Genomic DNA, 56614 nt, shown 5'->3' on the forward strand with positions numbered 1-56614 from the left:
ATGGTGTGGACATCCTTGGGGGCAGTGGTGTATCCACTGTGGGTATCCGTTGCATGGAAAGGAGTCTTGTCCACAGCGCTGGATGATCACCATATTCCTCCCGGTCATTTCCCGGCCTTCGGGACAGGGTTTTCCACAAAGGCAATCGAATCGCTGCTTCATGTGGATAACCCGGAGGTTGGGCGATACAATGTGCGGTCGTTCTTGAATCTACGATGTGAGGTCGCGTGTCGCTCGCTCTCTGGCAACAGTGTCTGGCTACCCTGCAGGATGAATTGAGCTCCCAGCAGTTCAACACCTGGATTCGCCCATTGCAGGCGGAAGAGGAGGGGGAGTCCAACCAGTTGCGCCTGCTGGCGCCCAACCGGTTCGTGCGCGATTGGGTCAGTGACAAGTATGCCAAGCGTATCAGCGAACTGATGCGCGAGCTGGCCCCTGCCAAGCCGCCCAAGGTGGTGTTGACGGTGGGTAGTCGCCGTGCGGCTCCCGCTCCCCAGCCGCGAGAGCTCGGCGATCCCGTGTCCGCGGCGCCTCGGTCGCCCGCCGTGCATACGCCGCCGCGGGGTGATGTGGCGGATGAATCCGAAATCGACCAGTTACGCGAGGAAGGCGAGGCGCAGCAGCGTCGTCCGACGGGCGAACGCCAGGTCCAGGTCGAGGGTAGCCTCAAGCACAACAGTGGTCTGAACCATAATTTCACCTTCGAAACCTTCGTCGAGGGCAAGTCCAACCAATTGGCCCGGGCTGCGTCGCGGCAGGTTTCCGAAAATCCCGGTGGCGCCTATAACCCGCTGTTTCTCTATGGCGGCGTCGGCCTGGGCAAGACCCACCTGATGCATGCCGTCGGCAATGCCCTGGATGCCCGCCGCGAGAACGCACGGGTGGTGTATCTGCACTCCGAGCGCTTCGTCGCCGACATGGTCAAGGCGCTGCAGCTCAATGCCATCAATGACTTCAAGCGCTTTTACCGTAGTGTCGATGCCTTGCTGATCGACGATATCCAGTTCTTCGCCGGCAAGGAACGCTCTCAGGAAGAGTTCTTCCATACCTTCAATGCCTTGCTCGAAGGCGGTCAGCAGATGATCCTGACCTCGGACCGTTATCCCAAGGAAATCAGTGGGGTAGAGGAGCGCCTCAAGTCGCGCTTCGGCTGGGGGCTGACAGTGGCGATCGAGCCGCCGGAGCTCGAGACCCGGGTCGCGATCCTGATGAAGAAGGCCGATCAGGCCAAGGTCAATCTGCCCCATGATGCGGCCTTCTTCATTGCCCAGAAGATCCGCTCCAACGTACGCGAGCTCGAGGGGGCGTTGAAGAAGGTCATTGCTGATTCCCATTTCATGGGCAAGACCATCACCCAGGATTTCATCCGTGAGTCGCTCAAGGATCTGCTGGCCCTTCAGGACAAGCAGGTCGGCGTGGATAACATCCAGCGCACGGTGGCCGAGTACTACAAGATCAAGCTGTCGGATCTGTTGTCCAAGCGCCGTTCGCGCTCCGTGGCTCGGCCGCGCCAGGTCGCCATGGCGCTGGCCAAGGAATTGACCAATCACAGTCTTCCCGAAATCGGCGATGCCTTCGGCGGCCGGGATCACACCACGGTATTGCATGCATGCCGCAAGGTGCAGGCGCTGCAGGATGAAAGCGCGGATATTCGCGAAGATTACAAGAACTTGCTACGTCTGCTGACGAGCTGAGTTCGCCAGGTATCGATCGACCGGTCGGCTCGCCGGCCTACAATCCCTCCAGGACAAGAAGTGGAGTCGACATGAAATTTTCCATTTCCCGAGAAGCGCTGCTGCGCCCGCTGACACTGGTCGCCGGCGTGGTGGAGCGGCGTCAGACCTTGCCGGTGCTGTCGAACGTCTTGATCCAGGTCGAGCAGGATCAGGTGTCGTTGACCGGCACCGATCTGGAAGTCGAGCTGATCGGTCGCACCGTGGCCAGCCAGGTGGACGAAGCTGGGTCGGCCACCGTGCCGGCACGCAAGCTGATGGATATCTGCAAGTCGTTGCCGGACCAGGCCGAGATTCAACTTGCCCTGGAGGACAATCGGGCGGTTCTGCGCAGCGGGCGTTCGCGGTTCACGCTTTCGACCCTGCCGGTAGCCGAGTTCCCCAATATCGAGGATGGCCAGAGCAGCGTCGAGCTGAGCCTGCCGCGCGGTACCCTGAAGCGCCTCATCGACGCCACCTCCTTCGCCATGGCGCAGCAGGATGTTCGCTATTACCTCAATGGCATGCTGCTGGAATTCGGTACCAATCTGGTGCGGGCCGTGGCCACCGATGGTCACCGTCTGGCGGTGGCATCGCGCTCTGCTGAAATCCAGGTCGAGCCCTCCCAGAAGCTGATCGTGCCCCGCAAGGGGATCATGGAGCTCGTTCGTCTGCTCGATGACGGCGAGGACCCGGTGAGCCTGACGCTGGGGTCGACCCATATCCGTGCCCACACCGGGGACTTCACCTTCACCTCCAAGCTGGTGGACGGCAAGTTCCCCGATTACGAGCGTGTAGTGCCCAAGGGCGGGGACAAGGTGCTCATCGCCGAACGCACGGAACTGCGCCAGGTGTTGTCGCGTACCGCGATCCTCTCCAACGAGAAGTATCGCGGCGTGCGCCTCAACCTCGAGGAAGGCAACCTGCGCGTCATGGCCAACAACCCCGAGCAGGAGGAGGCCGAGGAGAACGTCGGCGTCGAATACACCGGGCCGGCCATGGAGATCGGCTTCAATGTCGGCTATCTGGTCGATGTGCTCAGTGTGCTGGACGAGGATCGCGTGCAGCTGACCCTGGCCGATCCCAACAGCAGTGCCCTGCTCGAGGAGCCAGGCGGTGGCGATGCACTCTATGTCGTCATGCCGATGCGCCTTTAAGACGACCTTCGACTTTTCCCGTGCCGATGTTCCCTTCCGTGGACATCGGCAATAGGATCCTTTCCCTCGATGCCTCTCGATCGTCTCGCTTTCCAGGGCCTGCGGAATCTCCAGGCTCTGGAGCTGTCTCCCGGCCCCCGGATCAATCTCTTCATCGGCGACAACGGTACCGGCAAGACCAGCTTGCTGGAGGGGATTCATGTCCTGGGGATGGGGCGCTCTTTCCGCACGCGTCAGTTACGTCATGCCATCGCCCATGAAGAAGATGGCGTAACCCTGCATGGCCGATTGTCGGGAGAGCCGCCCCTGCCCATCGGCGTGCGTCGTCGACGCGACAGCGATGAACTGGAAATGCGCCTGGCGGGGGAGAGAGTGGGCCGTGTTTCACAGTTGGTGGAGACCCTGCCGCTGCAACTGATCAACCCGGATGCCTTTCGCCTCCTGGAAGGTTCTCCGGCGGGGCGTCGCGAGTTTCTCGACTGGGGAGTGTTTCACGTGAAACATGATTTTCTCGATGCCTGGAAGCGTTTTCGAAGAGCGCTGAAGCATCGGAATGCGCTCCTCAGACATGGTAGAATGTCCGATGCGTCAATGGGCGCCTGGGAACGGGAACTGGCCCATTGGGGCGCACGGCTGGATGAATTGCGTCGCGCCTGGATAGATGCGTTTCTACCCGTGTTTCAGGAAACCCTGGAAGGACTGATTGCCTTGCCCGGCCTTCAGTTGCGTTATGCCCGGGGGTGGGATCGCAAGCGACAGCTGGCCGATGTCCTCGAGCAGAGCAGGGAGACCGATCGGCAGATGGGGTTTACTCAACAGGGACCTCAGCGGGCGGACCTCGGCATCCGACTGGGGCGTCGACCGGCGATCGAGATCCTGTCGAGAGGCCAGCAGAAGCTGGTGGTCAGCGCACTCAAGCTGGCCCAGGGGCGACTGCTGGAACGTCTCACAGGCCGCTCCTGCGTCTATCTGATCGATGATCTGCCGGCCGAGCTGGATGGCGAGCACCGACGGGTCTTCTGCGAATGGTTGGCGCACATGCGCTGCCAGGCGTTTATCACCAGTGTCGATCCGAATGCCTTGACTGGCTCGTGGGATGTGGACACGCCGGTGTCGATGTTTCACGTGAAACATACAGAGGCGGGGCAGGGGCAGCTGCTGCCAATGGACAGACAGACTTCATGATGGAGTAGTCAATGAGCGAACAAGCTTACGACTCATCAAGCATCAAGGTCCTCAAGGGCCTGGATGCGGTACGCAAGCGGCCCGGCATGTACATCGGCGACACCGATGACGGTACAGGCCTGCACCACATGGTGTTCGAGCTGGTGGACAACTCCATCGATGAAGCCCTGGCCGGACACTGCAGTGAAATCGGCGTGGTGATCCACCCGGACGAATCGATCACGGTTCGCGACAACGGACGCGGCATTCCCACTGAGATCCATGAGGAAGAGGGCGTGTCGGCCGCCGAAGTGATCATGACGGTGCTTCATGCCGGCGGCAAGTTCGACGACAATTCCTACAAGGTATCCGGTGGCCTGCATGGCGTCGGCGTCTCGGTGGTCAATGCGCTCTCCGAGGAGCTGAAACTGACGATCTGGCGGCAGGGGCAGGTTCATGAGCAGATCTATCGGCACGGTGAGGCCGTGGCGCCTCTGGCGGTAGTCGGCACCACCGAGCAGACCGGCAGCCGGGTGCATTTTCGTCCGTCGTCCGAGACTTTCCAGAATATCGAATTTCACTACGATATTCTCGCCAAGCGTCTGCGGGAGCTGTCGTTCCTGAACTCCGGTGTGGCGATTCGCTTGACCGACGAGCGCACCGGCAAGGAAGAGCTTTTCCACTACGAGGGCGGCCTTCGTGCCTTCGTCGACCATCTGAACACCAACAAGACCGTGCTCAATCCGGTCTTTCACTTCAATGTCGAGCGCGAGGATGGCGTTGGTGTCGAAGTGGCGATGCAGTGGAATGACACCTTTGCCGAGAACATCTTCTGCTACACCAACAATATTCCCCAGGGCGATGGGGGTACCCATCTGGCCGGGTTCCGGGCCTCGCTGACGCGGACGCTCAACCATTACATCGAGGCCGAGGGCCTGTTGAAGAAAGCCAAGGTCAACACCTCGGGCGATGATGCGAGGGAAGGTCTTACGGCTATCATCTCGGTCAAGGTACCGGATCCCAAGTTCTCGTCCCAGACCAAGGACAAGCTGGTGTCCTCCGAGGTGAAGACCGCGGTGGAACAGGAGATGGGGCGTCAGTTCTCGGAGTACCTGGTCGAGCGGCCGAACGAAGCCAAGGCCATCGTCAACAAGATGCTGGATGCCGCCCGGGCACGCGAAGCGGCACGCAAGGCGCGCGACATGACGCGTCGCAAGGGCGCGCTGGATATTGCCGGATTGCCCGGCAAACTGGCCGACTGCCAGGAAAAGGATCCCAGCCTGTCGGAACTTTACCTGGTCGAGGGTGACTCGGCCGGTGGTAGCGCCAAGCAGGGCCGCGATCGTCGTACCCAGGCGATCCTGCCGCTCAAGGGCAAGATCCTCAATGTGGAGAAGGCGCGCTTCGACAAGATGCTGTCGTCCGCCGAGGTCGGCACCCTGATCACCGCCCTGGGATGCGGGATCGGTCGGGAAGAATTCGATCCCGACAAGTTGCGCTACCACTCGATCATCATCATGACCGACGCCGATGTCGACGGCTCGCACATCCGCACCTTGCTGCTGACCTTCTTCTTCCGGCAGATGTCGCAGTTGATCGAGCGAGGGCACGTCTTCATCGCGCAGCCGCCGCTTTACAAGATCAAGCGCGGCAAGCAGGAAAGCTATCTCAAGGATGAGCAGGCCCTGACCGATTATCTGACCACCACGGCTCTCGATGGGGCGCGGCTGCACGTCAACGCCGATGCGCCCGGTATCGAGGGAGAGGGGCTTGAGAAGCTGGTCCATCAGTACCGTGACGTCATGAACCGGATCGACCGCCTGTCGCGGGTCTATCCCGATGTCGTACTGCGCAAGATCGTGCATGCCGCCAAGCTGGAAGGCGAGGAGAGTCTGCGTGATCGCGTGACCATGCAGAACTGGATCGAATACCTGCAAGCCGAGATGGATGCCATCGTTTCCTACGAAGGCGGTCCTCGCTATACCTTCCGTCTCGAGGAGGATAGCGAGCGTGGTTTCTATCTGCCGGCCGTGACCCTGGCCGCGCATGGTGTTACCTCGGATTACGTCTGGGGCGTGGATTTCTTCACCAGTGCCGATTACCGGGCCATCGCCGGCCTTGGCGAAACCCTGGACAACCTGGTCGAGGAAGGGGCCTATGTGGCTCGCGGCGAGCGGAAGAAATCGGTTGGCAGCTTCTACGATGCCCTCGAGTGGCTGATGAACGAGGCCCAGCGCGGCCTTTCCATCCAGCGCTACAAGGGGCTTGGTGAGATGAACCCCGATCAGCTCTGGGAAACCACCATGGACCCGAACACGCGCCGCATGCTGCGGGTTTCCATCGAGGACGCCGTGGCGGCCGACATGATGTTCAACACCCTGATGGGGGACGAGGTCGAGCCGCGTCGTGACTTCATCGAGCGCAATGCTCTGGTGGCCAATCTGGATATCTAGTCGACGTCATTGGCAAGAATGTTTCACGTGGAACATACCTGTCGAGTGCATCAAAAAGGCCGCATCGAAAGATGCGGCCTTTTCATTGTCATTGCCATGGTCGTCTTGATGGATGTTTCACGTGAAACATATCGCTCGATGATCCAAGCCCGGTGACCAAGGGGGGCCGGCCGTGCAACAAGGAAACGGCTCAGACCGAGGGAGGGGCGAGCAGCCAGTCGGAGAAAGCGGCGAGATCCTCGAAGACCTCGACTCGGGACGCCTCGATTTCGGGGTGCTTGTCCAAAGTGCGCTTTCCCTTGCCGGTCAGTACCAGAGCCTGACGACAGCCTGCCGCTTCGCCCGCCTGAATATCTCTGAGACTGTCGCCGACCATCCAGCTTCCCTCGAGAGAGGGCAAGTCCAGGGCCAGACGAATCTCGTGCAACATGCCCGGCAGTGGCTTGCGGCACTGGCAGTCATCGTCCGGACCATGCGGACAGTAGGCAATGTGGGCCAGTTCGCCTCCGGCGGCATGTACCAGTGAACGCAGATACCGATGCATGTCGGCAAGCACGTTTTCATCGTAATACCCACGGGCAATGCCGGATTGATTGGTGGCCACGGCGACCCGCCAGCCAGCGCGATGAAGCCTGGCGATTGCTTCGATGGCGGTGGGGTAGGCGATCCACTCATCCAGTGATTTCACGTAGTTATCGGAATCCTGGTTGATGACACCGTCGCGATCCAGGATGACGAGTTTGGCGGACATGCGCTATTGGATCTCTCGTGAAGGGAGTCGACAGTGTAGAGTCGTGTTTCACGTGAAACAACCAAACGCGTGTTGTTCCCGCTGCGGGAAAGGGATGAGGGGCCATGTCGGCCCGCCAAGGGTGGCGGCTCGGGCGCTAGGAGACCTGAAGGTGGGGGAGGGGAGCTTGCTCGGTGGAGAGTGGCCAAAAGAAACGTGAAATGAAGCATGCGCGATGCATGGCCTCATGTTCCACGTGAAACATCGGGGCGGAACCGACTCACACCCCGTAATAGTCCCGATACCACTCGACGAAGCGAGCGACGCCTTCTTCCACCCCGATCTGGGGACGATGGCCGGTAGCCGCGAACAACGCTTCGGTATCCGCCCAGGTGCGGGGAACGTCGCCCGGCTGCATGGGCTGGAAGTCACAGATTGCCTCGCGGCCGGTGGCTGACTCTACCGCTCGCACGAAGTCCATCAAGGCCACCGGGCTGCCGTGGCCGATGTTGTAGAGCCTGTAAGGCGCGTCGCTGGTATCCGGTGAGGCCGGCACGGTCTTCTCATCCCGCTTGGGCACGACATCCAGAATACGCACTATGCCTTCGACGATATCGTCGATATAGGTGAAGTCCCGAAACATCTCGCCATGGTTGTAGACCTGGAGCGGTTCGCCTGCCAGCACGGCCCGGGTGAACTTGAACATGGCCATGTCGGGGCGCCCCCAGGGGCCGTATACCGTGAAGAAGCGCAATCCCGTGGTGGGGAGGTCGTAGAGATGGGAGTAGGTGTGTGCCATCAGCTCGTTGGCCTTCTTGGTGGCCGCATAGAGGCTGATGGGATGGTCGACGTTGTCCGATGTGGCAAAGGGCGTCTTGTCGTTGGCTCCATATACTGAGCTGGACGATGCATAGACCAGGTGCTCGACCCGGCCATGGCGGCAGCCTTCCAGCACATTGAGATGCCCCAGGAGGTTGGCATCCGCATAGGCATGGGGGTTCTCGAGCGAATAGCGTACCCCGGGCTGGGCTGCCAGATGAATTACCCGGTCGAAGCCTTCCGCTTCGAACAGAGCGGCTACCGCCTCGCGGTCGGCCAGATCGAGCCGCTCGAAGCGGATGTTTGGCGCATCGGCCAGATCGTCCAGGCGAGCCTGCTTGAGTGATACGTCGTAGTAATCACTGAGGTTGTCGACGCCCAGGATATCGTATTCCTGCCCGGCGAGGCGCTTGGCGACGGCATGGCCGATGAAACCGGCCATGCCCGTGATCAGTAGTTTCATGATATGACGTACGCTCCCATGCTGGCTCTCCCCGGATGCCCCTGGCGTCCTGACTGGGGAACTACATTGTACCCCAGCGCCAGTTGCAGGCCGAGCATGCTAGAATCCGTGGTTCAATCAGCGGCCGCCAGCGAGATGCAGTGCAGGATAGATTCGGCCCGACGGTCTTGCCCTTGGATCTCCGCATTCGCTCACCTCCGGGAATCACACCATGAGCCAATCGACGACCAGACCCCCCAAGCGTTTTGCCTTCGTTATCGAGGACCTCTACGGCGGTGGCGCCCAGAAGTCGCTTCTCTACACTGCCGATCAATTGCGCCAGCGTGGCCATGTGGTCAAGGTATTCACCCTGCGTGAGCGTATCGAGCACCGCCTGCCCGAGGGTCTCGAGGTCGAGAACCTGGCCGTTGTTAGCCGCTTCACCAAGGCCACCAGCACCGTGCTGACCGAAAAGTGGCAAGCCTCACGGATACGGCGCGCCCTGGTGCCCTGGCGGCCGGATGTCGTGATTTCCTGTTCCTGCGACAAGATCACTCGTCACCTCGACTTGCCCAATCTCTACTTCTGGATCAAGTCGGATGTGTCAGCCAAGTTCAGCGATCCGAAGCAGCGTGAACGCGCCTTCGACAAGGTCCGTCGTTTCTACCATGGCCGTCAGGTCATCGCTGTCTCACAGGGTGTGAAGGAGAATCTCGAAGGTGTCGTCGGGCTGGAGGCCGAGAAGATCGTGCCCATCTACAACCCCTACGAGCGGGAGCCCTTCGTTGCCATGGCCGACGAACCCGCTCCCGTTCCCGAAGGCGACTACTTGCTGTGCGTGGCGGCGATCGAACCACGCAAGCGCCATGACCGATTGCTGCGTGCCTATGCGAAAAGCGGCATAACGACCCCGCTGGCCATCATGGGCAAGGGCAAGCCGGAACACGAGCAAGAGGTTCGTCGCCAGATCGCCTCGCTTGGCCTCGAGGATCGGGTCGTCTGGCTGGGCTACCATCACAACCCCTATCCCTTCATCCGCCATGCCAAGGCCATGGTATTGACCTCCGATGCCGAGGGCCTGCCGCGCGTGCTGATCGAGTCGCTGCTGCTGCATACCCCTGTCGTCAGCACGGACTGCCCGAGCGGGCCGCGCGAGATTCTTACCCATGAGCTGGCGGATTTTCTCGTTGCGCCGGACGATGAAGACGGCCTAGCCGAGGCCCTCAGGCGAATGGATCAAGCCCCGGTGACCATCGAGCCACGCCATTATCAACAGTTCCTCAAGGAAACGGTGCTGCCCCAGTTCGAGGTCCTCTGAGGGCAGCAGGGCATTTCCGAGAACCCGTGAAGGGGAGCGAACCCCAAGCGGTGGGCGAGCGTTACGCTTGGGTGAGAGACGTATAGCGGCGGGCGACGGTTGCCAGCTGGAAGTTGTCGCAGATGTCGTGCGGGATGGCTGGGGGCGCCGCTATCACCCTGGATATTGCCCGGGCGAAAGCCGCTGTGTCATCGACCGGTACCAGGCAGTCCTTCAGGCTGTTGCCAAGAATTTCCGCCGGGCCACATGGGCAGTTGGTGCTGATGACGGGAACGCCCAGGGAAAGTGCCTCCGCCAGCACGAGCGCAAAGCCTTCGTAGTCCGAGCTGAGCAGCAAGGCCCGGGAGCGGGCCATATAGGGATAAGGATTGTCCCGGTGTCCCAGCATTCTCACCCTATCCTCGAGACCCATGTCGCGTATGAGTCGTGCCACTTGTTCGCTGCTTGATCCCCCTCCGATGATGAGCAGGGGCAATTCGGTGCCGCTTTGTCGATAGGCTTCGAGCAGGCGGTCGAAACGCTTGGCGCGAAGGTCCAGTCGTCCCACGAATACCAGGAATTCATCATCGGCTATATCGCTGACGCTCTGGTGCGCCAGTTGCCGAATGTGCTCGATATCCAATGGGTTGAGTATGCTGACGCCCTTTTCGGGGTGGATGCCGAAATGTGCTGACAAGCGATTCAACATCTCTTTCGAGACGGTGACCAGTTTGCGTCCGTGGTAGAGGCGCTTCACCTTGTACTTCTTGATCCGGCGTGCCAGGCCTCGCTTGTTGCCGAGGAAGGCCGAAACGGGATCGGAGTGCAGGCAATACCATGACGTTTGTGCCAGAGAGGTCCGAGATACCACCTGGTGGGCATGGTGCAGATGGGCCATGACGAGATCGAAGGGACCCCGCTCTCTCACTGGCGCTGATTCGAGGGTTGCTTCGATCTTTTTCGCATGGAGATGGTAACGCCTCAGCCGCTGATAGAGGCTGGTAGGAGCGAAGGGGACATCGATGGTCAGGACGTCATCGGGAAGTTCATGACGGGGCCTCGAACTGAGCAACAGCAGGGTGACCCGCACACCCTGAGCGCTCATCTCCTTGATCAGATTGCGCACCACGATCGGTGCTCCTCCGGTGTCCAGATGATCCATGATGAAGAGAATGGAAAGCGGGGATTCAGGAACATGGCTTGAGGTATTGGATTGGGACACCGAGGTACCTCGTCTGGGGAGGAAAAAGCGATAGAAGCGAGCCGCTCGATTATTGATCAATCGACCCGCTTTCTCAAATAGGGTTTTCTCGTCGATAGGCTCCCGGTCCGACCCAGCCGCGTGGGAAGAAACCGGACAAGCATGTTTCACGTGAAACATCGTGGAGCAGGGGAGGGGCGTTGAGGGAAGCGGGGTGGGGCGAGACCTGAAACGAGAAGGGGCCTGTTTCACGTGAAACAGGCCCCTTCATTTGTGCCACCGGTTTTCCCGGGGCGAAGGTCAGTGCTGGAGTTCGGCGATATCCGCGACCTCGAGGAACAGCGCCTGGAGGCTGGCCAGCAGGGCCAGTCGATTGCGCTTCACTGCCGCATCCTCGGCCATGACCATTACCTGGTCGAAGAAGCGATCCACCGGGTTGCGCAAGCCAGCGAGAACATCCAGGGCATCGCTGTAGCGGGCTTCAGCGAACAGGGGGGCGACCTTCTCCCGGCATTGGGCCAGCGCTTCGGCCAGGTCGCGCTCGGCGTCCTCTGCCAGCAGGCTGGTATCGACCTCGGGAGCAATTTCGTCGTCCTGCTTGGCGAGGATGTTGGAAACCCGCTTGTTGGCGGCGGCCAGGGCGGCGGCTTCCTCGCGGCTGGCAAAGGCGTGCACCGCCTGCAGGCGCCGGGCAAAGTCGAGCGGCTTGGTCACCGGGCGGGCGCGTACGGCGAGGTAGACTTCGGCCTCGATGCCTTCGTCGCGGCCCCAGGCGCGGAAGCGATCGAGCATATAGGCCAGAACCTCGTCGACCAGCCCCTCGGCGTAAGGCAACTCCTGATGCTGGGCGGCGGCCAGTTCGAGCAGCTCGCGCAGGTCCAGATCCAGTTCACCCTTGATCAGGATGTTGAGTACACCGATGGAGGCGCGACGCAGGGCGAAGGGATCCTTGGTGCCGCTGGGACGCTGGCCGATGCCGAAGATGCCGGTCAGGGTATCGAGGCGATCCGCCAGGGCCAGAGCCAGGCCGGTGCGCGTGCTGGGAACCTCGTCACCGGCGAAGCGCGGCAGGTACTGCTCTTCCAGGGCGCGGGCCACCTCGGCATCCTCGCCGTCGTGGGTGGCGTAGTAGCGGCCCATGGTGCCCTGGAGTTCAGGGAATTCCTGGACCATCTCGGTCACGAGATCGCACTTGGCCAGTTCGCTGGCGCGTCGGGCATGGCCCACATCGCCATCGATGCGGCCGGCGATGAAGGCGGCCACGGCGGCGCTGCGGTGGGCCTTGTCGGCCAGGGTGCCGAGCTGCTGCTGGAAGACGACGCTGGACAGCTCCTGCACGCGCTCGACGAGCGGGCGCTGCCGGTCGGTGTCATAGAAGAAGGCGGCGTCGGCCAGGCGGGGGCGAATGACCTTCTCGTTGCCCTGGATGACCAGTTCGGGCGCCTGGCTGTCGATGTTGGAGATGGTGATGAAGCGGGGCTTGAGCTTGCCGTCATCGTCCAGCAGGTGGAAGTACTTCTGGTTGGCCTTCATCGAGGAGACCAGGCATTCGGCGGGCACTTCCAGGAAGCGTTCGTCGAAGCTGCCGGTCAGGGCGACCGGCCACTCGACCAGACCGCTGACTTCAATCAGCAGCTCCTCGTCGATTACCGCCGTGGCCTCCTGGACTTCGGCTTCGGCGAGCACCTGTTCACGAATGCGTTCGCGGCGTTGCTCGCGATCCGCCAGGACCCAGGCATTCTCCATGGCGCCGAGGTAGTCGTCGGCGTGACCGAGCTCGATGGGTTCCGGCGCGTGGAAGCGATGGCCGCGGGTGGTGCGGCCGGCCTGGAGCCCCAGGGCGGAAGCCTCGACGACGCGCTCGCCATAGAGCATCACCAGCCAGTGGGCGGGACGCGAGAATTCGACCCGGGAAGCGCCCCAGCGCATGTTCTTGGGCACGGGCAGGGCAGCGATGGCCTTCTCGACGATGGCCGGAAGCAGGGTCGTGGTGGCCTCTCCCGGCTGCTGTTCGCGATAACCCAGCCAGGTTCCCTTGTCCGTTTCGAGGTGGATCAGCGAGTCGACGCTGACGCCGCAGGAGCGGGCAAAGCCCTCGGCGGCCTTGGTCGGCTCGCCGTCCTTGAAGGCGGCAGCCAGGGAGGGGCCGCGACGCTCGACCTCGCGGTCCGGCTGCTTGTCGGCCAGCGCGGCAACCCGCACGGCCAGGCGTCGCGGACTGGCGTAGGCGTCAATGTCGCCATGTTCGACATTGGCGTCGTCCAGGCCCTGGCGAATGCCATCGGCGAGGGCATCGGACAGGGTGTCGATCGCGCTCGGCGGCAGTTCCTCGACGCCCAGTTCGAGCAGAAAGGTATCGGCGGCCATCTTCATGCGTCTCCCTGTTCGGCAGGCGACTCGTTCGCCAGCAGTTCTTGGCGCAGGGCCTCGGATGCCAGCGGGAAGCCGGCGGCCTTGCGGGATTCATAGTAGGCATGGGCCACATCGCGGGCCATGGTGCGGACGCGCAGGATGTAGCGCTGCCGTTCGGTCACGGAGATGGCGTGACGGGCATCGAGCAGGTTGAAGGTATGCGAGGCCTTGAGCACCTGTTCGTAGGCGGGCAGCGGCAGGCTGGCATCGAGCAGCTTGGTGCACTCGCGTTCCTGATGGTCGAAGGCCTCGAAGAGGGCCGGAACGTCGGCATGCTCGAAATTGTAGGCCGACTGCTCGCGCTCGTTCTGCAGGAAGACGTCCCCGTAGGTGACCCTGGAGCCGTCCGGTGCCACTGTCCACACCAGGTCATAGACGCTGTCGACGTCCTGCACGTACATGGCGATACGCTCGAGGCCATAGGTCAGCTCGCCGGTGACGGGATAGCATTCCAGCCCCCCGGCCTGCTGGAAGTAAGTGAACTGGGTAACCTCCATGCCGTTGAGCCAGACCTCCCAGCCGAGCCCCCAGGCACCCAGGGTGGGCGATTCCCAGTTGTCTTCGACGAAGCGGATGTCATGGACCAGGGGATCGATGCCGAGACACTTCAGCGAGCCGAGATAGAGCTCCTGCAGGTCCGCCGGGGAAGGCTTCATCACCACCTGGAACTGGTAGTAATGCTGCAGGCGGTTGGGGTTCTCGCCATAACGGCCATCGGTGGGGCGACGGGACGGCTGCACGTAGGCAGCGTTCCAGGTCTCGGGGCCGATGGAGCGCAGAAAGGTGGCCGTATGGAAGGTCCCGGCCCCGACCTCCATATCCAGGGGCTGTAGAACCACGCAGCCCTGTTCGGCCCAGTACTGCTGCAGGGCCAGGATCAGGCCCTGGAAGGTTGTCACGTCTGGCGTCGACTGTGTCATTGCAAAAGCACCGTTGGCCATGAATTCACGAGCCGTCAAGTATACAATCACAGGCAGATCGGTTATAGGCGCAGGTTCGGAGTAAGGGGAATCCCATGATCGTAGTGACAGGCGGAGCCGGCTTCATCGGCTCGAATCTGGTCAAGGCACTCAACGAACGAGGCCGTGACGACATCCTGGTGGTCGACGATCTCCGCGACGGCACCAAGTTCATCAACCTCGCCGATTGCACACTCGGCGACTACCTCGACAAGGACGACTTCCTGGCTCGGGTCAGGGCGGCGCTGCGCGGCGAGCCGACGCATCTGCCGCCCATCGAGGCCATCTTCCACGAGGGGGCCTGCTCCGACACCACCGAGTGGGATGGCCGCTTCATGCTCGAGAACAACTTCGAGTACTCCAAGGAGCTGCTGCATTTCTGTCAGCTCAAGGGCATTCCCTTCCTGTACGCGTCCTCCGCCGCGACCTATGGCGGCAGCGAAGTGTTCCGCGAGGAGCCCGAGCACGAGAAGCCGCTGAACGTCTACGGCTACTCCAAGCTGCTGTTCGACCAGTACGTGCGCGCCCGGCATCACGAGTTCGAGAGCCAGGTGGTGGGCTTTCGCTACTTCAACGTCTATGGCCCCAGGGAGCAGCACAAGGGCAAGATGGCCAGCGTGGCCTATCACCACCATACCCAGATCAGCGCCGGCGAGGATCTCAAGCTGTTCGGTGCCTGGGACGGGTTCGAGGCCGGCATGCAGAGCCGCGACTTCATCTATGTGGGCGACGTGGTGGACGTCAACCTGTGGTTCCTCGACAACCCGGAGGCCTCGGGGATCTTCAACCTGGGGACCGGGCGTGCCGAACCCTTCAAGGCCATCGGCGAGGCCGTGATCGACTATTATGGCCGTGGTCGGATCGAGTACATCGATTTTCCCGAGAACCTCAAGGGGCGCTACCAGAGCTACACGCGCGCCGATATCGAGCGGCTTCGCGAGATCGGCTATGACCGTGAGTTTCACACCGTTGCCGAGGGTGTGAAGGCCTATCTGGAGTGGCTGAATGCCTGAGGCCGCTCCCGGCGAGCGCATCCTGGTCGTCGGCCCGTCCTGGGTCGGCGACATGGTCATGGCCCAGAGCCTGTTCAAGACCCTCAAGGCGAGGCAGCCGGACGCCAGGATCGGCGTCGTGGCGCCGGCCTGGTCGCGGCCGATCCTCGAGCGCATGGAGGAGGTCGATGAAGTCGCGCCCCTGGAAGTCGGACATGGCGAGTTCGGCTGGGCGACACGGCGCCGACTGGCCGCCGAGCTGCGCGGGCGCTTCGATCGGGCCCTGGTCCTGCCGCGTTCGTGGAAATCGGCGCTGGTGCCGTTTCTGGCGCGCATTCCCCGGCGTACCGGTTTTACCGGCGAGCAGCGTTACGTTCTGCTCAATGACCGCCGCCGTCTCGACAAGTCGGTGCTCGACCAGACCGTCAAGCGCTTCGTGGCGCTCGGCTTGCCGGCCGATGAGGCCGCAGGCGGCGACTTCGCCTTGCCCAGGCCGGAACTGCGTCGGGATGAGGCCAATCTGGAGCGGCTGCGTGAAACGCTCGGCCTGAGCTCGCGTCCGGCCATCGCGATGATGCCGGGGGCCGAGTACGGGCCGGCCAAGCAGTGGCCCCTGACCTATTTCCGCCAACTGGCCGAGGCGCTGGTGGCCGAGGGCCATGAGGTGCGCGTGATGGGCGGCCCCAAGGACGCCGAGGCCGGCGATGTGATCGCCAGGGGACTGGAGGGTGCGCACAATCTCTGCGGGCGGACTCGCCTGGGCGATGCCGTGGACCTGCTCGCCGATTGCCGGCAGGCGGTGACCAATGACTCCGGCCTGATGCACGTGGCGGCGGCGACGGGCACCCGGGTTCAGGCGATCTATGGCTCGTCTTCGCCCGATTACACGCCACCGCTGACCGACAATGCCGAGATTCACTACCTGGCGCTGGAGTGCTCGCCCTGCTTCGAGCGCACCTGTCCGCTGGGCCACACCAATTGCCTCAACCACCTGCCGCCGGAGCGCCTGCTGCGCGCGATTCGCGGTTAGCCGTCGAGCGTCTCGACATGGCAGGCGGCATTCACTCCGCCGCTTCCGCCGGCGGCGCCTCGGGTGACAGCCAGGGCGACTTTGCCCTCGAGGTGTCATCCGGCGCCATGCCTTCGATGTCGAGACCCTGCCAGAGACGTTCGTGCAGCGCGGTTTCCCGCTTGAGCTGATCGTTGAGGGTTTCCAGGCCGTGTTGCTCGACCAGGGTCGGTTCCTCCGATAGCAGCGACACGCCCAGCCCGGCACGATGCCAGTCGATGACGAAGCCCATGGCCTCGAGCACCGTGGGCAGGATGTCCATGGTCGAGGCCTCGACCTTGATGCGCCGAGGGGCGAGGTCGTTGCCGAGCAGCATGAAGGTGTTGCTGCGCGGGCCGGCGGTCAGTTGCTCCCAGGCCGAGACGCGCATCGAAAGATGATCGCTGGCGATGACCACCAGAGTGTTCTTCAGCAGCCCCTCGCCGGCGAGGCGTTTCACCAGATCATGCGCCATGCGGGCGGAACACTCGACACTGTAGAGGATATCCGTGCCGTCGAATTCGCCCTGGCGCCGGCGGCACTCATCGGGTGGATAGCCGTATGGCGGATGCGTGGCCAGGCTCAGGTTGACCAGTCCCCAGGGCCCTTCCTGTTTCTCCAGGCGTCGAATCTCCTCGACAGTCAAGTCATAGAGGTCGTCGTCGTAGAGGCCCCAGCTATTCAGGTCGTCCGGGTTGTCCACCCTGGGGGCGAGGTCATCGCGGCCCAGAACCCGCGAGAAACCATGTCCCTCGTAGAACCTGCCCTTGCCGGCGAAACGCTTGCTGGCGCCTCCCAGATACGTCAGCGAATAGCCCTGTTCGGCGAGCAGGTCGCCCAGGCAGGAAACCCCGGGCACGACCCGCTCGAGCGGCTCCAGCTGGCTGTCGTGAAGTAGCCCTGCCGGCATCAGGGGAACCCCGCACTGGCTGGCGATCATGCCGGCCATGGTCCAGCCGGTGTTGTCGATCTGGCGCACGCCCTCGAACACCACGCCTTGATCGCCCAGGGCGGTGAGGGGGGCATAGACATCGCCGAAGCGCTCGCGATCGGCGTATGTCTGCTCGAGGCTCTCCAGATAGATGACCAGCAGGTTGGGCGGAGAGGAGGGCGCCTCGAGAATCACCGGGTCAACGTAGCGCTGCTCCAGCCAGGCTCCTTCCTCGGCGACGATAGCCGCCCCGCGCTGCCCGATGCCGTATAGCAGTGGGTTGGTGGCCAGCAAGACCAGAGCCAGCAGGCGCTCCAGCAGTCGCCAGCGGTGATCATGGCGGACCAGCCAGGTGAAGGCCGCCAGGACCGGGAGCATCGCCAGGGTGTAGAGGATGGCGACGATGGTGCGTTCACCACCGCCATGCTCGCTGATGCCGGCCTGCAGGTGGAAGAATACCGCGCCGAGATCGACGATGCCGAAGCTGTCGGCGAGATAGACGTAGACGCCCCAGAAAATCAGCGGCACGAGCGACCAGGGCCAGCCGCGTGCCGGCGCATGACGCGACGGGGCGCCCCAATGCAGGGTGCGTGCCAGCAACAGCCAGCCGGCGGCGATGGGCGGCAGCATCCAGTAGGGGAGCGGGGTCACCGTCACGGCGGCATGGCCCAGGGCCAGGCCGAGGGCCAGCAGGGCCCACCAGCGAGGTTCACGCAGCCAATCGGGCAGGGAACGTTCAGGCATCATCGGAGTTGGCGCGTTCGTTCTCGTGAAGTTCGTTCAGCTTGGCATACTTCATGTACGCGTGGAACGCCGTGGTCATGGCGACCGTGAAACCGTCCGGGCCCTGGAAGATACCGCCCTTGAGGATCAGCTTGCGCAGGGTGGCGCTGAGTGCATGCAGCACGGGACGATATCGGGAAGGAGGCTTGCCGCGCTCCTTCATGGCCCAGGCATCGCGGCTGGAGAGCTGATCAATGCGGGTGATCCAGTGGGACAGGTCGCGATAGGTGAAGTGGCGGATGTGCACGTCGAGATCGACCACCGATGGCGCCTGGACCGAGGAGTGCGCCTTCTTGGGCAGATAGCCCGAAGTGGTGCGGTTGTACAGTCGTGTGACCGGGTCGGGATAGAAGCCCGCCGCGCGGATCCAGTGGTTGCCGGCGAAGTTGCGCCGCCTGAATCGATAGGCCTGTCGGGGATCGTCGAGCGTCAGCCCCTGGATCGCCGTGACCGCATCGTCGTCGAGGCGCTCGTCGGCGTCCAGGGCGAGGATCCAGTCGTGCTGTGCCTGGGGGACGGCGAAGGCCTTCTGGGGGCCATCGCCCAGGTAGGACTGGTGAATGACCCGGGCGCCGGCCGCTTCGGCCAGGCTCACGGTGTCGTCCTTGCTGCCGGAGTCGACGACGATGACTTCCTCGCAGACGCGTTGCAGCGAGGCGATGCAGTCGGCGACGTTGTCCGCCTCGTTGAGGGTGATGATGATGCCGGTAATGGGAGTCATGTGCTGGGCTCGCTTGTCGGGGACGACGCCAGGTGTCGGGCGATCCGCTCGGCGGCGTCTTCCAGGTCGATGGCATGCATGTCGGTTTCGCCGGCTCCCTCGGGGGGGCGGAAGGCGAGGCGTCGACTCGTCTCGTTGCAGGTTTGCCAGCGCAGGGGCGTTGCCGAGCGTCGAGCGGGATAGAAGCCGGCGGTGGCGCGATCCAGGCAGCCGGCGATGTGCAGGGGGCCTGTGGAGCCGGCGATGAACAGGTCCGCCGCGGCGAGGCTCAGAGCAAAGTCGCCGAGGCCGTTGCGCGCCGGCAGCCGATGGGCGTCGAGCGCCATGCCCTCCAGGGTCTGGAGCAGCGCGTCGGCATTGGCTTCCTCGCCGGGGCCGGCGGTCAGGATCCACACCGGTGACACACTCTCTTCCAGACGCGAGGCGACGCCTTGAGCCAATCGAGCATAGGCCTCCGCCGTCAGGTTGACCGCCGAGCCGCCGCTACCGGCATGCAAAAATACCCAGGGACGCTCGGGATCGATGGCCAGTTCCTCGGTGACCCGGCGCCGCTGCGCATCCTGCTCGTGCGTAGAAAGCGGCCAGTAGGGAGGCGCCGGGCGCTCCGGCCGCGACAGTCCCAGCGCATCCAGCAGGGCCTCCGCCAGTTCCATGTTGTAGACGTATTCGGGTTTCGCCGAACGGGACCTGCGCTGGGTGATGCGGTGATTGTAGAATAGCTGGGCCCACTTGGTGGCCGGCGCCAGGCGCAGCGGAATGCCGGCGCGCCAGCCCAGCCAGCCGATGCGCGGCGTGGAGAACAGGGTCAAGAGGGCATCGAAGTTGGCCGTTCGCACTCGGTCCAGCAAGTCGCGCCGGGCGTCGCGGCCAGCTTCATCGCCCGGGTCGATGATGACCTCGTCCACCCAGGGGCAGAGTCGTGCCACGGGGGCGGTGTAGCCGGGCACCAGGACACTGACGTGGGGGGCGGGTTCACTGGCCTTCAGGCATGCCAGGGCCGGCCAGGCGAGCATGAAGTCGCCGAGCTTGTCGTTGCGCACGACCAGCAGGCGGGGCGGCTGTTGGTTCAAGAAATGTGTCATCGGGACTCCTGAACCCCGATACCGCTAACGGAGGATGCCTTGAAGCCCAAGGTCATGCAGATCTGCCTTTCCGACGGTTGGGGCGGACTCGAAATGTATCCGGCTCGGATTATACCTGAGCTGGCTCGTCAGGGGTGGGAGGCGCACGGCCTGGCCCTCGAAGGCTCCCGCGTCGCCTCGAGCCTCGTCGACGCCGGCATCGACCCCTTGACGGTTGGCTCCCGCGGGCAGGCGCTGTGGCGCGTCCGGCGTATCCTGGCCTACTTGAAGGCCCATGGTATCGAGGTGCTGCATTGTCACAAGTCCAGCGACCTGCGACTGGGGGCGCTGCTGGTCAGCCTGCGACCGCAACTCCGGCTGTTCTTCACCGATCACATGGGGGTTACCCGCCCCAAGCGCGACCCCTTTCATCGCTGGAGTTACGGCAAGGTGCATCGCCTGTTCTCGATCAGCGAGGCAACGCGACGGCGCAACCTGAATGCCTTTCCGCTGCCGGCCGAACGGATCCGGCGGCTTTACCTGAGCATCGACCCGGCGCCTTATGTCGATGATCTCGATGCCGGCGAGAAGTCGGCGCTGCGTGCCGAACTGGGCATACCGGAAGGGGCGGTGGCCATTGGGCTGCCGGGGCGTTTCTCCCGGGGCAAGGGGCAGGCGCTGTGGATCGAAGCCCTGGGCCGGCTGGCCGAGATGGCTCCCGACCAGGCCTGGCAAGGGGTGTTGATCGGCGGGCTCACGGTAGGCGAGGGCAGCGACGAAGCGGTCGTCGCCGAGCTGCGCGGACGCGTGGCCGAGCTGGGGCTCGAGTCGCGAGTGAGCTTCGCCGGTTTCCGCTCCGACCTGCCGTCCTGCCTGAAGGCACTGGATATCGTCTGTGTCCCGTCGCGCAATGAGGCCTTCGGCCTGACGGTCATCGAAGCCATGGCGGCTGGTCGCCCGGTGGTGGGCTCGTCGAGTGGCGCCATCCCCGAATTGGTCAGCGAGGAGACGGGGCGCCTCGCCGCGCCCGATGCGCCGGAGGCCTGGGCCGCGGCGCTGGTCGAACTTCTGGGAGATGCCGGTCTGCGTGAAAGGCTCGGGGCGGCCGGGCGGCGTCGCGTTCAGGAGGAATTCACGCTGTCAGGCCATGTGGCGGCCCTGGTCGGGGAATATGCCGGTCAGGAAGCGGCCCCGGAGGCGTAACCCTCCCGGACGGCAGCGATGGCCGAGGGCGCATCGAACTTGGCCAGCGAGCGGGCCAGGCGCTCGAGGTTGGCGTCCTGCCAGCCGCCGGGGGTGCGCAGACGACATCGATCCAGATCGATCAGCCAGATCGCACCCTCGGGGTCGACCAGCAGGTTGCGGGCGTTGAGGTCCACATGGTCGAGGCCGGCGTCGTGGAAACGGCGTATGGTACGGCCGACCCGATGCAGCAAGGCCTCGTCGGCTTCGGAGAGACATTCGGCGAGTGCGCGGGCGTCGGGCAGGCGAACGGTGATCAGGCCGGCTTCGTAGGTGAGGCCGTGGCGGGTCACGCCGGCGGCCACCGGACGGGGCACGGGCAGGCCGAGCGCGTGGAGGTGGGCGGTCAGGCGCATCTCGCGAAAGGCGCGGCTGCGTTCTGCCCCGCACCACAGGTAACGCTCGGTGCTGATGCGGGCGATGAGTCCGCCGCGACGATAGGGACGCAGCACCCATTGCTCGTCGCCCGCCGCGATGAACAGGCTGGCGCCGCGCCCGGGTGCTTCGCCGACCACCTTGCCTGCCTGGCGCCAGTACTCGGGATCGAAGAGGTGCGGCCCGATTTGTGGCGCCCCGTCGGCGTCACATAAACTGTCCGCATCATATAGAATGCCAATCTTTCCCGTTCGATACGTTGCCAATCGCATGAAGCATCCTCTGCCCGTCCGACCTGCGCACATCGGCGTGCTGCGTCTCTCCGCCCTGGGCGATGTCTGCAACCTGGTACCGACGGTTCGTGCCCTGCAACGCCAATGGCCCGAGGCGCGCATCACCTGGATCATCGGCAAGGGCGAGCACAGTCTACTGGCCGGACTTTCCGGGGTCGAGTTCATCGTCTATGACAAGTCCACCGGGCTTGCGGGCATGCGCGAGCTCTGGCGGCGCCTCGGCGATACCCGCTTCGACGTGCTGCTGCACATGCAACAGGCCCTGCGGGCCAGCGTGCTGTCGCTGGGGCTCAAGGCAGACCTGCGCATCGGCTACGACAAGGCGCGTGCCAAGGACGCCCAGCACTGGTTCACCCATCGACAGCTCGCCCCTCATCCGCAGGCCCATGTCCTGGAATCCTTTCTCGATTTCGCCCGGCTGCTGGGCGTCGAGGACCTCTCGCTGGACTGGTCATTGCCGGTGCCCGAGAGTGCCCGCAAGGAAGCGGCCGGCTTCACGTCGGGAGCGCCCTATATTCTGATGAGCCCCTGTGCCAATCCGCGTCTGCGCAACTTCCGCAACTGGTCGGCGGAGGGCTACGCCGCGGTGGTCGAGCACGTCTGGGTGCAGCATGGCCTGAAGACGGTGCTGACCGGTGGCGGCAGCACCCAGGAACGCGAGATGGGGCAGCGCATCGCCGCGCAGTCCCAGCCCGGCGCGGTCATCGATGCGATCGGCGAGTCCTCGCTCAAGGGGCTGCTGGCCTTGATCGACGGGGCGCGGGCGGTGATCGCGCCGGATTCGGGGCCGGTCCACATGGCCAATGCCATGGGCACGCCCACCGTCGGCCTGTTCGCCACGACCAACCCGGAGCGTGCCGGGCCTTATTGCTGGCGCGACTTCGTGGTCAACCGCTACCCCGACGCCGTGCGGGCCTATCTGCACAAGGACCCCGAGACGCTGCCCTGGGGGCAGCGTGTCCGTCACCCCGATGCGATGTCGCTGATTCAGGCCGATGATGTAATCGACCGACTCGAGGCGTTGTTGGCCACGACCTCGGCCCGCAAGCAAACGGAGTTCCCCGATGAAACTTGATCTGACAGCCCTTGAGCACTCTCGCCTGTTGGTGGTGGGCGATGTCATGCTCGATCGTTACCTGCATGGCGGCACTTCGCGCATCTCTCCCGAGGCCCCGGTTCCCGTGGTCAGGGTCGAAGAGGATGAAGATCGCCCGGGGGGGGCTGCCAACGTGGCGCTCAACATCGCCTCGCTCGGGGCTCGGGCGGCACTGGCCGGCCTGGTCGGCGACGACGGCAATGCCGATCGACTGGTGCATCGCCTGGAGGATGCCGGTGTAAGCACTCACTTCGTCCGTAGCCCCGATATTCCAACTATCACCAAGCTGCGGGTGATGAGCCGCAACCAGCAGCTTATCCGGCTCGATTTCGAGGAAGGGCTGGGAAAGGTCGATACGCAAGGGCTGGCGGCCCAGGTGGAAGAAGCGCTGCCCGATGCCGATCTGGTGATCCTCTCCGATTACGGCAAGGGAACCCTGACCGATGTCGCCGCCCTGATCGCTCGGGTACGCGATGCCGGCAAGCGGGTGCTGGTCGACCCCAAGGGCAGCGATTTCAGCAAGTACCGCGGTGCCAGCGTGATCACGCCCAACCTGGCCGAGTTCGAGGCGGTGGCGGGGCCTTGCCCCGATGACGCCACCCTGGCCGCTCGCGGCGAGGCGTTGCGTGCCGAGCTGGAGCTTGAGGCGCTGCTGATCACCCGCAGCGAGAAAGGCATGACGTTGATCCGCGAGGGGGCCGAACCCCTGCATCTGCCGACCCGGGCCCGGGAGGTCTTCGACGTGACCGGTGCCGGCGATACCGTGATCGGCGTACTGGGGCTGGCGCTGGCCGCCGGTCACGGCTTCCCCGAGGCCATGACGCTCGCCAACCTGGCCGCCGGCCTGGTGGTCGCCAAGCCCGGCACCGCGACCCTGTCCATCGCCGAGCTCTATACCGCCGTGCACGGCGATAAACTGGCCGAGTTCGGTGTCATCGAGGAAGCGCCGTTGTGCGAGGCCGTGCGCGCCGCCCAGGCGAGGGGCGAGCGTGTGGTGATGACCAACGGCTGCTTCGACATCCTGCATGCCGGTCATGTGGCCTACCTCGAGCACGCCCGCCAGCTCGGCGACCGGCTGATCGTGGCGGTCAACGACGATGCCTCCATCGCCCGACTCAAGGGCGCCTCGCGGCCAATCAATCCCCTGGCGCGGCGCATGCAGGTGCTGGCCGGACTGGGCGCCGTCGACTGGGTGGTGCCGTTCGCCGAGGATACCCCGCAGCGGCTGATCGAGGCGGTACTGCCCGATGTGCTGGTCAAGGGCGGCGATTACCAGCCCGAACAGATCGCTGGTGGCGAGGCGGTGCGTGCCGCCGGGGGCGAGGTGAAGGTGCTGGGCTTCGAGGACGGCGTCTCCACCACTGCCATGATCTCCACCATTCTCGATCGGGAACGCTGATGGCCGGCGGCCATCCCTGGACGCGTCGCCTCTATTCCGCCGCCCTGCTGGCGCTGGCACCGCTGCTCTGGTGGCGCGTGTGGCGCGAGCATCGTGCCGGACGCTCACGGGGCGAGCGGCTCGGCTGGATTCCCGCCTCGTCGGACGCCGATCGTCCGTTGTGGTTGCATTGCGCCTCGGTCGGCGAGGTCCAGGCCGCGCAACCGCTGATCGAGGCCTTGCGCAAGCGCTACCCGCAGCACCGCCTGGTGATCACCACCATGACGGCCACCGGCGCCGAACGTGCCGTGGCATTGGCCGAAGCCGCCAGCGACGAGGCTGGAGGCGAAGTGAGTCATTACTTCCTGCCCCTGGACTTTCCCTGCGCCGCCCGGCGGTTCGTTGCTCGCCTGAGACCGCGGTTGGCGATTTTCTTCGAGACCGAGCTCTGGCCCAACCTGCTGGCCTCCTGCGCGCGGCGCGGCGTACCCGTGGCCGTGGTCAACGGCCGCCTGTCGGCGCGTTCGTTTCGCACTTACCGACGCCTGCGTCGCTTGATGCAAGAGGCGCTGTCCCATGTCGACTGGCTGGGCGCCAAGTCACGGCAGGACGCCGAACGCTTCGCAGCACTCGGCATGGCGGAGGACGCCACCTCGGTGACTGGCTCGCTGAAGTTCGATATCGCCCTGAATGACGAGGCCTTCAAGGTGAGTGAGCGCTTGCATACCTTGTTGGGCGGGCGACCGGTCTGGGTGGCGGGGTCCACGCATCCCGGTGAGGACGAGGCGCTGCTGACGGCCCATGCCCGGGTGCGCGAGATACGGTCTGAGGCGTTGCTGATCCTGGTGCCGCGTCATCCCCGACGCTTCGAGGCGGTGGCCGAGCTCTGTGCGGCACGCGGGCTGGCATGCGCCCGACGCTCGAAAGGCGAGGCGCCGGGTTCCGAAACGGCCGTCTATCTGGGCGACACCATGGGCGAGCTGCGAGCCCTCTACGGCGCGGCGGACCTGGCCTTCGTCGGCGGCAGCCTCGTGCCGGTAGGCGGTCACAACCTGCTCGAGCCGGCCGCCATGGGCGTGCCGGTGCTGACCGGCCCCGAACTGGCCAACTTCGAGGACGTGGCCGAGACGCTGCGCGAGCACCAGGCCCTGGTGGAAGTGGCCGACGGCGAGGCCCTGGCGGCAGCCCTGTTGCGCTTGTTCGACGAGCCGGCGGAAAGGCAGCGACTCGCCGAGGCCGGCCGAACGGTGGTCGAGGCCAATCGAGGGGCCCTGGCCCGAACCCTGGATGGCCTGGAGACGCTGCTTTCCAGGTGAGTGACTACTTGCTTACTGCGGTGTCAGACGTTCCACACCCTGGTCGGTGCCGAGCAGCAATACATCGGCGCCGCGGGCGGCGAACAGGCCATTGGTCACCACACCGACGATGGCATTGAGCCGGGCTTCCATGGATTCAGGGTCGTCGATCATGAACTCGTAGCAGTCGAGAATCTGATTGCCGTTGTCGGTGACCACCCCTTCGCGGTAGACCGGATCCGCCCCCAGCTTGACCAGTTCCCGGGCCACGTAGGAACGCGCCATGGGAATCACCTCCACGGGCAGCGGGAAGTCGCCCAGGCGCTCGACGCGCTTGGAGGCATCGGCGATGCACACGAAGCGTTCCGAGCAGGCGGCGACGATCTTCTCGCGAGTCAGGGCCGCGCCGCCGCCCTTGATCATGTGCAAGTGAGCGTTCACTTCGTCCGCGCCGTCGACATAGACGGGAAGCGTGCCGGTCTCGTTGAGTTCGAAGACGTCGATGCCATGGCCACGCAGTCGCTCGGCGGTCGCCTCCGAGCTGGCTACCGCGCCTCGGAAATCGCCGCGCAGCGTGGCCAACTTGTCGATGAAACGGTTGGCGGTGGAGCCGGTGCCGACACCGATGACGATGTTGCGCCCGAGTAACGGGCGGATCTCGTCGAGGGCGGCGGCGGCCACGGCGTCCTTGAGTTCGTCCTGGGTCATGTCCTGCTCGCTTTCCGGTAGGTGGCGAATGCGGCGCCATTATAGGCCATGTCGTCGCCTCGTGCTGGACGCCATGGCAGGCGGGATGCTACCAATAAGGGTTCCCTTCATGCCGCATCGGGACGCGTCGGGCGCATCCGTGTCGCCGGCGGCTCCCGCGGTTCTCACGCGCTACACCCCATTGGGATATCAGGATGCTCGAAGCCACCGTCAAGAAAATCCTTCAGGCCCGGGTCTACGAAGCCGCCCGGGAAACGCCGATCTCGCCGGCCCCCTTTCTCTCCCGTCGGTTCAACAACCAGATCCTGATCAAGCGCGAGGACCTGCAGCCGGTCCACTCCTTCAAGATTCGCGGCGCCTACAATCGCATGGCCCAGCTGTCCGACGAACAGAAGGCCAAGGGCGTGATCGCCGCCTCGGCGGGCAACCATGCCCAGGGGCTGGCAATGGCGGCCAAGCAGATGGGCGTCAAGGCGGTGATCGTGATGCCGCGCATCACCCCGGAGATCAAGGTCCAAGCCGTGCGTGCCTGGGGCGCCAAGGTGGTGCTCAAGGGCGATGCCTTCGCCGCCGCCGCCGCCCACGCCCAGGAGTTGATCGAGGAACACGGCTACACCTATATCCCGCCCTTCGACGATGTCGATGTCATCGCCGGCCAGGGTACCGTCGCCATGGAGATCCTGCGTCAGCATGGCGGGCGCCTGGATGCCATCTTCGTGCCGGTGGGCGGTGGTGGCCTGATCGCCGGCATTGCGGCCTACGTCAAGTATCTGCGCCCGGAGATCAAGGTGATCGGCGTGGAGTCGGAAGACAGCGCCTGCCTCAAGGCGGCACTGGAAAGCGGCGAGCGGGTGACACTCGATCAGGTCGGTGTCTTCGCCGAAGGGGTGGCCGTGGCGCAGATCGGCGAGGCGCCCTTCGCGATCATGCGCGACCTGGTGGACGACGTCATCACCGTCAATACCGACGAGATGTGCGCCGCGGTGAAGGACATCTTCGAGGAGACCCGAGCGGTCTCCGAGACCTCCGGAGCCCTGTCGCTGGCCGGCCTCAAGAAGTACATCCAGTCGACCGGGGCCAGCGGAGAGACCCTGATCTGCATCAATTCGGGAGCCAACACCAACTTCGACCGCCTGCAGCACATCGCCGAGCGTACCGAGCTGGGCGAGCAGCGCGAGGCGATCCTGGCGGTGACCATTCCCGAGCGCCCCGGCAGCTTCAAGAAGTTCTGCCGGACCATCGGCAAGCGCATGGTTACCGAGTTCAACTATCGCTATGCCGACCCCGAGCAGGCGCATATCTTTGTCGGGGTCCAGGTCAAGCCGGGCGGCGAGGATCGCCAGGCGGTGATCGACAAGCTGCGCGGCGCCGGCTATCCGGTGGAAGATCTCACCGATAACGAACTGGCCAAGCTGCACATTCGCCACCTGGGCGGAGGGCGCCCGAAGGAGCACTTCGAAGAGGAAGTCTATCGTTTCGAGTTCCCCGAGCGTCCGGGCGCCCTGATGAACTTCCTGACGCACCTGCCCCAGGACTGGAACATTTCGCTGTTCCATTACCGCAACCACGGTGCCGCCTATGGACGCGTGCTGGTGGGCATGCAGGTGCCCAATGGCGATCGCAGCCATGTCGAGGGTTACTTCGATGACATCGGGTATCGCTACTGGAAGGAAAGCGAAAATCCGGCGTATCGGCTTTTCATGGCCTGACCGTCATTCGATGTGAGCGCTGACTTACCTCGTGAAACCCACGAGAATGGCTTTGGTTGTGCGTTTTTCCGGGTATGGCGGTTGTCATGCCCGCCCCCCTCGGCTACTCTCTGCGCGGCATGAGCGCCAATAGGCGGTGTTTTCATGGCGTTTTCGGAAGATGGCGGCAGCATCGCCGACAATACTCTGTCGTTACTGGATGTTGTCGCTGAAAATGCAACCGTTCAGGCATGACGGTTCATGACATTGCCGAGAGAAAACGACGAGGGAGTCGACGATGAAGCGCAAGCCCGATCTGATCATGATACTGGTGCTGCTGTTCAGCATCGCGGTCGTGGTGACCGGCTATGCTCAGGCGCTGGCGGGCAACTGATCGCGACCTTTCAGCATCCTCGGATGATCATGGACAGCGGGGCGGTCGATACGTGATGTGTCGGCCGCCTTCTTCGTTGGGCAGGGCCGATCAGGGGCGCAGAATCCGGCGATCGCTGACGATGGCGTCCAGCGGCACGTCCCAGGATGCCGTCGGGAGTCGCTCGACGCGCTGGCAGTCATGGGCCAGGCCGATCAGGCGGGGTCGGGGGCCGGGGCGACGGGTGAACGCAAAGGTCCGATCGTAGAAGCCGCCTCCCATGCCGATGCGCTGGCCGTCATCGTCGAAGCCGACCAGCGGCAGGAGGACGACGTCCAGGGCCCAGGCCGCCCGACGCCGGGCACGATGCGCGCCGTGTCGGGTATCGGGTTCGGAGATGCCGAAACGATTGGTCACCATGGGCGTGTCGCCATGGTAGTGGACGAACCACAGGGTATTGGGCGCCAGCGGGCGCAGTACCGGCAGGTAGGCACGGGCACTGCGTCTGGCGAGCCAGGGCAGCAGGGGTGTGGGGTCGATCTCGCCGTCGTTGGGCAGGTAGAGCGCCACGTGTCGGGCTCTGAAGACTTCCGGCAGTCGACGCAGGGCATGGCACAGTCGCCGGGAGGCGGCAGCCTGCTCGCGCGGGTCGAGTTCACGCCGACGGCGGCGCAGTTCGCGCCGAAGTTCGCGTCGTGTGGTGGGTGCGGCAGGATCCTGCATGAAATTCATGTTGGACAAAGTTCCCCAGAGTGCCGCTGTCGTTCTGGCCCTTGAACCCATTGGTTCAAGGTGGGTGGCCGCAGTCGAACCGTCAGGCTTTCCGTCTCACGGACATGCACACGGGTTCGACTAGCTGTTGGCCCCCTGGGTAATGCGCATAGGCTCGAGGGACTATAACGACTGGCGAACACCCCAGGGAACGTCTTCTATCCTAGCAGAGCCGCCGGCCTGGCCAAAGGGAAGAATCCCCTCAACGGCCGGGAGCGTCGGCAAGCGCCTTCTCCAGTCGCTGGCTGAGCTCGCTCAGGCTCTGCTCGCCGGCGCGTTGTTCATCCTGGGTCTCGAGCAACTCGTTGGCGATGTTCAGGGCCGCCATGATGGCGACCTTCTCGCGGTCGACCACCTTGCCCTGGGCGTGGATGCCCTGCATGGCGCGGTCCAGGTAGCGCGCCGCGCGTTCGAGCTTGCTTTCCTCGTCCGGCGGACAGGCAATGACGTACTGCCGTTCCAGCAGGGTGATCTCGATGGTGGGCCGTGAAGAGTCGCTCATGGATGCTCCGGGGGGCCGAGGGCGCGTCTCGGGGGCTCGATGCGTTAACATCGAGGGGAATACGAAGTTTCAGTCACTATAAGAGAGCCCTTCACGCGCGGTCAACGCGCGCGGCTCCACCAGGATCGCGTCATGTCACTGATCAACGAACGCCAGGACTTTTCCACCATCGCCGATACCTTCCTGCTGCATGGCAGCATGCAGTCCCCGGCCTTCCTGGACGGCCGTCTGTGCGCCTCGCTGGCGTTGCACGACCTCGATGCCGAGGGCTGGCTGGAAACGGTCTGCGTCAACCTGGGCGTCGAGCAGCCCCGGGACGAGCCATCCGCCGAGCGCCTGCTGGGCTGGCGGCGCCAGACGCTGGAAGCCTTGTCCGCAGCGGAAATGAACTATGAACCCCTGCTGCCCGATGAGCTGTTCTCGCTGGCGGAGCGCGCCCAGGGCCTTCAGGAATGGACGCTGGGATTCCTCGAGGTGGTGCGCGATGCCGGCGACGAGCCTCGCAAGCAGTGGTCGGAGGCGCTCAGGGAGGCCATCGACGACCTGGGCGGATTGGCGGATATCGAGACGGATCTCGAGGACAACGCCGAGAACGAGAATGACCTGTTCGCCCTGACCGAACACGCGAGGATGGCAGCCATGCTGCTGTATACCGAGCAGCATCCCGGCAAGCCCCAGGTCGAGCAGGTTGATGAGCCGGGCCCGACCCACTGAGGAAACCCCGCCTTGTCGTTCTCCAGGAGCCGCCATGCCACTCGACGCCCCGCCCCGCCCGTCCCCCATCGATCTCGATGAATATCGGAGGCGACGCCGTCGCCTCATCGATGCCTTGCCGACGGATGCCGCCGTACTCTTGCCCGGTGCATCCCTGGTCATTCGCTCCAGAGACAGCGAATTCCCGTTCCGCCAGGACAGCGACTTCCACTACCTGACGGGCTTTCCCGAACCGGACGCCCTGCTGGTGCTGCTGCCCGGTCGTGCCGAGGGGGAATGCGTGCTGTTCTGCCAGGATCGCGATCCGGCCATGGAGACCTGGACGGGGCGTCGCCTCGGGGCCGAGGGGGCCGTGCGCGTCCACGGGGTCGATCAAGCCTTCGAGAATGCCGAGCGCGATGCCCATCTGCTCGAGTTGCTGGAGGGGCGTGTCACGCTCTATCTGCCCCTTGGCGATGCCTCGGCATTGCGCCTGGCGGAGCGGCTGCGCGGCGAGTTGCTGACTCGGCCTTGCCAGGCTGTGCAGCCGCCGCTGCTGGCCTTTGCCGATGTGACGCCGATGCTGCATGAGCAGCGTCTCGTCAAGAGCGACGCCGAGCTCGCCCTGCTGCGCCATGCCGGCGAGATCAGTGCCCATGCCCATTGCCGGGCGATGCGGGCCTGCCGCCCGGGGCTTGCCGAATACCAGTTGCAGGCCGAGCTGGAGCACGAGTTTCGCTGGCGGGGCGGCAGCGGACCGGCCTACGCCAGCATCGTCGCCGGCGGGCGCAATGCCGGCATACTGCACTACATTGATAACCGGGAGCCCTTGTGCGACGGGGATCTGGTGCTGATCGACGCTGGCGCCGAGTTCGATCTCTACGCCGGTGACATCACGCGCACCTTTCCGGTCAACGGGCGTTTCTCGCCGGCGCAGCGGGCACTCTACGAGGTGGTGCTGGAGGCCCAGGAGCGCGCCATTGCGGCCGTACGTCCCGGCACCACCCTCAAGGCGCTTCATCGAGGCGTGGTGCGGGATCTCGCGGCGGGTCTCGTGGCCCTGGACATCCTGGGCGACGATGGCGAGGAGACGCCCGAGTCGATCGTGGCAAGGCGTTTCTATCCCCACGGTACCTCCCACTGGCTGGGGCTCGATGTCCACGATGTCGGCGATTATCGCCAGGATGGCGAACCACGATGCCTGACGCCCGGCATGGTGATCACCATCGAACCCGGTCTCTACATGCCGGACGACGAAGATCTGCCGGCAGCGTTTCGCGGCATCGGTATTCGTATCGAGGACGATGTCGCCGTGACAGCCGAGGGGTGCGAAGTGCTGACTCGAGCGGCACCCAAGCAGGTGGCTGATATCGAGGCCCTGTTGGATGAAAAGTGATCACTTGTCGAGCCACCGAAATTGCCTTTATGTAATGTACATTATGAAATGTCGGAGAGTCGCGCATGAGCGAATCGATCTCGGCTGAGGCGCCGCGGCGCGTGGATATCGCGATCGTCGGCGGCGGCCTGGTCGGTGCCAGCCTGGGGGCGGCGCTGGCGCCATTGATGCGTGACCGGGCGCTGTCCGTGGCGGTGATCGAAGCCGCGTCCGTGTCCGATGGCCTGGATGCCCCCTGGCAGCCGAGCTTCGATGCCCGGGCCAGCGCGATCTCTCGGGGAACGGCGAATCATTTCGACAGCCTGGGCGTGTGGTCGAGCATGGCCGAGCGCGCCTCGCCGATCCGCTGCATTCATGTCAGCGAGCGGGGGCGGCTGGGCGCGACCCGGTTGCGTGCCGAGGAATTCGGCGAGGAGGCCATGGGGCATGTGATTCCCAATGCCTGGATGGGGCGTGTCCTGCATCGTCGGCTTGCCGAGCTGCCCCTGGCCTGGCATTGCCCGGCTCGGGTGGAAAGCATCCAGCCCCGGGCCGGCGGCCATTGGCTGGAGCTTTCCGATGGCGCCCGGCTCGAGGCCGGGCTGACGGTCCTGGCCGATGGCGGTCGGTCGGGGCTCAAGGAGCGCCTTGGCATCGAGAGTCGGGAACATCCCTATGAGCAGGCTGCCGTGATCGCCACGGTGGAGCTGGATCGCCCCCACGACGGCATGGCCTACGAGCGTTTCACGCCTTCCGGTCCGATCGCCCTGCTGCCCATGGCCGGACAGCGCATGGCGCTGGTCTGGACCTTTGCGGCCGGCGGCGAGCGGGGTGCCCTGGCACTGTCCGATGCCGATTTCCTGGCGCGCCTGCAGGCCTCCTTCGGGGATCGGGCGGGACGTTTCCGTCGGGTCGGCAAGCGCCACGCTTATCCGCTCTCGCTGGTCACCGCCAGCGAAACGGTGCGTCCGGGCCTGGCCGTGATGGGCAATGCCGCCCATGCCCTGCATCCGGTAGCCGGACAGGGGTTCAACCTGGCGCTGCGAGGCGTGATGGATCTGGTGGCTGCCATCGAGGCGGGACTGGCGCGCGGCGATGCGCCGGGAGAGGCGGCCACGCTGAACGATTTCGAGGCCCGTCGCAGCGGGGATCGGGACAATGTGATTCGTTTCAGCGATGGCCTGGTGCGACTGTTCGGCTATGATCATCCGCTGTTGTCGCATGCCCGCGCCGCCGGTCTGGTGGGGCTCAATCTGCTGGGGCCGCTGCGTCGCACTTTGGCCAGGCGGGCCATGGGCATGGAGCGGTGATGATGCCGGAGATAAAGATGAAAGGGACGATGCCCCATGAAGACTGACACGGCGGGCAACGAGGTGATGATCGTCGGTGGCGGCATGGTCGGCGCGACCCTGGCGTGCCTGCTGGGGCAGGCCGGCGTGTCGGTGATGCTGCTGGATGCCAGGCCGGGGCCCGTGGATGCCGAGACGGCAGGGCGTGGGCCGGCGGATCTGCGGGTCAGTGCGCTGACGCCGGTGTCCCAGCGCCTGCTGGATGGCCTGGGCGTGTGGGCGTCGATGCGCGGGCGTCGTGTCACGCCTTATCACCATATGCGGGTCTGGGACGGCGAAGGCTCCGGCGAGGTGAGTTTTTCCGCCGATCAGGCGGGCCTGCCGGTCCTCGGTCATATCGTCGAGAATGACGTGGTGGTGGCGGCCCTGGAGGCGCGTCTGGCGGAGCTGCCCTCGGTACGGCGGCGTTTCGCTACCCGGGTCGTCGGGTTCGAGACGCATCATGATGCCCCGCTGGTGTGCCTGGAAGACGGCGAAAGGCTGAGTGCGCCCCTGGTGGTGGCCGCCGATGGGGCGCGTTCGCCGCTGCGGGAGATGGCCGGGATCGAGACCCGGTCGCATGACACCGGGCAGGTGGCGCTGGTGACCTCGGTGTGCACCGAACGCCCTCACGGCGGCGTGGCACGACAGGCCTTCCTGGCCGATGGGCCGCTGGCGTTCTTGCCGCTGACCCTGGACGGCGATGACCGTCATTGCTCGATCGTCTGGTCGACCTCGCCGGATGAGGCCGAGCGGCTGTCAGCGTTGCCGGCTGAAGCGCTGGGAGCGGAGCTGGAGGCCGGTATCGGTGCCTGCCTGGGCCGGGTGACGCCGACTGACCGGGCGATGTGCCTGCCGCTGACCCAGCGTCACGCCGAACGCTATACACTGCCGGGACTGGCCCTGGTGGGCGATGCCGCGCACAGCATTCACCCCTTGGCGGGTCAGGGAGCCAACCTGGGCTTGATGGATGTGGCGGTGCTGGCCGAGGAACTGCTCGAGGCACGGCGGCGTGGCATCGCACTGGGCGATGAGGCCTGGCTGGCGCGTTATGCGCGTCGTCGTCGGGGCGACAATGCCGCCATGTTGCGCCTGATGGATGGGTTCAGGCTGCTGTTCGGGGCGCGCCATCCGGCGCTGACCCTGGCGCGCAACCTGGGGCTCGCCGGCGTCGACCGGCTGGGCCCCGTCAAGCGTTTGCTGATGCAGCAGGCGGCGGGTCGGCGGGGCCGCCTGCCCGACACCTGCCTGTGAGCGGTTTCGTCGTCAGCGCTTGCGTTCATCCAGCACGTTCAAGGCCTTGAGCAGGTTCAGGGCCTCGCCGAGCTGGTAGTCGTCGCGCAGGCGGGCATTGAGCTCTCCGCTTTCCGCGTCCTTGCCGTTGCCGGACAGGTGGCCTTCCAGGTCGGCTTCGCGGACCCGCAGGCCGTTGTCCTGGGCGACCTCGAGACGACCGCGCACCACCTCGACATCGGGCTTGATGCCCTGGGCCTGAATGGAGCGGCCGCTCGGCGTGAAGTAGCGCGCGGTGGTCAGCTTGAGGGCCTCGTTCTCGCCCAGCGGCATGATCTGCTGCACCGAACCCTTGCCGAAGCTCTCGGTTCCCATCACCACGCCGCGTCGCTGGTCCTGCAGGGCGCCGGCGACGATCTCCGCCGCCGAAGCGCTGCCGCCATTGATCAACACCACCAGCGGGACATCGGGGGCGGTGGTGGCGCGGTTGGCATAGAAGCTCAATTCGCTGTCGGCCAGCCGGCCTTCGGTGTAGACGATGCGGCCATCGTCGAGGAAGGCATCGGCCACGTCGACGGCGGCCTGAAGCACGCCACCGGGGTTGTTGCGAAGGTCGAGCACCAGCCCCTGCAGTGGGCCGTCATCGGTCAATTCGTTCAGGGCGTTGACGACCTGATCGCCGGTGCGGGCCTGGAACTGGCTGATCCGCAGGTAACCGTAACCCGGGGCCAGGGTGTCGCTCTTCACGCTCTGGGTCCGGATGACCTCGCGCTCCAGGGTGATGTTGCGCGGTGCATCCTCGCCCTGGCGGATGATGGTCAGGCGGATGTCGGTACCCGGGTCGCCACGCATCAGGTCGACCGCCTCCTGCAGCGACATGCCCTCGGTCGGGGTGTCGTTGATGCGCAGGATGGTGTCCTGAGCCTGGAGGCCGGCGCGTGAGGCAGGTGTGTCATCGATGGGCGTGATCACGGTGATCTGGCCGTCGCGCTTGCCGACCTCGATACCCACGCCGCCGAACTCGCCCTGGGTGGATTCGCGCAGGTTCTCGTAGGCCTCGGCGTCGAGGTAGGAGGAATGCGGGTCCAGCTCGCTCAACATGCCACGCATGGCGTTGTGCAGCAGGGTGGCGTCGTCGACCTCCTCGACATAGGCACGCTTGATGCGTTCGAACACCTCGGCGAAGGCCTGGATCTCGGCCACCGGCAGGTCGTCTTCGGTCTCGTTTGCAGCGACGACGGGAAGCGGAGCGGCGAGGAGAGCGATGGGCAACAGTATCGCTCCCAGGCGGCGCCGGAGTGTGGGGCTTAGAGGCATGCGGTCTCTCGCGGTTCCATTGGAGTGGGCCCAGCATAGCGTGGGCATGGCGGCCAAGAAAACACTGAAGCGAGGGGACGTCGTTCTGGACGTCCCCGTGGCGTTTACCGCCGGGCCACCCAGCTCTGGGGGTCGATGGGATCCCCGGCACGACGCACCTCGAAATACAGGCCCGGGGAGGACTGGCCCCCGGAGGCACCCACCACGCCGATGGTCTGTCCCGTCTCGATGGCGGCGCCGACCTCGGTGCTGAAGTGCTGCAGGTGGGCATACAGGGTCATCACGCCATCGCCGTGATCGATGATCAGCAGGTTGCCGAAGCCGCGCATCCAGTCGGCGAACACGACCCGGCCGGCATGTACCGCCTCGACCGGCGTGCCGGCCGCGGTGCGGATCAGCATACCGTCGCGATGCACGCCGCGCCCCTGCCGGAAGGCGGAAGTCACCTTCCCCTGGACCGGCCAGGGAAGATCGCCCCGGGTTTCGCCGATGGCAGTGGAGGGCGGCGGACGCTCGAGGCGGGCCAGGCGCTCCTGCACCTGCTGCAGCACTTGCTCGGCATGCGCCCGGTCCTGATCGAGGGCGGACAAGCGCGCCTCCTTGGTGGCGTAGCGCTCGTCCAGCTTGGCCACCAGCGCCTTGCGCTCGTCCATCTGGCTGGCCAGCTCGGCACTGCGTTTTTCCAGCTCGGCGGCCAGTTGCTCCAGCTGTTGGCCGCGCTCGTCCAGGGCCTGCTGGTTGTCGTCCAATGCCTTGTCCAGCCTGTCGAGTTCCTCCAGCCGGGCATTGCGGGCTTCGGCGAGATGGTTGAGGTAGGTCTGCAGGCGGTCCAGCCGGCTCGGGTCGTCCTGATTGAGCAGCAGCTTGAGCTGTGGGGTCAGGCCGAGACGATAGAGGGCATCGATCTGTTGCTCGAGGGCGGCAATCTGCTCCTGGCGCTCGGCCTCCAGGCGTTCGCGCTCCTCCTCCAACTCGATGACCTCGTCGTTCAGCGAGCGTCGCTGCGCCTGAATGTCGTCGAGGCGGCTATGGGTCTCGGCCAGTTGCGTCTCGATCTTGCGCAGTGCCTCACTGGCCTCGTCCCGCTCCTGACCGGTGGCATCGAGCTCCTGGGTGACGCTCTGGATGCGTTCACCGATGGCGTCCAGTCGCTGGCGTGCCTCTCGCTCATCGGTGACCGCTATGGCCGGCGATACGGCCAGCCATAGCACCAGTGGCAGCAGGCAGCGTGCGCCATTCCGGCGTGGGAATGACTCGCTCACTGAGGTTCGATCAGAATCCGGCCGGTCATCTCTTCGGGTACCGGCTGGTCCATCATCGCCAGCAGTGTCGGCGCGAGGTCGCACAGGCTGCCATCGTCGAGGAGCTTGCGCGGACGCTCGCCGACATAGACCAGCGGTACCTGGAAGGTGGTGTGGGCGGTCTGCGGCGCGCCGGTCTCGGGGTGCACCATCTGTTCGGCGTTGCCGTGGTCGGCGGTGATCAGGCAGGCGCCGCCGGCCTTCTCGATGGCCTCGACCACGCGACCCACGCAGGTGTCCACGGCCTCGATGGCGGCCACGGCGGCATCGAAGTCACCGGTATGGCCGACCATGTCGCCGTTGGCGTAGTTGCACACGATCAGATCGAAGGCGTCGGATTCGATGGCATCGACCAGGCGGTCGGTGACCTCCACGGCGCTCATCTCGGGCTTTTCGTCATAGGTCTTCACGTCCTGGGGCGAGGGCACCAGGATCCGGGTCTCGCCCTGGAACTCGGCTTCGCGACCGCCGGAGAAGAAGAAGGTGACGTGAGCGTACTTTTCGGTCTCGGCGATACGCAGCTGGGTCAGGTCGCGCTGCTCCATCACCTCGCCCAGGGTGTTGGGCAGGTCGGCCGGCGGGAAGGCGGCCGGTGCCGGGATGTCGGCGGCATACTGGGTCATGGTCACCAGGCTGCCATTGGCCAGCCGGGGGTGGGCCCGGCGCTCGAAACCATCGAAGTCGTCCTCGACGAAGGCGCGGGTCAGTTCCCTGGCGCGGTCGGCGCGGAAGTTCATGAACAGGGCGGCGTCGCCGTCTTCCATGGTGATCGGCGTGCCACTCGACACGATGGCGGTGGAGGTGACGAATTCGTCGGTCTCGCCGCGTTCGTAGGCGGCCTGCAGGCCGGCCTCGGCACTGGCGGCCCGATATTCGCCGTGACCTTCGGTCACCAGGCGGTAGGCCTGTTCGACGCGCTCCCAGCGGTTGTCGCGGTCCATGGCGAAATAGCGGCCGATCAACGAGGCGACGAAACCGTTGTCGGCACCGACCAGCTCGGCCAGCTTGGCGTTGGCCCGCTCGATGGAGGCCAGGGCGCTCTTCGGAGCGGTATCGCGGCCGTCGAGGAAACCGTGCAGGTAGATGCGCTTGGCACCGCGCTGGGCGGCCAGTTCGGCCATGGCCAGGATGTGGTCCTCGTGACTGTGCACGCCGCCCGGCGACAGCAGACCGAGCAGGTGGACCGCCTTGCCGGCGTTCACGGCGGCGTCGATGGCGTCGGTCAGGATGGCGTTGTCGGCCAGCTCGTTGTCTTCGATGGCCTTGGTGATGCGCGTGAAGTCCTGATAGACGATGCGCCCGGCCCCGAGGTTCATGTGGCCGACTTCCGAGTTGCCCATCTGGCCGTCGGGCAGGCCCACGTAGCGTCCGTCGGTATGCAGCAGGGCGTGGGGACGCTCTGCCCAGAGACGATCCATTACCGGCGTGCGCGCGGCCTGGACCGCATTGTGGGCGGCATCCGGGTTGTGGCCGTAGCCGTCGAGGATGATCAGTGCCACCGGGCGGGGTGTCGGGGTCGATGTATCGGTCATGGGAGCCTCATAGTGAAGAAGCGAGGGGCGCGACGCCTCCGGGCCGTCGGCGGGGTCGCGACTTGCCACTGCATACGGCATCATATCGCACGGGTCCACCGGGCGTCATTTTGGTCGTCCTCGGTCGGGGCCTGCATCATGTATACTGGGCGCCGCCGGCGCTTGCCGGCCCGTTCACCGTGCACCCGAAGAAGAGTTACTCCAAGCCATGATCGATCAGCTGTTCGAATTCGTGCAGAACCATCCACTGCTGGTGGGCGCCTTCCTGCTGGTGTTACTCGCCTGGGCCCTCTACGAGGTCCGCAGCAGCGGCGCCAATGGTGTTTCCACCAGCGAGGCCACTCAGCTGGTCAATCGCGAGGACGCCGTGGTGCTCGACATCCGCGAGACCAAGGAATTCAAGGCGGGCCATATCGCCGGCGCGCGCAACATTCCCCAGAGCCGGATCGATGACCGAATCGCCGAGCTCGACAAGTTCAAGGACAAGCCGGTCATCGTGGTCTGCAAGCACGGCCAGAGTTCCGGTGCCGTCCAGGGCAAGCTGGCCAAGGCCGGCTTCGAGCGTGCACTCAAGCTCAAGGGCGGCATGACGCAGTGGCAGTCCGACGGCCTGCCGCTGGTCAAGAAGTGACACGCCGATTTTTCCTATTCTCCATTTAACGTAAAGGACGCATTTCCATGGCGGAAGACAACAACCAAGGCAACGGCGCCAACGGCCAGGCCGCCGACCAGCAGGACAAGCCGCAGGTACAATTCGCCCTGCAGCGCATCTATATCAAGGATCTGTCCTTCGAGGCGCCGAACTCTCCGTCGGTGTTCCAGCAGCCGTTCAAGCCCAAGGTCGGCCTGGACCTGGACACCACCCACCAGAAAGTCGGTGAGGACCTCTACGAAGTGGTGGTCAAGGTCACCGCCCAGGTGACTCATAGCGAGGAAGGCACGACTTCCTTCCTGGCCGAAGTCGAGCAGGCCGGCATGTTCCGCATCGGCGGCCTCGAGGGCGCGCAGCTGGATCATACCCTGGGTGCGTTCTGCCCCAATGTGCTGTTCCCCTATGCTCGCGAATGCGTCGATAGCCTGGTCAACCGTGGCGGCTTCCCCCCGCTGATGCTGGCGCCGGTGAACTTCGAGGCGATCTACGCCCAGCGCAAGCAGCGCGAGGCCCAGCAGCAGGGCGAGCAGGCCACGCAGTAACCCTTGGCTGTCAGAGGCTGGTTGCGATGAGCGCCAAGCATTCGATGGGCAAGGCCCCTCGCATTCATGTCGCCGCCGAGCTGCAGGCCGGCGGCGACGTGGTTCTGCCCGATGGCGCGGCGCGCCATGTGGCGAGAGTCCTGCGCCTGGGGCCCGGTGCGCCCGTGATCATCTTCGATGGTCAGGGCAATGAGGCCGAGGCGATCCTGACCGAGGCCGGTCGCAAGCAGGTGGTGGCTCGCGTCGAACGCGTTGCCGCCGGACGTGGCGAGTCGCCGCTGGCCGTGCACCTGGGGCAGGCCATCTCCAAGGGCGACCGCATGGACTACGCCATCCAGAAGGCCGTGGAACTGGGCGTCGCCGAGATCACGCCGCTTTACACCGAACATGGTGACGTGCGTCTCAAGGGCGAACGCGAGGCCAAGAAACTGGCCCATTGGCAGGCGGTTGCGGCCAGTGCCTGCGAACAGTGCGGTCGAGCCACCTTGCCGCCGGTGTATCCACCGCGCAGCGTGGTCGACTGGCTGGCCGAGCGTGACGAGCCCCTGTGCCTGGTGCTGCATCCCGGCACGCCCGGGGGGCTCGACCGGCATGACGACCCCGTTCGGGCGGCGTTGTTGATCGGACCCGAAGGTGGCCTCTCCCACGCCGAGGTGGATGCTGCCGCCGATGCCGGCTTCGCCTCCTTGACCCTCGGCCCGCGCATCCTGCGCACCGAGACCGCCCCGGTCGTCGCCTTGTCCCTGCTGCAGAACCGCTTCGGGGATTTGTGATAGTTCAGCTGGAGGTGGGGGCGTCCAGTTTCTCGCGAGTCGTGCGATAGACACTGTCCAGGTGGGCCAGCATGGCACGCTCCGCGGCATCGGGATCGCCGGCACTCAAGGCTTCGACGATCCGACAGTGCTCCCGGTAGCTTTGCTCGATGGAGCCGGCTTCTACCATTACCTGACGCCGAATGCTTAGCCCGAAGGCATAGAGCTCCTGAGAGTAGCGCAGGAGTATTTCGTTACGGGCATATTCCGAGATCAACTTGTGGAAGTTCTGGTCTGACAGTTGGAAGTGCACTGGGGAGTTGAACAGCTGGCTCTGGGCCTCCAGCAACTGCCCCAGTTGCTGGAGGCCGGACTCATCGATATAGCGCGCGGCACGTCGGGCAATTGCTGACTCGACGACCAGGCGGCTCTCGAAAACGCTGTCTACGTCGAACTGGTTGACCTCAGCCTCTTGCTGGCGACCGGGATGATGCTGGAAACGTTCTATCGTCGCCGCACTGGCGCAGATCCGAGATTTGCTGCCATGCGAGACGCTGGCCAGACCATGCGCCGTCAATTGGGCCAATGCTCCCCTGACGGTTTCCCGGCTGACACTGAACAGCTGTGCCAGTTCGCGTTCACTGGGCAGTTCGTCTCCATCCCTCAATAATCCCGTCAACACCATGTCGATCAGCTTGTCGGCCAGGATTTCCTTCTTGGTTTGGCTTTTCAGCGCTTTTTCGTCGGCAAAGGCCCGCAGCGTCATGGGTCCATCCTCGTAAGACAAATACAACTGGTATGAAGTATATACCAATTAGGGGCGTTTAGACTCAATCCTTCGAACCTGGGAGGAGAGTGAAGCGCCTTTTAAGACTTTGGTCTTGTGTGATGTTTATTGATATTGACCGACAAGGAGAGGGGGGCTAGCTTTCAGGATGTCTTCTGGTCTGGTTATCGTACCAGCAAACCAGTTGGCGGAAATAATACCAATGACAAGCCGCAAGCTCACAGGAGTCGTCATGTACAAGAAACTACTCGGCCTTTCCGCTCTCGGTCTCGTGGTTGCCTCGACCCAGGTACAGGCCGACGAGATCGTCTTCGCTATCGGGGGGACGCCTCAGAGCCTCCAGGGACAGACGGCCCAGGAGTTCACCCGTCGTCTTCAGGAGCGTCTCGGTGACGAACATCAGGTGGAACTCTACGACAGTGGCCAACTCGGCAACGAGCAGCAACTGGTGCAGAAGTTGCGTCTGGGTACGGTCGACCTGGCTGCCATCTCTTCGATCATGTCCTCCATCGATTCCCGATTCGCCCTTTTTGACATGCCTTTCCTGGTCAAGGACCGCGATCATCTCAAGCGGCTCGACCAGGAAATCATCATGAAGGATCTGGCCGAAGGCATCGGGGACAAGGGGCTGCGGATCGTATCCACCTGGGAGAACGGTTTTCGCCATATCACTAACAACGAACGCCCGATCGAGACGCCCGAAGACCTCAATGGTCTCAAGCTGCGCACACCACAAAGCGAGTGGCGCACCAGGATGTTCGAGACTTGGGGGGCCAATCCCACACCAATGGCTTTCTCCGAAGTGTTCGTGGCACTGCAGACCGGCGTGGTCGATGGCCAGGAGAACCCGCTGAGCAATATCAATGGTGCCAAGTTTCAGGAAGTACAGGATTATCTATCGCTGTCCAACCATGTCTACTCGCCGATCTGGCTGACTGCCGGGAAAGGCAACTGGGAGAAGCTGCCCGAGGACGTGCGTACTGCTATCACCGAGGTCGGTGCCGAAACCCAGGGCTGGGCGCTGGCCAGGGGAGCAGAACTCGATGAGAACCTGGTCGGCACGATGCGCGAGGCTGGCATGGAGATCAATCGTGTCGACCGCGACGCCTTCGTCGAGGCCAGTGCCCCTGTCTACCAGGCTTATGCCGAGCGAGTCGATGGAGGCCAGGAGCTGATTGACCGGGCCATGACACTGGCTGAGGAGTAAGTGTCATGACAATGGTATCGGGCGCCCAAGAGGCGCCCTCTCCACCCCGCATTGAAGGGAGTTCGGCCATGACCCTGTTGGAGCGTTGTCGACTCGGCCTGGAGCGCCTGCTGGAAGTATTCACCGTGACCCTGCTCTTGGCGCTGACGATTATCGTGCTGGGCGCCGTGGCCTTTCGCACGCTGGGCAGCTCGATTCCTTGGTACGACGAGGTGGCTTCGGTAGGTCTGGCCTGGCTGAGCTTTTACGGTGCCAACCTGGCGGCCCTGAAGCGTGCTCACATGGGTTTTCCCGGCCTGGTAGCCAAGGCGCCGATGCCACTGCGTACCATTCTGTTCCTCTCCTCCGAAGTCATCGTGGTCGGTTTTTTCCTTGTAGTGGGTTTCTACGGTTATCGGGTCCTCGAGGTTCTGGCTTGGGACACGCTGGTGGCTCTGCCGTCTGTCCACCTCGATGTCACTCAATCCGTGATTCCCATAAGCGCCGCGCTGTTCATTCTCTGCGAGCTACTTAGCCTGCCCATGGCCTGGCGCAAGATGCGCAGCGGCGTGAACGGCGAGGAAGAGGAGATCGAGGCCGCCATCCGGCAGGCTGAAGACGATCTTAAGGAGCATCGTGCATGACTCTGCTCATCATCATCGCCTCACTATTCGCCCTGGTGCTGATCAATGTTCCTATCGCGGTGGCCATCGGCGTGGTCGGGGTCGTGGGTGTCTACCTCAACATGGGCGCCGAGGCGTTGGTCAATGTGCCGCTGACGCTATTCAATGGTGCGACCAAGTTCCCGCTGATCGCCATTCCGCTGTTCATCTTCGCTGGTGCGCTGATGAACACCTCGGGCATATCTTTGCGCCTGATCAACCTCGTCACCGCTCTTGTCGGCTTCGTGCGAGGTGGCCTGGCGATGGTCAACGTCGGGGTATCGCTATTCTTCGCCGAGATCTCTGGATCGGCAGTGGCCGATGTTGCCGCTACCGGCTCGGTATTGATTCCCGAGATGAAACGGCGCAAGTACCACCCCGATTTCTCCGCTGCCATTACCTCCTCCTCGGCCTCGCTGGCGATCATCATTCCACCGTCGTTGTCGATGATCCTCTACGGCGCCATTGCTGACACTTCAATCGTCAAGCTGTTCGTGGCAGGTATCGTACCAGGGTTGATCGGAGCGGCAGGACTGGCCGGCGCCTGCTACTACTATGCGGTGAAGTATGACCTGCCCCGGGAAGCGGCCTTCTCGTTGTCCACTCTGGGCAAGGCCTTCCGTGAGGCCTTTTGGGCCCTGTTGCTGCCAGTGATCATCCTCGGCGGTATCTTCGGTGGCTTCGTTACCGCCACAGAGGGTGCAGGTATCGCCGTACTCGCCGCGTTGCTGATCGGTGGGCTGGTCTATCGTGAACTGAACCTCAAGATCCTCTACCGGGCGGTGATCGAGGGGGTTATACAGACCTCAGTGGTGATGCTGCTGGTAGCCACCTCGGCGGTGTTGGGGCTGTTCCTCACCGAGATGCAGTTGCCCCAGCAGCTTGCCCAGCAGATTACTTCCATTACGCGGGATCCCGTGCTGGTGTTGGCGCTGCTCAACGTCTTGCTGTTGATGCTTGGCATGTTTCTGCATGGCGCGGCCGCCATCATCCTGGTGGTCCCCATCGTCATGCCGCTGGTTCAGCAGATCGGTATCGACCCGATCCACTTCGGCCTGATCTTGACCCTCAACCTGGCCATCGGCCAGCAGACGCCTCCGGTTGCCTCGGTACTGGCTACTTCCTGCTCCATCGCCAAGACGGACATCTGGAATACCACCCGCGTCAACCTGCCGATGATCCTGGTGCTGTTTGTTGTGCTGATGCTGGTCACCTATGTACCGGCCATCCCCATGACACTCGTCAATCTCTTCTATTGAACCGGAGTCCATACATGACAAACACAAGTCCCGTCATCGCCGTCACCCTGGGTGACCCTGCCGGTATTGGCCCGGAACTGATCGCCCGTTTGTTCGCCGAGACTCCGCTGTTCGAAGGCGTCCATACGGTGCTGGTGGGTGACCGCTGGCTGTGGCAGGAAGGTCAGCGTGTTGCTGGCCAGAGCCACCGGTTGCCTGAGATCGAGGATTTCGCTGCCGCACGTCACCACGACGGGCCGGTCTTCCTGGCGGTCGACAGCGTTGCCGAGGGGGAGGTTGGTTATGCAGAAGAAACCGCGGCTGGCGGCGCTTCGGTGCTGGCCGTGCTATCTCGCTGCCTGGAAGCAGCCCAGGCCGGAGAGGTCGATGCCATCTGCTTCGCTCCGCTCAACAAGCTCTCGATGAAGAAGGGGGGGCTGCGCCATGAGGACGAACTGCACTTCTTCGCCGAGCGACTGGGGGTGGAAGGCTATTTCTGCGAGTTCAATACATTGGGCAGCCTGTGGACTTCGCGGATCTCCTCGCACATTCCGCTCAAGGACGCTGCGAGCTACGTGACTCGGGAACGCATCGTTGCCGCCAGCGAGCTGATTCATGACTCTCTGAAACTGGCCGGCTTCGATGCTCCGAGGGTCGCGGTGGCAGCTTTCAATCCCCATGGCGGTGAGGGCGGTACCTGCGGTCGCGAGGAAATCGACGTCATCGCCCCCGCTGTTGAACAGTGCCGGGCTCAGGGATATCCCATCGATGGTCCCTTTCCCGCCGACACCATTTTCATCAAGGCCCGTGACGGCGAGTACGACGCCATCGTCACCATGTACCACGACCAGGGGCAAATCGCGATCAAGCTGATGGGCTTCAAGCAGGGCGTCACCGTCCAAGGAGGCTTGCCAATCCCCATCACTACGCCGGCCCATGGTACCGCCTTTGATATTGCCGGCCAGGGAAAGGCCGATATGGGCCCCACCCGCAATGCTTTCTCCATCGCCTGCCGCATGGGGGCCAACCTGCGCCGCCAGCGACTCGCCGACGCCACGCACGCTTGATGACACAAGGATCCTCGAACATGAAAATCAACAACATCCGCACCCGTGTCTTCGAATGGAAGGGCCACACCGTGCCTCCCAGACCCCACTTCTGCTCCAATGCCATGGACGAACTGTGGGACAGGGGCGATTCCATGGGGACGTTCCGCTTCCACGGCTGGACTACGGTCGAGATCGAGACCGACAACGGCCTGGTGGGGCTGGGCAATGTCGCCCTGGCACCGCGCATCGCCAAGGCGATCATCGACCAGTACCTGGCACCGCTGGTGATCGGTCAGGACCCCTTCGACTATGAGTACCTGTGGCAGCGCATGTATCGCGCCACCCATGCCTGGGGCCGCAAGGGCATCGGCATGGCCGCCATTTCTGGCGTCGATATCGCCATCTGGGACCTGATGGGCAAGGCCGTCGGCCAGCCGGTGTTCAAGCTGCTTGGCGGGCGTACCAAGGAGAAGATTCCCTGCTACGCTTCCAAGCTCTATCGCACCGACCTGAAGTCGATGCAGGAGGAGGCTCAGTCCTACCTCGACCAGGGCTTCACGGCCATGAAGATGCGCTTTGGCTACGGCCCCAAGGACGGTCCTGCGGGCATGCGTGCCAACCTCGACAGCGTTGCCGCGGTTCGCGAGGTGATCGGCGAGGACGTCGATCTGATGCTCGAGTGCTACATGGGCTGGAATCTGGAGTACGCCAAGCGCATGCTGCCGCGCCTGGAGCGCTATCAGCCACGCTGGCTGGAAGAGCCGGTGCTGGCCGACGATATCGACGGCTACGCCGAGCTCAATCAGCTCACCTGCATTCCCATTTCCGGTGGTGAGCACGAATTCACCCACTACGGCTTCCGCCAACTGCTCGAGAAGCGCGCCGTCTCGGTGGTGCAGTACGACACCAACCGTGTCGGAGGCATCACAGCAGCGCGCAAGATCAATGCCATCGCCGAATCGTTCAGCGTGCCCGTCATCCCTCATGCCGGGCAGATGCACAACTACCACCTGACCATGTCGACTCTGGCCTCGCCGATGGCCGAATTCTTCCCGGTCCACGACGTGGAGATAGGAAATGAGCTCTTCTACTACCTGTTCAAGGGGGACCCGGAGCCGGTCGACGGGTTCCTCGACCTCAGCGACGACGAACCAGGGCTCGGCCTGTCGCTCAACGAGGGTTACTTCGACCAGTTCCACATCATTGAGTGAGGCCGGGTATGCGACTGATCCAGTATCTCGAGGAGGGGCAGCCGCGGGCTGCCCTGGTGGAGAGTGACGACGCAGTGAGGCCGATTCGCCTCGCTGGTGGAACCTACGCTCTGGCACGGCTGGCCATCGCCAGCGGGCAGTCGTTGTCGGCGGTGATCGAGATGCATCTTGATGATGAGCTGGTCGACTATCAGCAACTGATCGACGAGTGTCGCCTGCTGCCGCCGCTGACTCATGCTGATCCAGCCCATTGCCTGGTAACCGGTACCGGCCTGACTCACTTGGGCAGTGCCGACATCCGCTCGGCGATGCACGCCAAGGCTCAGGCAGACGAATCCGAGCTGACCGACTCGATGCGCATGTTCAAGCTTGGCGTTGAAGGCGGTAAACCCGCCGCCGGCGAGGCCGGCGCCCAGCCGGAATGGTTCTACAAGGGTGACGGCGACTGTGTGGCGGCTCCCGAGGCGCCGATACCGGTGCCGGCCTTCGCCGAGGATGCCGGCGAGGAGCCCGAGCTCGCCGGGCTCTATGTGATCGGCGACGATGGCCGCCCCTGGCGAGTCGGCTATGCCATCGGCAACGAGTTCTCCGACCATGTCACCGAGCGTTTCAATTACTTGTGGCTGGCCCACTCAAAGCTGCGTCATTGCAGTTTCGGTCCAGAGCTGCTGATCGGTGAGTTGCCCGAGCATCTGGAGGGCACTAGCCGCATCGTGCGCGACGGCAAGACGCTGTGGGAGAAGCCGTTTCTTACGGGTGAGGTCAACATGGCCCACAGTTTGACCAACCTCGAGCATCATCACTTCAAGTATCCCGGCTTCCGGCGCCCTGGCGACGTCCACGTGCACTTCTTCGGCACTGCGACGCTGAGCTTTGCCGACGGCATTCAGACTTGCAATGGGGATTGCTTCGAGATCGCCCTGCCAGCTTTCGGTCGTCCCTTACGCAATCCGCTGTCGTTCGAGTACGGGGTTATCGATATGCCCGTCCACTCCCTGTGAGCTCAGGAGACTTCATAGCTCTGAAAGGCAATCGGTGGCGGCAGTATCTGTACCATCGGGAGGAGGAGGCCCGGAGAGACTTACTGCCGCGCGAATATTCACTCTGATCTGCGAGGGCTCTTACTGTCTCGTTTCATCTTCGGGAGATTGCGCAGCCAGCCGCCGTAAATGTTCGATCAGCTCCTGAGCTGCTATCGAAAGTGGTTCGTCACGCCGAGTGATGATGCCGTAATAGTTTAGCGGTTTGCCAATGATACGCTTGAGGAGTACATACTGGCCGCTCTCCAGTGGGCGACGCAGCACCGAGCGAGGCAGTACTGCCAGCATGTCGGATGTCTGCAGCAGTTGAAGGGTCACTTGGATCGAGGTGGTCTCGACAGTGTCGTTGGGCGAGGCTACGCCCTCTTCTGCCAGTGCTGCTTCGAATACACCGCGCATCGGACTGGTCATGGGATGCAGGATCCACGGCCAGCGACTAAGGGTTGCCAGATCCGGCATACCGTCGCCTTCTGCCAGTGGATGCCCTTTGCGGACCACGACACGAAGCGGTTCGTCGCGCAAAGGCTCGAAGTCGAACTGGTTGTGCTGACAGGCATGGGTCAGCCGGCCGATCACCAGGTCGAGCCGCTTGTACTCTAGTTCGATCAGCAACTGGTCGCTGGTCTGTTCTTTCAGGCTGATCGACAATCTGGGGCGCTGGCGCTTCAAACGGGCGATCGCCGCGGGCAGGATCTCCGGCGCCGCCGCGACGATCGCGCCTATCAACAGTTGCCCATAGCCACCCTCACTTAGGTCGTTGATATCGTCGACCAGACGATCGGCATCGTTGAGTAACCGCCAGGCATGATGGATCACATGCTCACCCAGTTCGGTTGGCTGCATGGCACGTGGTAACCGGTCGAACAGCGCGAAGCCGAAATATCCCTCGAGATCGCGCAGCATCTTGCTTGCCGCTGGTTGACTGAGATGCATCGCTCGCGCCGCTGCATGCATGTTACGGCTCTGTGCCAACGTCGTCAGCAGCGTCAGGTGCTTGAAGCGCAGCCAACCACAGAGATTGGCGGATGACAGCCTGTCCATGGTGAGTATGACGCCTCGTTGTCCGCCGCCACGAACCCTGCCGTATCTGGTCCGGGATGGCTTGTTGATAACCTGAATGAATCACAATGCCACAAACTTCGATTGGATTGTAATTCCGGGCGGATCCTACACTGGCGAAGCATGACGTTTCAGGCCGAACAACCGGTCACGAGTGACAATCACAACAACCTCGGCTGGGTGGAGAATCGCATGTCATCGCTGATCCACTATCTAACTCGGGTGCGTTTCGGTCGCGGTGCAATAGGGCACCTCGCCGACGAACTTGAGGCACTTGGAATCCGTAACCCGCTGATCGTCACTGATCGTGGGCTCACTGATAACGGCATGATTGATACGCTCATCATCCATGGTGGCTTGGCCGGCAAGCCTGCGATCTTCGACACAACACCCACCAATCCCACCGAGATTGCTGTCGAGGAAGCGCTGTCGGTTTATCGGGCACAGGAGTGTGACGGTGTCGTCGCCATCGGCGGCGGGTCGAGCATCGATCTGGCCAAGGGAGTAGCGCTCCTGGCGACACATGCGGCACCACTACGCCAGTACGCGGCCATCGAGGGCGGTGTGGAACGCATCACCGACAAGGTGTTACCGCTGGTGGCGATCCCCACTACCGCTGGTACCGGTAGCGAGGTGGGGCGCGCCGCCCTGATCACTCTGCGCGATCAGCGGAAGTTGGGTTTTGTCTCGCCTCACCTCATTCCGACGCTGGCGCTTTGCGATCCTGACCTGACACGCTCGTTACCGCCGGGCCTTACTGCCGCTACCGGTATGGACGCCATCGCGCATTGCGTAGAAACGTTCTTGAGCCCCCGAGAAAACCCTCCGGCGGAAGCGATTGCCCTTGATGGCCTGGCTCGGGCGACACGCCACCTACGTTCGGTAGTAGCCGACGGCGAGGACATGGAGTCCCGCAGCGAGATGATGATGGCGGCGCTGGAAGGGGCGTTGGCCTTTCAGAAGGGACTGGGCGCGGTACACTCGCTGTCGCACGCTCTGGGTGGTCTGCAGGACTTGAAGTTGCATCATGGAACGCTTAACGCATTACTCCTGCCGGCGGTGTTGCGCTTCAATGCGCCGACCTGTGATGCCAAGTACCAACGTCTGCGAACTGTATTGGAGCTACCCGACAAGGCGGACCTGGCCGAGTACTTCACCGAGTTGACTCGGGCGTTGGACCTGCCGACTCATCTCGGTGAACTCGGTGTGGATCCGTCGATGTTCCCGCAACTTGCCCAGTGGGCGCTCGAGGATCACTCGACGGCGACCAATCCCAGAGCGGCCGACCGGATGGACTTCCAGCGCATGCTTGAGGAAGCCTGGTAAGCGGCATGGTCTTGACCCGGTGCCCCGCTGACACCGGTTAACCCTGGTTCTTCTGACCGCCGCCGTTGCGGCGTGCCGACCTTTTTGTAAAAAATCTTTTTTATCAATTAATTATCGAGATTTTTGTCGACCAAAGTCGATAATTTTGTCTATTGCGCACAATAGTCATTAAGGCTAGCTTGATCAGGAACCTTTGCATACCACCCCAATGACAACCATATGAGGGAAGCCTGCATGAACAAGATCAACAAATGCTATCTGCTCTCCGGTGCCGCACTCCTCGCTCTGGCAATGTCTGGCTCGGCTCTGGCCGCTTACCCCGAAAAGCCCATCACCATCATTGTGCCCTGGGCTGCAGGAGGCGGCACCGATGCCACGGCTCGGACCATCGCCAATGCGCTCGAGGAGCAACTGGGCGAGACTGTTAATGTCGTCAACCGCACCGGTGGCAGTGGTGTTGTTGGCCACACCGCGATCGCCATGGCTGAGCCGGACGGTTACACGCTGGGTCTGATCACCGGCGAGATCAATATGATGCACTGGCAGGGGCTCACCCAGCTGACTTATGAGGACTATACGCCGATTGGTCAGATCAATTACGACTATGCCGGCGTGCAGGTCGCCAGTGATGCACCGTATGACGGTCTCGGTGATCTGGTCGCGGCAATTGGTGACGAGCCCAAGGGCACGTTCAAGGCCTCCGGTACCGGTCAGGGAGGCGTCTGGCACCTGGCGTTCGCCGGCTTCCTGATGGATCAGGGGCTAGAACCCGACAGGGTGACCTGGATCCCCAGTCAGGGTGCCGCACCGGCGATGACTGAGCTTGCCGCCGGTGGTATCGATATTGTGCCCAGTTCGGTGCCCGAAGCGCGTTCAATGATCGAGGCCGGCAAGGCCGAGAGTCTGGGGATAATGGCGCCAGAGCGTATCGATGGTTTCCCCGAGGTACCGACCGTCGAAGAGGCGATCGGCAGTGACTATGCCATCGGCGAGTGGCGAGGTATTGCCGGGCCCAAGGGGATGGATCCAGAGGTCGTGGAAACCCTTGAGAAAGCACTTGATACTGCCTATCACAGCGATACCTATCAGAATTTCATGGCTCAGCAGGGCTTCGGTACTGAATGGCGTGATGCCGCCGACTTTGGCGATCTCATGGAACGCATGGATACCAAGTTCGGCAAGATCGTCGAACAGGTCGGTCTGGCGAAGTAACTCGCTATAGCCTCGGGGGGCGCGATGAAAGATGTCATCCTCGGGCTGGGTTTCATGGTGATGGGGGGCGTGATCTATGGTATCGCCCAAGACTATCCAACCTTGCCTAGCCTGCAATACGGCCCGTCCCTGTTCCCCTCCCTTATCGGGGGAGGGTTTTTCATAGGCGGCCTGATCCTGGCCATCGGCAGTGCCCGATCAGTGGTCGGCATCGTTCGAGGTGCTGACGCACACCGTCTCGTCGATATCCGCGGCCTGGCGGTATCGTTTCTGCCATGCCTGTTGGTGATCTTCTATGTGCTCTGCAGCGACTTACTCGGTGCTGCTCTGACCATGACGTTGATCATGGTGACGTTGATGCGCCTCCGTGGTGTGTCCTGGCTGCTTGCGATAGGCGTCTCGGTAGTCGCGGCGGTAGCGATCACCTTGGTTTTCTCACGCTATCTGCTGATTCCTCTTCCCGAGGGGCAACTGGGACTTTGGGGGTAAGCCATGGATGCCTTCCTGCAAGGTCTCGACCTGGTATTCAATCTTCAGACACTGTTGGTTGTCGCCGCTGCTGCAGTGTTCGGTGTCTTCGTCGGTGCCGTGCCCGGGCTGACGGCGACGATGGCGGTGGCGCTATTGGTGCCGATAACTTTCTACATGGATTCGACACCGGCCATCGCTGCTATCGTCACCACCTCGGCAATGGCGATCTTTGCTGGGGATATTCCAGGAACCTATCTCAATATTCCCGGCACACCAGCCTCGGCGGCCTACGTCGGAGAATCGCATCTGCTTGCTCGCCAGGGCCGGGCTCGAGAAACTTTGGGCACCAATCTGGTGTGCTCGATCTTTGGTGGACTGTTCGGAACCCTAGTGTTGGTTTTCATCTCACCGACGTTGGCCGAGGTGGCGCTCAACTTCAGTTCCTACGAGTATTTTTGGCTGGCTTTGCTGGGGCTGAGCAGCTCGATCTTCATTGCTATCGGTTCCAAGACCAAAGCGTTCCTGTCACTGATGTTCGGTCTGCTGTTGTCGACGGTGGGACTCGATATGATGAGCGGCACTCCGCGCTTCACTTTCGGTATCCCTGATCTCATGGCCGGCATTAACTTCATTCCGGTGATGATCGGCATGTTCGCGCTCAACGAAATCATGAGTTTCTACGGGTCGCGCAATGAAGAGCGCCGGGTACGGGTCAAGGGCAGCGATGCCGTGTTTGGCCGGGCGCCAGGGCATCTTCGTCGATATTGGCGCAACCTGCTTCGTGGCAGCACGCTGGGCACTCTGATCGGTGCCCTGCCCGGTGCTGGTGCAGATATCGCTGCCTGGATCTCCTACGCTCTCGGCAAGAGCCGTTCCAAACAAAAAGAAAAGTACGGCACGGGTCACATCGAAGGCATCGTCGATGCCAGTTCTGCCAATAACTCGGGCATCAGCGGTGCCTGGGTTCCGGCACTGGTCTTCGGTATTCCTGGTGACTCGATCACTGCGATTGTCATTGGTGTTCTCTACATGAAGGGCATGAATCCTGGACCCACAATCTTCATGGAAGGTGGCGGCTTGGTATATGCCCTGTTCATTGTATTTTTCGTTGCCAACCTGATCATGCTACCGATCGGTTTTTTGGCAATCCGCTGCTCCAAGGTCTTCATTCTCACCCCACGTAAGGTGCTGATGCCGATCATCTTGTGCTTCTGCATTGTTGGCGCATTCGCGATCAATAACACGATCATCGACGTCTGGCTGATGCTGCTGGTCGGTATGGTGGCCTTTGTACTGGCCCGCTGCGACTTTCCCATGGCTCCGGCGATCCTTGGGTTGGTCCTCGGTAGCACTCTGGAGAACAGTTTCATGAGTTCAATGCTCAAGTCGGGCGGTGACCTGCTGAGCTTCGTCTCCCGTCCGATAAGCGCTTCACTCGGCGCTCTGGTGATTCTCATCTGGCTGACTCCGCTACTGACCAAGGCGTACCGCAAGTGGTGCCCCATTCGCAAAGATACCGCTGCGAGGCCATCATGATCCGCTATTCTCACACCCGTTTGCAGGCACTGCTGAGTGCCCGGTTCGTCGAGGCTGGCGTTTCGAACGACGTCGCTGAAACCACTGCCCGGGTCCTGGTCGAGGGCGATCTGCTGGGTCATCACACCCACGGCGTCAAGCTGGCGAACGGCTATCTCAAGGATCTAAGTACTGGCCATGCCGGAGGAAATCCGTCTCGTTTGACCATCGAGCGCAGCAGCCCGGTAGCCGCGCTGTATGATGGGCACTACCTGTTGGGTCCGTATCTCGTGAATCACGCACTCGAAGCCTGTGCCGGCGTGGCCCGAGAGTTTGGTGTGGGAATGGTCAGCCTGCGCCGCTCACACCACATAGCCTGTCTCGCTGCCTACCTACTGCCTCTGGTGGAGCGTGGACTGATCCCGATTATCATGAGTTCCGACCCTGCAGTTGCCTCAGTAGCCCCGTATGGCGGAACTCGGCCTGTATACACGCCAAACCCGATAGCCATCGGTATCCCCGGTCGGGAACAGCCGATGCTGATCGACGTCAGTATGTCGACGGTGACCAACGGTACCGTCAACAAGGCACATGCATCCGGTGTTCGCCTGGCGCATTCGGTGATCCTCGACGGTTACGGCGCCCCGAGCGACGATCCTTCGGCCTTCTTCGGCGATCCGCCCGGAAGTATCCTTCCGTTGGGTGGGCAGGCATTCGGTCACAAAGGCTTTGCTCTGGGACTGATGGTCGAGACCTTGACTGCGGCGTTGAGCGGTTTCGGTCGCAAGGACGCTCCACAGGGCTGGGGAGCGGCGGTGATGGTGATGGTCATCGACCCGGTATGTTTCGGAGGTAGAGAGGCCTTTCTTGATGAAACCGATTATCTGGCGCGGCGTTGTTGGGAATCCGGCGAAGTAGAGGCTGGCCAGCATGTGCGACTGCCGGGCCAGGCTGGCCTCACTCGGCGCGACGAGTTCCTGCGCGAGGGCATTCCATTGCCTGCGGATGTGGTCACCGAACTCGAAAAGGCGCTTGGGGGTCCCGCGATGGCTGCTGAAGTGGCAGCGCTCTGAATCCATGCATCACAGGGAGACAATCATGCATGACATCAGAACGATTGGGGTTCTCGGTACCGGTATCATGGGTGGTCCGATGGCTGCTCGACTGGCCCGGGCTGGCTGGCCGCTCAAGGTGTGGAACCGTAGCCGCGAAAAGGCCATGGCCCTTGCCGATGCCGGAGACGTTACGCTGGTCTGTGAGCCGCACGCGGCGGCGACGGATGTCGATGCGTTGATCGTCATGTTGAGTTCGGGACCGGTGTGCAATGAAATCCTGCTCGGCGAGCATGGGGCTCTGACAGCCATGCGTCCCGGCAGCCTACTGCTCGTGATGAGTTCGATTCCTGTGGGGACTGCTCGCCAACAGGCAGGCGCAGCGCGCCGGCATGATATCGCCTATCTGGATGCCCCGGTATCCGGCGGAGAGCGTGGTGCGATCGAGGGAAACCTGGCAATCATGGTGGGCGGAGGGGCTTCGGCGTTCGCCCGGGCCGAATCGCTGCTCGGCGTGCTGGGAAGCCCGGTTCATGTCGGCCCTGAGGGCTGTGGTCAGCTTGCCAAGCTCGCCAATCAGTTGATCGTCGCCAACGGTATTGCCACGGTCGCCGAGGCGTTGTTACTGGCTGAACGCGGCGGTGCCGATCCCGCACGGGTCTGCGAGGCGTTGCAAGGAGGTTTCGCCGACTCGACGATTCTGCGTGTCCATGGTCAGCGCATGCTCGAGGGCTATCACGAGCCGGGCGGCCCGGCCAAATGGCAGAGCAAGGACACCCGGACCGCGATGGCATTCGCCGATAGCCTGGCTCTCGAATTGCCGGTCAGTCGGCTGGTTGATCGACTTTTCAATGAACTCGTCGAGCACGGCGACGGCAACCTGGATCACAGTGCGCTGATCCGCGAACTGCGACGTATCAATCGGTTACCGGTTGAAGGCTGATATCCGTCGCAGAGCGACTGTCTTGCACAGAGCCCGAAGCGATTGCCAGCCTGGAGGGGAGTCGTTCAGGCCCAGTTCAGGTAGCTTGGTTTTGCCACTTCACCATCATCGTGGAAGGCCTTCAGGCGTTCCTGAACCTTTGCTTCCGAACGAGCCAGATGCGTGTGAAGCGCGTGGCCTGCTTGAGAATGTCGTTCGGACAACATTGCTTCGAAAACCCGGCGGTGGTCGGCAAAGAATGGATCCTCGAGGGGCATCGCCACGCTTGCCCCTAATAGGTGCTTGCTGACGAGAAGAATTGGGCGAGTTCGTCTTAGCATGGTGAAAATTTCGCGATTTTCGCCCATTTGGAGCACGTCGTGATGAAGGTCATGCTCCAAAGCGTCCAAGAGGGTCCCTGGAATGTCCGGGTAGCGCTCTTCGGCGTCGTTTAGGCGCGCCAGATAGCCGACAAGGTCCTCCCGCGGCATCCGTCGACTGGCACGTTCGACCATGAATGGTTCAAGTTGACGTCGCGCTTCGTAGAGTTGGTTGAGACGCTTACCGTCGAGCGGTACTACTTCCCAACTGCTGTACTTGACCTTCTCGATCAATCCGAGTGACTGGAGTTGAAGAAGGATGCGGTGGGTCACGGTGCGACTGACGCCGAGTGACTTGGCCAGCTGCAGTTCGTTGAGCTCCAGAGGCCCTTTCATCGAGCATAAGACGACGTCACGCTCCACACTTTCGCTCAGGTGGCGCCAAGAATCGAGACGCTCGATTGATGCCTTGCCCCCCGTAGCGCGAAAGTCGGCGGCGGTCAGTGACCGCCGCACCCGCTTGGCGGGCTGCTGACCGATCAGATAACCACGTCCCTCGAAGCGGCTGATCATTCCCTCGTCATGTAGCCGAGCCAAGGTTTGGCGTACAGGCGACCGGCTGACGCCGAAGATCTCGGCGATAGGCCCCTCGAGCAATACCAGTCCAGGCTCGAGATGGCCCTTGGTAATGCCGGTGCTCAAGGCCTCGTAGAGCTGCTCGTTGAGTGTCTTGGCCATTGCTTTACTGTGCCTTGCCCAACATCTGCGTTTTGGTACGGGGTCACCCATCAGGTGACTGCCCCGACAAGCCATGGCACGAATTCGTTGTCGCCATATCCCAGGTCTTCGCTGGCGCTGAGTTTACCTGAGGCTACGGCGATAATCCGCTCGAATATTTCACGGCCGACATCGTCGATATCGGCTGCGCCGTCGATGATGGTACCGCAGTTGATGTCCATGTCTTCCTGCATGGCTTCAAACATGCTTGTGTTGGTGGCCAGCTTGAGACAGGGCGCCGGCTTGAATCCCGATACCGAGCCGCGGCCGGTAGTAAAGCATACGATATTGGCTCCGGCGGCAATTTGCCCGGTGACCGACACCGGATCGTAACCGGGGCTGTCCATGAAGTTGAAGCCCGGTTGTTGGCACGGCTCGGCGTATTCCAGGACGTCGTTGAGGCTCGAAGACCCGCTCTTGGCCACTGCGCCCAGCGATTTTTCGAGGATCGTCGACAAC

The 56614-nt window shown here is 63.3% G+C and carries 50 protein-coding genes and 1 other RNA gene (1 of these 51 cut by a window edge); 31 read left to right on the forward strand and 20 right to left on the reverse strand.

Going from position 1 to position 56614, the window contains the following annotated elements; translation table 11 throughout:
- Positions 1-227: 227 nt before the first annotated feature.
- The 4 genes from dnaA to gyrB all read left to right on the forward strand — a co-directional run bounded on the left by dnaA (position 228) and on the right by gyrB (position 6486).
- Entirely contained in the window at positions 228-1694 is a 1467-nt protein-coding gene (dnaA, locus tag HELO_RS00005; RefSeq protein ID WP_013330759.1) for a chromosomal replication initiator protein DnaA, read from the forward strand.
- A 71-nt stretch (positions 1695-1765) separates the two neighbouring features.
- Positions 1766-2869, forward strand: coding sequence for a DNA polymerase III subunit beta (gene dnaN, locus HELO_RS00010; protein WP_013330760.1), 1104 nt, complete (start codon positions 1766-1768; stop codon positions 2867-2869).
- Positions 2870-2938: 69 nt separating this feature from the next.
- On the forward strand, positions 2939-4054 hold the full coding sequence (gene recF, locus HELO_RS00015; protein ID WP_013330761.1) for a DNA replication/repair protein RecF: 1116 nt from the start codon (positions 2939-2941) through the stop codon (positions 4052-4054).
- A gap of 11 nt (positions 4055-4065) precedes the next feature.
- A complete protein-coding gene (gene gyrB / locus HELO_RS00020) occupies positions 4066-6486 on the forward strand; it encodes a DNA topoisomerase (ATP-hydrolyzing) subunit B (protein WP_013330762.1) in 2421 nt (806 codons plus the stop codon).
- 190 nt (positions 6487-6676) lie between these two features.
- On the opposite strand, the gene gmhB is transcribed toward gyrB, so the two are convergent.
- Both gmhB and HELO_RS00030 read right to left on the reverse strand, forming a co-directional pair.
- Positions 6677-7237: a D-glycero-beta-D-manno-heptose 1,7-bisphosphate 7-phosphatase gene (gmhB, locus tag HELO_RS00025; RefSeq protein WP_013330763.1), complete on the reverse strand. Its 561-nt coding sequence runs from the start codon at positions 7235-7237 to the stop codon at positions 6677-6679.
- Between the two features lie 259 nt (positions 7238-7496).
- Positions 7497-8498 (reverse strand): NAD-dependent epimerase, encoded by a 1002-nt coding sequence (locus tag HELO_RS00030; RefSeq protein ID WP_013330764.1) that lies wholly within the window; start codon positions 8496-8498, stop codon positions 7497-7499.
- Between the two features lie 211 nt (positions 8499-8709).
- On the opposite strand from HELO_RS00030, the gene HELO_RS00035 reads away from it, so the two are divergent.
- Positions 8710-9795 (forward strand): glycosyltransferase, encoded by a 1086-nt coding sequence (locus tag HELO_RS00035; RefSeq protein WP_013330765.1) that lies wholly within the window; start codon positions 8710-8712, stop codon positions 9793-9795.
- Between the two features lie 61 nt (positions 9796-9856).
- Here the strand turns inward: HELO_RS00035 and HELO_RS00040 are convergent, their stop codons facing one another.
- From HELO_RS00040 to glyQ, 3 genes are all read right to left on the reverse strand, one after another.
- Positions 9857-11146 carry a glycosyltransferase gene (locus tag HELO_RS00040; protein ID WP_162301207.1) on the reverse strand — a complete coding sequence of 430 codons (1290 nt, stop codon included), beginning with the start codon at positions 11144-11146 and terminating at the stop codon, positions 9857-9859.
- A 129-nt stretch (positions 11147-11275) separates the two neighbouring features.
- Entirely contained in the window at positions 11276-13342 is a 2067-nt protein-coding gene (gene glyS / locus HELO_RS00045; RefSeq protein ID WP_041602293.1) for a glycine--tRNA ligase subunit beta, read from the reverse strand.
- A gap of 2 nt (positions 13343-13344) precedes the next feature.
- On the reverse strand, positions 13345-14307 hold the full coding sequence (gene glyQ, locus HELO_RS00050; protein WP_041601814.1) for a glycine--tRNA ligase subunit alpha: 963 nt from the start codon (positions 14305-14307) through the stop codon (positions 13345-13347).
- Between the two features lie 95 nt (positions 14308-14402).
- Between glyQ and rfaD the strand changes: the two genes are divergently transcribed.
- Both rfaD and waaF read left to right on the forward strand, forming a co-directional pair.
- A complete protein-coding gene (gene rfaD / locus HELO_RS00055; RefSeq protein WP_013330769.1) occupies positions 14403-15359 on the forward strand; it encodes an ADP-glyceromanno-heptose 6-epimerase in 957 nt (318 codons plus the stop codon).
- Positions 15352-16368: a lipopolysaccharide heptosyltransferase II gene (gene waaF / locus HELO_RS00060; RefSeq protein ID WP_013330770.1), complete on the forward strand. Its 1017-nt coding sequence runs from the start codon at positions 15352-15354 to the stop codon at positions 16366-16368. Before rfaD ends, waaF begins: the two co-directional genes overlap by 8 nt.
- A 31-nt stretch (positions 16369-16399) precedes the next feature.
- Here the strand turns inward: waaF and HELO_RS00065 are convergent, their stop codons facing one another.
- From HELO_RS00065 to HELO_RS00075, 3 genes are read right to left on the reverse strand one after another with little or no spacing between them, the layout of a single operon-like run.
- Positions 16400-18064, reverse strand: coding sequence for a sulfatase-like hydrolase/transferase (locus HELO_RS00065; protein ID WP_013330771.1), 1665 nt, complete (start codon positions 18062-18064; stop codon positions 16400-16402).
- On the reverse strand, positions 18054-18821 hold the full coding sequence (locus tag HELO_RS00070; RefSeq protein ID WP_013330772.1) for a glycosyltransferase family 2 protein: 768 nt from the start codon (positions 18819-18821) through the stop codon (positions 18054-18056). Before HELO_RS00070 ends, HELO_RS00065 begins: the two co-directional genes overlap by 11 nt.
- Entirely contained in the window at positions 18818-19903 is a 1086-nt protein-coding gene (locus HELO_RS00075) for a glycosyltransferase family 9 protein (protein WP_013330773.1), read from the reverse strand. Before HELO_RS00075 ends, HELO_RS00070 begins: the two co-directional genes overlap by 4 nt.
- Positions 19904-19942: 39 nt before the next feature.
- Between HELO_RS00075 and HELO_RS00080 the strand changes: the two genes are divergently transcribed.
- Positions 19943-21085: a glycosyltransferase family 4 protein gene (locus HELO_RS00080; RefSeq protein WP_232519607.1), complete on the forward strand. Its 1143-nt coding sequence runs from the start codon at positions 19943-19945 to the stop codon at positions 21083-21085.
- Here HELO_RS00080 and HELO_RS00085 read toward each other — a convergent pair.
- Positions 21061-21771 (reverse strand): 3-deoxy-D-manno-octulosonic acid kinase, encoded by a 711-nt coding sequence (locus HELO_RS00085; RefSeq protein WP_041601815.1) that lies wholly within the window; start codon positions 21769-21771, stop codon positions 21061-21063. The two genes, HELO_RS00080 and HELO_RS00085, sit on opposite strands and share 25 nt — an antisense overlap.
- On the opposite strand from HELO_RS00085, the gene HELO_RS00090 reads away from it, so the two are divergent.
- Genes HELO_RS00090 through waaA form a run of 3 tightly spaced genes read left to right on the forward strand, consistent with a single transcriptional unit; the run spans position 21770 to position 25582 of the window.
- Positions 21770-22867, forward strand: a complete 1098-nt coding sequence (locus HELO_RS00090; protein WP_041601816.1) for a glycosyltransferase family 9 protein — start codon at positions 21770-21772, stop codon at positions 22865-22867. The two genes, HELO_RS00085 and HELO_RS00090, sit on opposite strands and share 2 nt — an antisense overlap.
- Positions 22857-24287, forward strand: a complete 1431-nt coding sequence (gene hldE, locus HELO_RS00095) for a bifunctional D-glycero-beta-D-manno-heptose-7-phosphate kinase/D-glycero-beta-D-manno-heptose 1-phosphate adenylyltransferase HldE (protein WP_013330776.1) — start codon at positions 22857-22859, stop codon at positions 24285-24287. Before HELO_RS00090 ends, hldE begins: the two co-directional genes overlap by 11 nt.
- A complete protein-coding gene (waaA, locus tag HELO_RS00100; RefSeq protein ID WP_013330777.1) occupies positions 24287-25582 on the forward strand; it encodes a lipid IV(A) 3-deoxy-D-manno-octulosonic acid transferase in 1296 nt (431 codons plus the stop codon). The genes hldE and waaA overlap by 1 nt, the downstream gene beginning before the upstream one ends.
- 12 nt (positions 25583-25594) lie before the next feature.
- Here the strand turns inward: waaA and rpiA are convergent, their stop codons facing one another.
- Complete coding sequence (rpiA, locus tag HELO_RS00105) at positions 25595-26269, reverse strand: ribose-5-phosphate isomerase RpiA (protein ID WP_013330778.1); 675 nt, start codon at positions 26267-26269, stop codon at positions 25595-25597.
- Positions 26270-26457: 188 nt separating this feature from the next.
- Between rpiA and ilvA the strand changes: the two genes are divergently transcribed.
- Positions 26458-27978, forward strand: a complete 1521-nt coding sequence (gene ilvA / locus HELO_RS00110; protein WP_262983967.1) for a threonine ammonia-lyase, biosynthetic — start codon at positions 26458-26460, stop codon at positions 27976-27978.
- A gap of 463 nt (positions 27979-28441) precedes the next feature.
- Here ilvA and HELO_RS00115 read toward each other — a convergent pair whose 3' ends face one another.
- The 3 genes from HELO_RS00115 to HELO_RS00125 form a co-directional block, all read right to left on the reverse strand.
- A complete protein-coding gene (locus HELO_RS00115; protein WP_013330780.1) occupies positions 28442-29062 on the reverse strand; it encodes a 5-formyltetrahydrofolate cyclo-ligase in 621 nt (206 codons plus the stop codon).
- Positions 29063-29070: 8 nt separating this feature from the next.
- Positions 29071-29255, reverse strand: a non-coding RNA gene (gene ssrS / locus HELO_RS00120) — 6S RNA.
- A 48-nt stretch (positions 29256-29303) separates the two neighbouring features.
- On the reverse strand, positions 29304-29603 hold the full coding sequence (locus HELO_RS00125; protein ID WP_013330781.1) for a cell division protein ZapA: 300 nt from the start codon (positions 29601-29603) through the stop codon (positions 29304-29306).
- 132 nt (positions 29604-29735) lie between these two features.
- Here HELO_RS00125 and HELO_RS00130 point away from each other — a divergent pair, with 132 nt between their 5' ends.
- From HELO_RS00130 to HELO_RS00145, 4 genes are all read left to right on the forward strand, one after another.
- On the forward strand, positions 29736-30317 hold the full coding sequence (locus HELO_RS00130; protein ID WP_013330782.1) for a UPF0149 family protein: 582 nt from the start codon (positions 29736-29738) through the stop codon (positions 30315-30317).
- A gap of 34 nt (positions 30318-30351) precedes the next feature.
- The gene (locus HELO_RS00135; protein ID WP_013330783.1) at positions 30352-31692 is read left to right on the forward strand and encodes an aminopeptidase P N-terminal domain-containing protein; all 1341 of its coding nucleotides are present in this window, start codon (positions 30352-30354) and stop codon (positions 31690-31692) included.
- A 65-nt stretch (positions 31693-31757) separates the two neighbouring features.
- The gene (gene ubiH / locus HELO_RS00140) at positions 31758-32981 is read left to right on the forward strand and encodes a 2-octaprenyl-6-methoxyphenyl hydroxylase (RefSeq protein WP_013330784.1); all 1224 of its coding nucleotides are present in this window, start codon (positions 31758-31760) and stop codon (positions 32979-32981) included.
- 36 nt (positions 32982-33017) lie between these two features.
- Positions 33018-34253, forward strand: coding sequence for a UbiH/UbiF/VisC/COQ6 family ubiquinone biosynthesis hydroxylase (locus tag HELO_RS00145; protein WP_013330785.1), 1236 nt, complete (start codon positions 33018-33020; stop codon positions 34251-34253).
- Between the two features lie 12 nt (positions 34254-34265).
- On the opposite strand, the gene HELO_RS00150 is transcribed toward HELO_RS00145, so the two are convergent.
- The 3 genes from HELO_RS00150 to gpmI all read right to left on the reverse strand — a co-directional run bounded on the left by HELO_RS00150 (position 34266) and on the right by gpmI (position 38382).
- A complete protein-coding gene (locus HELO_RS00150; protein WP_041601817.1) occupies positions 34266-35549 on the reverse strand; it encodes a S41 family peptidase in 1284 nt (427 codons plus the stop codon).
- 104 nt (positions 35550-35653) lie between these two features.
- Positions 35654-36811, reverse strand: a complete 1158-nt coding sequence (locus HELO_RS00155; protein WP_232519608.1) for a murein hydrolase activator EnvC family protein — start codon at positions 36809-36811, stop codon at positions 35654-35656.
- On the reverse strand, positions 36808-38382 hold the full coding sequence (gene gpmI, locus HELO_RS00160) for a 2,3-bisphosphoglycerate-independent phosphoglycerate mutase (protein WP_013330788.1): 1575 nt from the start codon (positions 38380-38382) through the stop codon (positions 36808-36810). Before gpmI ends, HELO_RS00155 begins: the two co-directional genes overlap by 4 nt.
- Positions 38383-38590: 208 nt before the next feature.
- On the opposite strand from gpmI, the gene HELO_RS00165 reads away from it, so the two are divergent.
- The 3 genes from HELO_RS00165 to HELO_RS00175 are packed head-to-tail and all read left to right on the forward strand — an operon-like array spanning position 38591 to position 40349.
- Positions 38591-39013, forward strand: coding sequence for a rhodanese-like domain-containing protein (locus HELO_RS00165; RefSeq protein ID WP_013330789.1), 423 nt, complete (start codon positions 38591-38593; stop codon positions 39011-39013).
- 47 nt (positions 39014-39060) lie between these two features.
- Positions 39061-39576 (forward strand): protein-export chaperone SecB, encoded by a 516-nt coding sequence (gene secB, locus HELO_RS00170; RefSeq protein WP_013330790.1) that lies wholly within the window; start codon positions 39061-39063, stop codon positions 39574-39576.
- Between the two features lie 26 nt (positions 39577-39602).
- Positions 39603-40349, forward strand: a complete 747-nt coding sequence (locus HELO_RS00175) for a 16S rRNA (uracil(1498)-N(3))-methyltransferase (protein ID WP_013330791.1) — start codon at positions 39603-39605, stop codon at positions 40347-40349.
- 4 nt (positions 40350-40353) lie between these two features.
- Here the strand turns inward: HELO_RS00175 and HELO_RS00180 are convergent, their stop codons facing one another.
- Positions 40354-41094 (reverse strand): FadR/GntR family transcriptional regulator, encoded by a 741-nt coding sequence (locus tag HELO_RS00180; RefSeq protein WP_013330792.1) that lies wholly within the window; start codon positions 41092-41094, stop codon positions 40354-40356.
- A 253-nt stretch (positions 41095-41347) separates the two neighbouring features.
- Between HELO_RS00180 and HELO_RS00185 the strand changes: the two genes are divergently transcribed.
- From HELO_RS00185 to araD1, 6 genes are all read left to right on the forward strand, one after another.
- Entirely contained in the window at positions 41348-42322 is a 975-nt protein-coding gene (locus HELO_RS00185; RefSeq protein ID WP_013330793.1) for a TRAP transporter substrate-binding protein, read from the forward strand.
- A gap of 68 nt (positions 42323-42390) precedes the next feature.
- Positions 42391-42945, forward strand: a complete 555-nt coding sequence (locus HELO_RS00190) for a TRAP transporter small permease (protein WP_041601818.1) — start codon at positions 42391-42393, stop codon at positions 42943-42945.
- On the forward strand, positions 42942-44222 hold the full coding sequence (locus HELO_RS00195; RefSeq protein ID WP_013330795.1) for a TRAP transporter large permease: 1281 nt from the start codon (positions 42942-42944) through the stop codon (positions 44220-44222). Before HELO_RS00190 ends, HELO_RS00195 begins: the two co-directional genes overlap by 4 nt.
- Before the next feature lie 14 nt (positions 44223-44236).
- On the forward strand, positions 44237-45268 hold the full coding sequence (locus tag HELO_RS00200) for a 4-hydroxythreonine-4-phosphate dehydrogenase PdxA (RefSeq protein ID WP_013330796.1): 1032 nt from the start codon (positions 44237-44239) through the stop codon (positions 45266-45268).
- A 20-nt stretch (positions 45269-45288) separates the two neighbouring features.
- A complete protein-coding gene (locus HELO_RS00205; RefSeq protein WP_013330797.1) occupies positions 45289-46461 on the forward strand; it encodes an L-rhamnonate dehydratase in 1173 nt (390 codons plus the stop codon).
- A gap of 8 nt (positions 46462-46469) precedes the next feature.
- Positions 46470-47462: an AraD1 family protein gene (gene araD1, locus HELO_RS00210; RefSeq protein ID WP_013330798.1), complete on the forward strand. Its 993-nt coding sequence runs from the start codon at positions 46470-46472 to the stop codon at positions 47460-47462.
- A gap of 120 nt (positions 47463-47582) precedes the next feature.
- Here the strand turns inward: araD1 and HELO_RS00215 are convergent, their stop codons facing one another.
- Entirely contained in the window at positions 47583-48542 is a 960-nt protein-coding gene (locus HELO_RS00215) for a LysR family transcriptional regulator (protein WP_013330799.1), read from the reverse strand.
- A gap of 210 nt (positions 48543-48752) precedes the next feature.
- Here HELO_RS00215 and HELO_RS00220 point away from each other — a divergent pair, with 210 nt between their 5' ends.
- The 6 genes from HELO_RS00220 to HELO_RS00245 all read left to right on the forward strand — a co-directional run bounded on the left by HELO_RS00220 (position 48753) and on the right by HELO_RS00245 (position 55079).
- Complete coding sequence (locus tag HELO_RS00220) at positions 48753-49886, forward strand: iron-containing alcohol dehydrogenase (RefSeq protein WP_041601819.1); 1134 nt, start codon at positions 48753-48755, stop codon at positions 49884-49886.
- Positions 49887-50120: 234 nt separating this feature from the next.
- Positions 50121-51098, forward strand: a complete 978-nt coding sequence (locus tag HELO_RS00225) for a tripartite tricarboxylate transporter substrate binding protein (RefSeq protein WP_013330801.1) — start codon at positions 50121-50123, stop codon at positions 51096-51098.
- Positions 51099-51122: 24 nt separating this feature from the next.
- Entirely contained in the window at positions 51123-51587 is a 465-nt protein-coding gene (locus tag HELO_RS00230) for a tripartite tricarboxylate transporter TctB family protein (RefSeq protein WP_013330802.1), read from the forward strand.
- A 3-nt stretch (positions 51588-51590) separates the two neighbouring features.
- Positions 51591-53105, forward strand: coding sequence for a tripartite tricarboxylate transporter permease (locus tag HELO_RS00235; protein ID WP_013330803.1), 1515 nt, complete (start codon positions 51591-51593; stop codon positions 53103-53105).
- A complete protein-coding gene (locus tag HELO_RS00240; RefSeq protein WP_013330804.1) occupies positions 53102-54157 on the forward strand; it encodes an Ldh family oxidoreductase in 1056 nt (351 codons plus the stop codon). The genes HELO_RS00235 and HELO_RS00240 overlap by 4 nt, the downstream gene beginning before the upstream one ends.
- A gap of 25 nt (positions 54158-54182) precedes the next feature.
- Positions 54183-55079, forward strand: a complete 897-nt coding sequence (locus HELO_RS00245) for an NAD(P)-dependent oxidoreductase (protein WP_013330805.1) — start codon at positions 54183-54185, stop codon at positions 55077-55079.
- A 65-nt stretch (positions 55080-55144) separates the two neighbouring features.
- Here the strand turns inward: HELO_RS00245 and HELO_RS00250 are convergent, their stop codons facing one another.
- Both HELO_RS00250 and HELO_RS00255 read right to left on the reverse strand, forming a co-directional pair.
- Entirely contained in the window at positions 55145-56116 is a 972-nt protein-coding gene (locus HELO_RS00250; protein WP_041601820.1) for a GntR family transcriptional regulator, read from the reverse strand.
- 50 nt (positions 56117-56166) lie between these two features.
- On the reverse strand, positions 56167-56614 hold the end of the coding sequence (locus tag HELO_RS00255; protein ID WP_013330807.1) for a UxaA family hydrolase. It continues 1082 nt past the right edge of the window; the window shows 448 of its 1530 coding nt (coding positions 1083-1530); the start codon falls outside the window, past its right edge; it ends in the stop codon at positions 56167-56169.

The organism is Halomonas elongata DSM 2581, from assembly GCF_000196875.2.
GTDB lineage: Bacteria > Pseudomonadota > Gammaproteobacteria > Pseudomonadales > Halomonadaceae > Halomonas > Halomonas elongata.

What these genes read in the sequence shown, in the direction of transcription:
- HELO_RS00200 (WP_013330796.1), top strand. Translation starts at nt 44,237, where the DNA reads ATGACAAACACAAGTCCCGTCATCGCCGTCACCCTGGGTGACCCTGCC.
- HELO_RS00165 (WP_013330789.1), top strand. Translation starts at nt 38,591, where the DNA reads ATGATCGATCAGCTGTTCGAATTCGTGCAGAACCATCCACTGCTGGTG.
- HELO_RS00125 (WP_013330781.1), bottom strand. Translation starts at nt 29,603, where the DNA reads ATGAGCGACTCTTCACGGCCCACCATCGAGATCACCCTGCTGGAACGG.
- HELO_RS00135 (WP_013330783.1), top strand. Translation starts at nt 30,352, where the DNA reads ATGCCACTCGACGCCCCGCCCCGCCCGTCCCCCATCGATCTCGATGAA.
- HELO_RS00070 (WP_013330772.1), bottom strand. Translation starts at nt 18,821, where the DNA reads ATGACTCCCATTACCGGCATCATCATCACCCTCAACGAGGCGGACAAC.
- gpmI (WP_013330788.1), bottom strand. Translation starts at nt 38,382, where the DNA reads ATGACCGATACATCGACCCCGACACCCCGCCCGGTGGCACTGATCATC.
- HELO_RS00195 (WP_013330795.1), top strand. Translation starts at nt 42,942, where the DNA reads ATGACTCTGCTCATCATCATCGCCTCACTATTCGCCCTGGTGCTGATC.
- rpiA (WP_013330778.1), bottom strand. Translation starts at nt 26,269, where the DNA reads ATGACCCAGGACGAACTCAAGGACGCCGTGGCCGCCGCCGCCCTCGAC.
- HELO_RS00150 (WP_041601817.1), bottom strand. Translation starts at nt 35,549, where the DNA reads ATGCCTCTAAGCCCCACACTCCGGCGCCGCCTGGGAGCGATACTGTTG.
- HELO_RS00225 (WP_013330801.1), top strand. Translation starts at nt 50,121, where the DNA reads ATGAACAAGATCAACAAATGCTATCTGCTCTCCGGTGCCGCACTCCTC.
- HELO_RS00230 (WP_013330802.1), top strand. Translation starts at nt 51,123, where the DNA reads ATGAAAGATGTCATCCTCGGGCTGGGTTTCATGGTGATGGGGGGCGTG.
- hldE (WP_013330776.1), top strand. Translation starts at nt 22,857, where the DNA reads ATGAAACTTGATCTGACAGCCCTTGAGCACTCTCGCCTGTTGGTGGTG.
- dnaN (WP_013330760.1), top strand. Translation starts at nt 1,766, where the DNA reads ATGAAATTTTCCATTTCCCGAGAAGCGCTGCTGCGCCCGCTGACACTG.
- HELO_RS00035 (WP_013330765.1), top strand. Translation starts at nt 8,710, where the DNA reads ATGAGCCAATCGACGACCAGACCCCCCAAGCGTTTTGCCTTCGTTATC.
- HELO_RS00075 (WP_013330773.1), bottom strand. Translation starts at nt 19,903, where the DNA reads ATGACACATTTCTTGAACCAACAGCCGCCCCGCCTGCTGGTCGTGCGC.
- rfaD (WP_013330769.1), top strand. Translation starts at nt 14,403, where the DNA reads ATGATCGTAGTGACAGGCGGAGCCGGCTTCATCGGCTCGAATCTGGTC.
- HELO_RS00220 (WP_041601819.1), top strand. Translation starts at nt 48,753, where the DNA reads ATGTCATCGCTGATCCACTATCTAACTCGGGTGCGTTTCGGTCGCGGT.
- HELO_RS00245 (WP_013330805.1), top strand. Translation starts at nt 54,183, where the DNA reads ATGCATGACATCAGAACGATTGGGGTTCTCGGTACCGGTATCATGGGT.
- glyS (WP_041602293.1), bottom strand. Translation starts at nt 13,342, where the DNA reads ATGGCCGCCGATACCTTTCTGCTCGAACTGGGCGTCGAGGAACTGCCG.
- HELO_RS00065 (WP_013330771.1), bottom strand. Translation starts at nt 18,064, where the DNA reads ATGATGCCTGAACGTTCCCTGCCCGATTGGCTGCGTGAACCTCGCTGG.
- HELO_RS00175 (WP_013330791.1), top strand. Translation starts at nt 39,603, where the DNA reads ATGAGCGCCAAGCATTCGATGGGCAAGGCCCCTCGCATTCATGTCGCC.
- HELO_RS00085 (WP_041601815.1), bottom strand. Translation starts at nt 21,771, where the DNA reads ATGCGATTGGCAACGTATCGAACGGGAAAGATTGGCATTCTATATGAT.
- secB (WP_013330790.1), top strand. Translation starts at nt 39,061, where the DNA reads ATGGCGGAAGACAACAACCAAGGCAACGGCGCCAACGGCCAGGCCGCC.
- araD1 (WP_013330798.1), top strand. Translation starts at nt 46,470, where the DNA reads ATGCGACTGATCCAGTATCTCGAGGAGGGGCAGCCGCGGGCTGCCCTG.
- HELO_RS00235 (WP_013330803.1), top strand. Translation starts at nt 51,591, where the DNA reads ATGGATGCCTTCCTGCAAGGTCTCGACCTGGTATTCAATCTTCAGACA.
- gyrB (WP_013330762.1), top strand. Translation starts at nt 4,066, where the DNA reads ATGAGCGAACAAGCTTACGACTCATCAAGCATCAAGGTCCTCAAGGGC.
- HELO_RS00130 (WP_013330782.1), top strand. Translation starts at nt 29,736, where the DNA reads ATGTCACTGATCAACGAACGCCAGGACTTTTCCACCATCGCCGATACC.
- HELO_RS00250 (WP_041601820.1), bottom strand. Translation starts at nt 56,116, where the DNA reads ATGGCCAAGACACTCAACGAGCAGCTCTACGAGGCCTTGAGCACCGGC.
- HELO_RS00115 (WP_013330780.1), bottom strand. Translation starts at nt 29,062, where the DNA reads ATGAATTTCATGCAGGATCCTGCCGCACCCACCACACGACGCGAACTT.
- HELO_RS00185 (WP_013330793.1), top strand. Translation starts at nt 41,348, where the DNA reads ATGTACAAGAAACTACTCGGCCTTTCCGCTCTCGGTCTCGTGGTTGCC.
- HELO_RS00180 (WP_013330792.1), bottom strand. Translation starts at nt 41,094, where the DNA reads ATGACGCTGCGGGCCTTTGCCGACGAAAAAGCGCTGAAAAGCCAAACC.
- HELO_RS00205 (WP_013330797.1), top strand. Translation starts at nt 45,289, where the DNA reads ATGAAAATCAACAACATCCGCACCCGTGTCTTCGAATGGAAGGGCCAC.
- HELO_RS00190 (WP_041601818.1), top strand. Translation starts at nt 42,391, where the DNA reads ATGACCCTGTTGGAGCGTTGTCGACTCGGCCTGGAGCGCCTGCTGGAA.
- ubiH (WP_013330784.1), top strand. Translation starts at nt 31,758, where the DNA reads ATGAGCGAATCGATCTCGGCTGAGGCGCCGCGGCGCGTGGATATCGCG.
- HELO_RS00145 (WP_013330785.1), top strand. Translation starts at nt 33,018, where the DNA reads ATGAAGACTGACACGGCGGGCAACGAGGTGATGATCGTCGGTGGCGGC.
- glyQ (WP_041601814.1), bottom strand. Translation starts at nt 14,307, where the DNA reads ATGACACAGTCGACGCCAGACGTGACAACCTTCCAGGGCCTGATCCTG.
- recF (WP_013330761.1), top strand. Translation starts at nt 2,939, where the DNA reads ATGCCTCTCGATCGTCTCGCTTTCCAGGGCCTGCGGAATCTCCAGGCT.
- waaA (WP_013330777.1), top strand. Translation starts at nt 24,287, where the DNA reads ATGGCCGGCGGCCATCCCTGGACGCGTCGCCTCTATTCCGCCGCCCTG.
- gmhB (WP_013330763.1), bottom strand. Translation starts at nt 7,237, where the DNA reads ATGTCCGCCAAACTCGTCATCCTGGATCGCGACGGTGTCATCAACCAG.
- HELO_RS00215 (WP_013330799.1), bottom strand. Translation starts at nt 48,542, where the DNA reads ATGGACAGGCTGTCATCCGCCAATCTCTGTGGTTGGCTGCGCTTCAAG.
- waaF (WP_013330770.1), top strand. Translation starts at nt 15,352, where the DNA reads ATGCCTGAGGCCGCTCCCGGCGAGCGCATCCTGGTCGTCGGCCCGTCC.
- HELO_RS00030 (WP_013330764.1), bottom strand. Translation starts at nt 8,498, where the DNA reads ATGAAACTACTGATCACGGGCATGGCCGGTTTCATCGGCCATGCCGTC.
- HELO_RS00090 (WP_041601816.1), top strand. Translation starts at nt 21,770, where the DNA reads ATGAAGCATCCTCTGCCCGTCCGACCTGCGCACATCGGCGTGCTGCGT.
- HELO_RS00240 (WP_013330804.1), top strand. Translation starts at nt 53,102, where the DNA reads ATGATCCGCTATTCTCACACCCGTTTGCAGGCACTGCTGAGTGCCCGG.